The 57,671-nt window shown below is 59.5% G+C and carries 51 protein-coding genes and 4 pseudogenes (1 of these 55 running past the window's edge); 30 read left to right on the top strand and 25 right to left on the bottom strand.

Features of this window, described 5'->3' with window-relative positions:
* Nucleotides 1-125 carry the final stretch of a DUF1622 domain-containing protein gene (locus CAI21_RS19040; protein ID WP_116303749.1) on the top strand. 250 nt of this gene lie to the left of the window's left edge, so only the last 125 of its 375 coding nucleotides appear in the window; its start codon lies beyond the left edge, outside the window; it ends in the stop codon at nucleotides 123-125.
* A 291-nt stretch (nucleotides 126-416) separates the two neighbouring features.
* On the top strand, nucleotides 417-659 hold the full coding sequence (locus CAI21_RS19035) for an RNA recognition motif domain-containing protein (RefSeq protein ID WP_116303748.1): 243 nt from the start codon (nucleotides 417-419) through the stop codon (nucleotides 657-659).
* Between the two features lie 99 nt (nucleotides 660-758).
* Here CAI21_RS19035 and CAI21_RS19030 read toward each other — a convergent pair whose 3' ends face one another.
* The 3 genes from CAI21_RS19030 to CAI21_RS19020 form a co-directional block, all read right to left on the bottom strand.
* On the bottom strand, nucleotides 759-1,073 hold the full coding sequence (locus CAI21_RS19030) for a hypothetical protein (RefSeq protein WP_116303747.1): 315 nt from the start codon (nucleotides 1,071-1,073) through the stop codon (nucleotides 759-761).
* A 127-nt stretch (nucleotides 1,074-1,200) separates the two neighbouring features.
* Complete coding sequence (locus CAI21_RS19025; protein ID WP_116303746.1) at nucleotides 1,201-1,401, bottom strand: hypothetical protein; 201 nt, start codon at nucleotides 1,399-1,401, stop codon at nucleotides 1,201-1,203.
* Nucleotides 1,402-1,482: 81 nt separating this feature from the next.
* Nucleotides 1,483-2,583, bottom strand: coding sequence for an AraC family transcriptional regulator (locus CAI21_RS19020; protein WP_116303745.1), 1,101 nt, complete (start codon nucleotides 2,581-2,583; stop codon nucleotides 1,483-1,485).
* A gap of 179 nt (nucleotides 2,584-2,762) precedes the next feature.
* Between CAI21_RS19020 and CAI21_RS19015 the strand changes: the two genes are divergently transcribed.
* Both CAI21_RS19015 and CAI21_RS19010 read left to right on the top strand, forming a co-directional pair.
* Nucleotides 2,763-3,305, top strand: a complete 543-nt coding sequence (locus tag CAI21_RS19015) for an autotransporter outer membrane beta-barrel domain-containing protein (protein ID WP_116303744.1) — start codon at nucleotides 2,763-2,765, stop codon at nucleotides 3,303-3,305.
* 134 nt (nucleotides 3,306-3,439) lie between these two features.
* A complete protein-coding gene (locus CAI21_RS19010) occupies nucleotides 3,440-4,180 on the top strand; it encodes a hypothetical protein (protein ID WP_116303743.1) in 741 nt (246 codons plus the stop codon).
* A 12-nt stretch (nucleotides 4,181-4,192) separates the two neighbouring features.
* Here CAI21_RS19010 and CAI21_RS19005 read toward each other — a convergent pair whose 3' ends face one another.
* The 4 genes and pseudogenes from CAI21_RS19005 to CAI21_RS18990 all read right to left on the bottom strand — a co-directional run bounded on the left by CAI21_RS19005 (nucleotide 4,193) and on the right by CAI21_RS18990 (nucleotide 6,474).
* Nucleotides 4,193-4,528: a hypothetical protein gene (locus CAI21_RS19005; protein WP_116303742.1), complete on the bottom strand. Its 336-nt coding sequence runs from the start codon at nucleotides 4,526-4,528 to the stop codon at nucleotides 4,193-4,195.
* 168 nt (nucleotides 4,529-4,696) lie between these two features.
* Nucleotides 4,697-5,010: pseudogene (locus CAI21_RS24255) on the bottom strand (group I truncated hemoglobin).
* Between the two features lie 206 nt (nucleotides 5,011-5,216).
* Entirely contained in the window at nucleotides 5,217-5,639 is a 423-nt protein-coding gene (locus tag CAI21_RS18995; RefSeq protein ID WP_147305176.1) for a hypothetical protein, read from the bottom strand.
* Between the two features lie 520 nt (nucleotides 5,640-6,159).
* Nucleotides 6,160-6,474, bottom strand: a complete 315-nt coding sequence (locus CAI21_RS18990; RefSeq protein WP_116303740.1) for a hypothetical protein — start codon at nucleotides 6,472-6,474, stop codon at nucleotides 6,160-6,162.
* 507 nt (nucleotides 6,475-6,981) lie between these two features.
* Between CAI21_RS18990 and CAI21_RS18985 the strand changes: the two genes are divergently transcribed.
* A complete protein-coding gene (locus CAI21_RS18985; protein ID WP_116303739.1) occupies nucleotides 6,982-7,929 on the top strand; it encodes a CgnE/CgnB domain-containing protein in 948 nt (315 codons plus the stop codon).
* A gap of 35 nt (nucleotides 7,930-7,964) precedes the next feature.
* Here CAI21_RS18985 and CAI21_RS18980 read toward each other — a convergent pair whose 3' ends face one another.
* From CAI21_RS18980 to CAI21_RS18960, 5 genes are all read right to left on the bottom strand, one after another.
* Nucleotides 7,965-8,780, bottom strand: coding sequence for a GNAT family N-acetyltransferase (locus CAI21_RS18980; RefSeq protein WP_116303738.1), 816 nt, complete (start codon nucleotides 8,778-8,780; stop codon nucleotides 7,965-7,967).
* 131 nt (nucleotides 8,781-8,911) lie between these two features.
* Complete coding sequence (pheT, locus tag CAI21_RS18975; protein WP_116303737.1) at nucleotides 8,912-11,257, bottom strand: phenylalanine--tRNA ligase subunit beta; 2,346 nt, start codon at nucleotides 11,255-11,257, stop codon at nucleotides 8,912-8,914.
* A complete protein-coding gene (gene pheS / locus CAI21_RS18970) occupies nucleotides 11,254-12,240 on the bottom strand; it encodes a phenylalanine--tRNA ligase subunit alpha (RefSeq protein WP_116303736.1) in 987 nt (328 codons plus the stop codon). Before pheS ends, pheT begins: the two co-directional genes overlap by 4 nt.
* A 261-nt stretch (nucleotides 12,241-12,501) precedes the next feature.
* The gene (locus tag CAI21_RS25280; protein ID WP_116303735.1) at nucleotides 12,502-13,269 is read right to left on the bottom strand and encodes a helix-turn-helix transcriptional regulator; all 768 of its coding nucleotides are present in this window, start codon (nucleotides 13,267-13,269) and stop codon (nucleotides 12,502-12,504) included.
* Nucleotides 13,270-13,566: 297 nt separating this feature from the next.
* Nucleotides 13,567-14,097: a glutathione peroxidase gene (locus tag CAI21_RS18960; RefSeq protein ID WP_116303734.1), complete on the bottom strand. Its 531-nt coding sequence runs from the start codon at nucleotides 14,095-14,097 to the stop codon at nucleotides 13,567-13,569.
* 595 nt (nucleotides 14,098-14,692) lie between these two features.
* Here CAI21_RS18960 and CAI21_RS18955 point away from each other — a divergent pair.
* From CAI21_RS18955 to CAI21_RS18925, 7 genes are read left to right on the top strand one after another with little or no spacing between them, the layout of a single operon-like run.
* On the top strand, nucleotides 14,693-15,967 hold the full coding sequence (locus CAI21_RS18955) for a hydroxymethylglutaryl-CoA reductase (RefSeq protein ID WP_116303733.1): 1,275 nt from the start codon (nucleotides 14,693-14,695) through the stop codon (nucleotides 15,965-15,967).
* On the top strand, nucleotides 15,948-17,375 hold the full coding sequence (locus tag CAI21_RS24240; RefSeq protein ID WP_220348854.1) for a PEP/pyruvate-binding domain-containing protein: 1,428 nt from the start codon (nucleotides 15,948-15,950) through the stop codon (nucleotides 17,373-17,375). Before CAI21_RS18955 ends, CAI21_RS24240 begins: the two co-directional genes overlap by 20 nt.
* Nucleotides 17,276-19,531 carry a PEP/pyruvate-binding domain-containing protein gene (locus CAI21_RS18945; RefSeq protein WP_220348852.1) on the top strand — a complete coding sequence of 752 codons (2,256 nt, stop codon included), beginning with the start codon at nucleotides 17,276-17,278 and terminating at the stop codon, nucleotides 19,529-19,531. The genes CAI21_RS24240 and CAI21_RS18945 overlap by 100 nt, the downstream gene beginning before the upstream one ends.
* Complete coding sequence (locus CAI21_RS18940; RefSeq protein WP_116303732.1) at nucleotides 19,531-20,628, top strand: BtaA family protein; 1,098 nt, start codon at nucleotides 19,531-19,533, stop codon at nucleotides 20,626-20,628. Before CAI21_RS18945 ends, CAI21_RS18940 begins: the two co-directional genes overlap by 1 nt.
* A gap of 16 nt (nucleotides 20,629-20,644) precedes the next feature.
* Nucleotides 20,645-21,985 carry a diacylglycerol/polyprenol kinase family protein gene (locus CAI21_RS18935; RefSeq protein ID WP_116303731.1) on the top strand — a complete coding sequence of 447 codons (1,341 nt, stop codon included), beginning with the start codon at nucleotides 20,645-20,647 and terminating at the stop codon, nucleotides 21,983-21,985.
* A gap of 1 nt (nucleotide 21,986) precedes the next feature.
* The gene (locus CAI21_RS18930) at nucleotides 21,987-22,970 is read left to right on the top strand and encodes a GNAT family N-acetyltransferase (protein ID WP_116303730.1); all 984 of its coding nucleotides are present in this window, start codon (nucleotides 21,987-21,989) and stop codon (nucleotides 22,968-22,970) included.
* A complete protein-coding gene (locus CAI21_RS18925; protein WP_116303729.1) occupies nucleotides 22,967-24,562 on the top strand; it encodes an AMP-binding protein in 1,596 nt (531 codons plus the stop codon). Before CAI21_RS18930 ends, CAI21_RS18925 begins: the two co-directional genes overlap by 4 nt.
* A gap of 40 nt (nucleotides 24,563-24,602) precedes the next feature.
* Here CAI21_RS18925 and CAI21_RS18920 read toward each other — a convergent pair whose 3' ends face one another.
* Nucleotides 24,603-25,313 carry a DUF3592 domain-containing protein gene (locus CAI21_RS18920; protein WP_116303728.1) on the bottom strand — a complete coding sequence of 237 codons (711 nt, stop codon included), beginning with the start codon at nucleotides 25,311-25,313 and terminating at the stop codon, nucleotides 24,603-24,605.
* 440 nt (nucleotides 25,314-25,753) lie between these two features.
* Here CAI21_RS18920 and CAI21_RS18915 point away from each other — a divergent pair, with 440 nt between their 5' ends.
* From CAI21_RS18915 to CAI21_RS18890, 6 genes are all read left to right on the top strand, one after another.
* The gene (locus CAI21_RS18915) at nucleotides 25,754-28,096 is read left to right on the top strand and encodes an ankyrin repeat domain-containing protein (RefSeq protein ID WP_116303727.1); all 2,343 of its coding nucleotides are present in this window, start codon (nucleotides 25,754-25,756) and stop codon (nucleotides 28,094-28,096) included.
* Nucleotides 28,087-30,621, top strand: coding sequence for an ankyrin repeat domain-containing protein (locus tag CAI21_RS18910; protein WP_181919537.1), 2,535 nt, complete (start codon nucleotides 28,087-28,089; stop codon nucleotides 30,619-30,621). The genes CAI21_RS18915 and CAI21_RS18910 overlap by 10 nt, the downstream gene beginning before the upstream one ends.
* A gap of 166 nt (nucleotides 30,622-30,787) precedes the next feature.
* Nucleotides 30,788-31,750 carry a hypothetical protein gene (locus tag CAI21_RS18905; RefSeq protein WP_116303725.1) on the top strand — a complete coding sequence of 321 codons (963 nt, stop codon included), beginning with the start codon at nucleotides 30,788-30,790 and terminating at the stop codon, nucleotides 31,748-31,750.
* A 118-nt stretch (nucleotides 31,751-31,868) separates the two neighbouring features.
* Nucleotides 31,869-32,066: a helix-turn-helix transcriptional regulator gene (locus CAI21_RS18900; protein ID WP_116303751.1), complete on the top strand. Its 198-nt coding sequence runs from the start codon at nucleotides 31,869-31,871 to the stop codon at nucleotides 32,064-32,066.
* On the top strand, nucleotides 32,050-32,391 hold the full coding sequence (locus CAI21_RS18895) for a hypothetical protein (protein ID WP_116303724.1): 342 nt from the start codon (nucleotides 32,050-32,052) through the stop codon (nucleotides 32,389-32,391). Before CAI21_RS18900 ends, CAI21_RS18895 begins: the two co-directional genes overlap by 17 nt.
* A 181-nt stretch (nucleotides 32,392-32,572) precedes the next feature.
* The gene (locus CAI21_RS18890) at nucleotides 32,573-33,205 is read left to right on the top strand and encodes a DUF3087 domain-containing protein (protein WP_116303723.1); all 633 of its coding nucleotides are present in this window, start codon (nucleotides 32,573-32,575) and stop codon (nucleotides 33,203-33,205) included.
* A gap of 64 nt (nucleotides 33,206-33,269) precedes the next feature.
* Here CAI21_RS18890 and gdhA read toward each other — a convergent pair.
* Nucleotides 33,270-34,609 (bottom strand): annotated as a pseudogene (gene gdhA, locus CAI21_RS18885) (NADP-specific glutamate dehydrogenase).
* 311 nt (nucleotides 34,610-34,920) lie between these two features.
* Here gdhA and CAI21_RS18880 point away from each other — a divergent pair.
* On the top strand, nucleotides 34,921-36,276 hold the full coding sequence (locus CAI21_RS18880; RefSeq protein WP_116303722.1) for a TrpB-like pyridoxal phosphate-dependent enzyme: 1,356 nt from the start codon (nucleotides 34,921-34,923) through the stop codon (nucleotides 36,274-36,276).
* Nucleotides 36,277-36,331: 55 nt separating this feature from the next.
* On the opposite strand, the gene CAI21_RS18875 is transcribed toward CAI21_RS18880, so the two are convergent.
* The 5 genes and pseudogenes from CAI21_RS18875 to CAI21_RS18855 all read right to left on the bottom strand — a co-directional run bounded on the left by CAI21_RS18875 (nucleotide 36,332) and on the right by CAI21_RS18855 (nucleotide 43,139).
* Nucleotides 36,332-36,994, bottom strand: coding sequence for an AbiTii domain-containing protein (locus CAI21_RS18875; RefSeq protein WP_116303721.1), 663 nt, complete (start codon nucleotides 36,992-36,994; stop codon nucleotides 36,332-36,334).
* 221 nt (nucleotides 36,995-37,215) lie between these two features.
* Nucleotides 37,216-40,316: pseudogene (locus CAI21_RS18870) on the bottom strand (efflux RND transporter permease subunit).
* An 8-nt stretch (nucleotides 40,317-40,324) separates the two neighbouring features.
* On the bottom strand, nucleotides 40,325-40,990 hold the full coding sequence (locus tag CAI21_RS18865) for an efflux RND transporter periplasmic adaptor subunit (RefSeq protein ID WP_116303720.1): 666 nt from the start codon (nucleotides 40,988-40,990) through the stop codon (nucleotides 40,325-40,327).
* Nucleotides 40,891-41,856, bottom strand: a complete 966-nt coding sequence (locus CAI21_RS22960) for an efflux RND transporter periplasmic adaptor subunit (RefSeq protein ID WP_147305175.1) — start codon at nucleotides 41,854-41,856, stop codon at nucleotides 40,891-40,893. The genes CAI21_RS18865 and CAI21_RS22960 overlap by 100 nt, the downstream gene beginning before the upstream one ends.
* 11 nt (nucleotides 41,857-41,867) lie before the next feature.
* Nucleotides 41,868-43,139: a TolC family protein gene (locus tag CAI21_RS18855; RefSeq protein WP_116303718.1), complete on the bottom strand. Its 1,272-nt coding sequence runs from the start codon at nucleotides 43,137-43,139 to the stop codon at nucleotides 41,868-41,870.
* Nucleotides 43,140-43,313: 174 nt separating this feature from the next.
* Between CAI21_RS18855 and CAI21_RS18850 the strand changes: the two genes are divergently transcribed.
* The 3 genes from CAI21_RS18850 to CAI21_RS18840 all read left to right on the top strand — a co-directional run bounded on the left by CAI21_RS18850 (nucleotide 43,314) and on the right by CAI21_RS18840 (nucleotide 45,204).
* Complete coding sequence (locus tag CAI21_RS18850) at nucleotides 43,314-43,517, top strand: hypothetical protein (RefSeq protein ID WP_116303717.1); 204 nt, start codon at nucleotides 43,314-43,316, stop codon at nucleotides 43,515-43,517.
* 358 nt (nucleotides 43,518-43,875) lie between these two features.
* Nucleotides 43,876-44,478, top strand: coding sequence for a hypothetical protein (locus CAI21_RS18845; protein ID WP_116303716.1), 603 nt, complete (start codon nucleotides 43,876-43,878; stop codon nucleotides 44,476-44,478).
* Between the two features lie 147 nt (nucleotides 44,479-44,625).
* The gene (locus tag CAI21_RS18840; RefSeq protein ID WP_181919536.1) at nucleotides 44,626-45,204 is read left to right on the top strand and encodes a T6SS immunity protein Tdi1 domain-containing protein; all 579 of its coding nucleotides are present in this window, start codon (nucleotides 44,626-44,628) and stop codon (nucleotides 45,202-45,204) included.
* 107 nt (nucleotides 45,205-45,311) lie between these two features.
* Here the strand turns inward: CAI21_RS18840 and map are convergent, their stop codons facing one another.
* Together map and CAI21_RS18830 are read right to left on the bottom strand one after the other, a co-directional pair.
* Nucleotides 45,312-46,124, bottom strand: a complete 813-nt coding sequence (gene map, locus CAI21_RS18835) for a type I methionyl aminopeptidase (protein WP_116303714.1) — start codon at nucleotides 46,122-46,124, stop codon at nucleotides 45,312-45,314.
* Nucleotides 46,117-46,323, bottom strand: coding sequence for a ParD-like family protein (locus tag CAI21_RS18830; protein WP_116303713.1), 207 nt, complete (start codon nucleotides 46,321-46,323; stop codon nucleotides 46,117-46,119). The genes map and CAI21_RS18830 overlap by 8 nt, the downstream gene beginning before the upstream one ends.
* 948 nt (nucleotides 46,324-47,271) lie before the next feature.
* Between CAI21_RS18830 and CAI21_RS25275 the strand changes: the two genes are divergently transcribed.
* The 4 genes and pseudogenes from CAI21_RS25275 to CAI21_RS22955 all read left to right on the top strand — a co-directional run bounded on the left by CAI21_RS25275 (nucleotide 47,272) and on the right by CAI21_RS22955 (nucleotide 50,667).
* Complete coding sequence (locus CAI21_RS25275; RefSeq protein ID WP_258869004.1) at nucleotides 47,272-48,300, top strand: Eco57I restriction-modification methylase domain-containing protein; 1,029 nt, start codon at nucleotides 47,272-47,274, stop codon at nucleotides 48,298-48,300.
* 23 nt (nucleotides 48,301-48,323) lie between these two features.
* Nucleotides 48,324-48,755 (top strand): hypothetical protein, encoded by a 432-nt coding sequence (locus CAI21_RS25270; RefSeq protein WP_258869003.1) that lies wholly within the window; start codon nucleotides 48,324-48,326, stop codon nucleotides 48,753-48,755.
* Nucleotides 48,752-49,704 (top strand): annotated as a pseudogene (locus CAI21_RS18820) (BsuBI/PstI family type II restriction endonuclease). The gene CAI21_RS25270 and the pseudogene CAI21_RS18820 overlap by 4 nt, the downstream one beginning before the upstream one ends.
* Before the next feature lie 651 nt (nucleotides 49,705-50,355).
* Nucleotides 50,356-50,667, top strand: a complete 312-nt coding sequence (locus CAI21_RS22955; RefSeq protein WP_147305174.1) for a hypothetical protein — start codon at nucleotides 50,356-50,358, stop codon at nucleotides 50,665-50,667.
* 168 nt (nucleotides 50,668-50,835) lie between these two features.
* Here the strand turns inward: CAI21_RS22955 and CAI21_RS18805 are convergent, their stop codons facing one another.
* Nucleotides 50,836-51,447, bottom strand: coding sequence for a cysteine hydrolase family protein (locus CAI21_RS18805; RefSeq protein WP_220348842.1), 612 nt, complete (start codon nucleotides 51,445-51,447; stop codon nucleotides 50,836-50,838).
* A gap of 84 nt (nucleotides 51,448-51,531) precedes the next feature.
* Between CAI21_RS18805 and CAI21_RS18800 the strand changes: the two genes are divergently transcribed.
* The 3 genes from CAI21_RS18800 to CAI21_RS24230 are packed head-to-tail and all read left to right on the top strand — an operon-like array spanning nucleotide 51,532 to nucleotide 53,622.
* Nucleotides 51,532-52,269, top strand: coding sequence for a FadR/GntR family transcriptional regulator (locus tag CAI21_RS18800; protein WP_116303710.1), 738 nt, complete (start codon nucleotides 51,532-51,534; stop codon nucleotides 52,267-52,269).
* Nucleotides 52,262-52,927 (top strand): FAD-binding oxidoreductase, encoded by a 666-nt coding sequence (locus tag CAI21_RS24235; protein WP_220348840.1) that lies wholly within the window; start codon nucleotides 52,262-52,264, stop codon nucleotides 52,925-52,927. The genes CAI21_RS18800 and CAI21_RS24235 overlap by 8 nt, the downstream gene beginning before the upstream one ends.
* A 41-nt stretch (nucleotides 52,928-52,968) precedes the next feature.
* Nucleotides 52,969-53,622 carry an FAD-binding oxidoreductase gene (locus CAI21_RS24230; protein ID WP_258868225.1) on the top strand — a complete coding sequence of 218 codons (654 nt, stop codon included), beginning with the start codon at nucleotides 52,969-52,971 and terminating at the stop codon, nucleotides 53,620-53,622.
* On the opposite strand, the gene CAI21_RS18790 is transcribed toward CAI21_RS24230, so the two are convergent.
* Both CAI21_RS18790 and CAI21_RS18785 read right to left on the bottom strand, forming a co-directional pair.
* Complete coding sequence (locus tag CAI21_RS18790) at nucleotides 53,619-54,509, bottom strand: CPBP family glutamic-type intramembrane protease (RefSeq protein WP_116303709.1); 891 nt, start codon at nucleotides 54,507-54,509, stop codon at nucleotides 53,619-53,621. The genes CAI21_RS24230 and CAI21_RS18790 overlap by 4 nt on opposite strands.
* Nucleotides 54,510-54,674: 165 nt before the next feature.
* Entirely contained in the window at nucleotides 54,675-55,349 is a 675-nt protein-coding gene (locus tag CAI21_RS18785) for an ArsR/SmtB family transcription factor (protein WP_116303708.1), read from the bottom strand.
* 297 nt (nucleotides 55,350-55,646) lie between these two features.
* Here CAI21_RS18785 and CAI21_RS18780 point away from each other — a divergent pair, with 297 nt between their 5' ends.
* The gene (locus tag CAI21_RS18780; RefSeq protein WP_116303707.1) at nucleotides 55,647-56,864 is read left to right on the top strand and encodes an MFS transporter; all 1,218 of its coding nucleotides are present in this window, start codon (nucleotides 55,647-55,649) and stop codon (nucleotides 56,862-56,864) included.
* Nucleotides 56,865-57,007: 143 nt separating this feature from the next.
* Here the strand turns inward: CAI21_RS18780 and CAI21_RS18775 are convergent.
* A partial coding sequence (locus CAI21_RS18775) for a HEPN domain-containing protein (protein ID WP_116303706.1) occupies nucleotides 57,008-57,671 on the bottom strand: 664 nt, incomplete at its 5' end.

The following is a 57,671-nucleotide window of genomic DNA, read 5'->3' as shown; positions in this document are numbered from 1 at the left end:
CGGTAGGCGTGCTCGCCATTATCGTGCTCATCCGCACGTTCTTAAGCTTTGCCTTGGAAATCGAACTCACCGGGCATTTACCTTGGCAAGCGAAAGAGCGAGGACGAACGCTAGGCCGAGGATGAGTCATTCGTTCGTTACTTCATTAACCTTCTGATTATTTTTACTTGCACTACGCGCACACTGCCTGTAGTCTAAGTGCCAGTTACTAGCTTTCCTCTGCCGATTTCCCGTCGATTACGAGGCTCTGCCTCGCCTTCCCGGATCTCCAAGAACGACTGATTAGGACTACCCGAGCGCCCTTCACGCTGGGAATGTCATGCACGACCTCCCTTTTGATCGCGCCAATCGATTAATCATACGGCAGCGCTGGCTTATATAGCCTGCGATTGCAAACTTTGAGAGTAGATTTGACTATGAAATCCATTTACGTCGGTAACCTCCCCTTCACCGCCACCGAAAACGAAGTACGCGACCTGTTCGGCGCCTATGGAGACGTTGACGAGGTCCGCTTGATTACCGATCGCGAAACCGGCCGTCCGCGCGGCTTCGCCTTCGTCAAGATGAACGGCGAGAGCGCCGAGCGAGCCATTAACGCTCTGAACGGCACCAACCTCGGCGGCCGTGACTTACGGATTAACGAAGCCCAGCAGCGCTGAGCCTCGTATGAATACTTGCCCCTCGCTACGGCGAGGGGCAAGCTCTAGCCTACTAGGATAGCCGTGGCGCATGCTTGCCAATCGCCGTTAGCACACCCCTTACTCTACAACCCGCAGCACCTCCCAGTGCGGAGTTCCCGAGACGACGTAAGGCTCTAAATCCTTACTCCACTGTTTATGCGACTCCAGCGTCGCAAGCTTACCCCAGGCCTCGTCAAGCTCCTCTAGGCTATCGATCTCGATTTCCGACTGCACCGTCGACTCCGGCGCCCCGAGCGAACCGGTATAGACCCGCATACGATCCGGCGGCCACCCTATCTCGCGGCCTACCTCGTCGCTCCATTTCTTCATCGATTCGATAACCTGTGGCTTATAGCCAAAACGGGCTTCGATCGTCCATCTCGCAATCATCATAGGAGCCATATCCTCCATTCACACCGCCACACTGGCGGCGGCATAGGCCAAATGGGGATACATCGACGACCGAGCAAGCACCACCGCGCAACTGGAGGCCGAAGCCGAACGGGATGCTAAAGGCATACTAGAAGGACAGCAGTTTCACGATCGCAAGGACGGCCATTCCAACAGCAAGAACCAAAGGGAGCCAAGGCTTAGGCATATTCGCTTTCAGCTCATCAAGCGCCGCCCCACAATCGACGCACAATTCCTCGCCCTCTCTCACCGGAACTTTCTCGCAAGACGGGCACATCCCCTGGTCCTTCCCTGCATTATCGATATTCATTTTCTTTGTTCCTGCTGTCGCTTCGATTGCCAAACATCATACAACGTTAATACTTAAAGGCTCTAATGCCCATCTAAATGGTCACTTCCGCAAGGACAAACCGGCCCCTGCACTTGACTGTTTACGACTGCGAAAATCTAACGGCGAGTAGCCGGTCCAGCGCTTGAAAGCACGATGGAACGCACTGGCTTCCGAATAGCCCAGCAAAAACGCAATTTCCGCAACCGTCAGCCGCCCCTCTTGCAGATAGCGCTCAGCCAATTCGCGCCGAACGGTATGCACAACCACCCGAAAACTGGTCCCTTCCTCTGCCAACCTTCGATGCAGCGTACGCGGGGTAACATGCAGCCTTGTCGCGATCTTATTCAAACTTGGCCGAAAGCCCGTATGCTCGTTAGCAAGCTCTCGCTGTATCTTATCGGTATAGGTCTCGCCAGCCGGCAGGCGCTCCAGCAAAGAGGCAACCTGCGCCTCGACGATCTGTTGTAGGGCAGGGTCTGCGGTGGGTACGGGCGCCGTTAGTAGCGACCGAGGAATCACCAACTCGCTACGTTCGCGGTCAAACCGAAGCGGCGCATCGAACACGCGACGGTATTCGGATAGATCCGCCGGTTCCGAGTGAGGAAAGCGGACTTCTAACGGAGTCCAGTTAACGCCTGTTAGGCGCCGAAACCCGGTCAACCATACCGTTACGACAAAATCGGATACCGGCCGCGGCGCGCCTCCCGGCAACGGTAGCCAATGGCTAAGGACAGCCTGATCCTCCTGCTCCTGAAGGTCTATCCTCGCAGCATCGTGCAGTACGCGATTGTAGCGGATAAGGCGTTGAATACCTTCGCCTAACGTAGCACTGGTGGCCAGCGCATACTCCAATACGCCGAATGCCCCCGCGCCGACACCCTCCGCAACGTGTAAACCGATATCGGGGTCGTTCACCCATTGGGCGGCCGTCTCCCAGAGCGCAATAGCCGTTTTGTGAGGAATACGCGCCTCCGGATCCCCCAGCGCGACGCTGTTCGGGTCGGTACCCGTAGAACGCATAAGATCCTCGGTGTCGTACCCCTTCTCGCCGAGGTAAGTAAGCAGCGGTGCCACTGCTCGGACGGACAAGGACACGGGCGATCGGCGGGTCGTGTTGCCAACGTGGCGAGAAAGGTCAGTACTTTTGTCGATACGAGTCATTCCTGGAACGCCTTACCGTCGCTACTCTCACTGCGTGCTGACCTTCCCTGCTCCAGCAGGGTTCGAGCCAACGCTCGATAGTCGCTGAAGACTGCGGGCCAAATTACTTTTCCGGTTCTTCTTCAAGCTAAATAGCGGCAGCGCTCCCCGCGTTACGAACCGGAACGATAGAGGACATTATGTTAAAGAGATTATCGCAACAAGCCCTCACAGTAGTCACCGCCAGCCTGCTTGCCGCGCCGGCTGCGGCGCAATGGGAGCTGGAAGCCGATCCGTTCGCCTATGCGGTAAACGGATTCTCGGCGCATATAGCCCATCAACTGTACGACGGCTCAATGCGGGTACAGCTTGGCGTATTCGGCGCCGATGTGCCGGAATTTTTCCACGGGGACGACGACTTCGATTTGCGTGTCCGCGGAGTAACCGCAAAGGCCGATTATTTCTTTTCGGGCGTCACGCAAGGCATATTTGCCGGGCTCGACGTCGACTACTCGCGGACGCGTTATCGGCTAGAGGAGACGCGCGAGACGGCCCACCAAAACGGTTGGGCCGTAGGACCCCGCATCGGCTACCGCTTCGAATTCGGCAATCACTTCTACGTCACCCCCTGGGTTTCGCTTAGGTACCATATTAATCAAGATGACATCGTGATATCCGGCCAACGCTACCGGGAGGATCGCTATTCGATCTTTCCTACCGTGCACCTAGGCTGGCGTTTTTAAGGAAACGCTGAACAGTTTCCTTGCCCCTCTGCGGGCAGTCAGTCATGCCATCGGGCGCGCACCCGCCCGGTGGCGGCGCCTTTTCCGCCCCGTCGTCCTTCGTTAGAATATAAGCAATAAAAGAAGGATCCGGAATGCCCGCCGTCTACACTTCCTACTACTACCGCCGGGTTGCCGCAGGCCCCTTGCCCAAAGGCAATCAACACTTCAAAGCACCCGGTGGAACATTCACGCCAGAAGCGATCACCATCCAACTCCCGGGCGAAGCGAAAGAGTTTCTCTTCGCTGGGCTGCTTGGCGCCCTCGTCATCGGCACCTGGTCCTGGATTGCTTTATTTATCGGCTACGCTGCGGCATATCCTATCGATTGGCAAGACATCCTCCTGTTTTCATCGGTTCTTTTATTTATTGCACCGACAGCGGCCATAACAGGACGAAGCTATTGGACACAAAGCCGGGGCCAAAAAAAAGTCAAAACCTGGCTCACCTTCGAACGAGAAAGCCGCCAAATAAAAATATTTCGAAAGAAAAAACTGGTCGACACAATAGAATGGGAAACCGCGAAGGGATACATCGATATACTCAGCCATGCACAGCGTAGCAGCGTGGAAGGCATTTTGATCATCGAACACACAGAGAGGGGCAAGCAGGAGATTCAACGGACGGAGCTAATCAGCTCCTCGCGACTTACCGAACTGTACGCGATCTGGCACTGCTTATGTGCATTCATGAATCCGAACTCGGTTTGCCTGCTGCCCGAGCATGAGAAAGATTTATTTGGCTTTACCTCGCAGCTACCTCCAGCTAGCGCCTACCGCCCACTGGTTCAAAACCTCGTGTGGAAGGCCGGTTTCCATAGCAACACCTTCCAGTAAGCAAGCTCGGCCTCAGGAAAATACCGACATAGCATTAACAGCAGCTATCAGAACAAACAGCAAAGAACCGGCAGCAAACGCTAAAACATCGCTCTCGCGTTTGCTGCCGGTTAGAACTAGCAGAAACCAAGCCACCATAAAGATCCCAAAAGCCCACAATGCGTTTTCCAGGGCAAAAGATAGCGTCAAGCTCGCGAAACCACCGAGGTTGAGGTAATCATCTATATAAGAGATCAGCATCGCTAAAGGGAACAGAAAGATCATTCCCCACAACGACAGTCTGAAGGCATGGTCGACATAGCCGAGCTTATCTAGCTTCGACTTATTTATTACAGCAACTTTCGCCACTTAAAGATCTTCTCGTGTCTTTGCTTTGTTCGTAACGACATGAAAGTCCAAGTCTGACTAACCGGCCGACCTTACACGGCCTCAAGCAAACATCGACAGTCGGATACTACGGGTGCTCTTATCGAGGCGCTGAAGAATGTACCCCAGCGCCTCGGTGATTCTACACGATTAGCGACCTAATACGTCGGCGCGGACACTATCGCAAATAGCCTCCACGCGCCCTATCAAGCCCGAGGCGACTTCAAGCTCCTGCAAGGTCTCGCGTAGATGCCCGACCACCGCATCGAAATGCTTCTCGCCCATGCCTTGCTCGCGTGCTCGGGAGTGCGCGCTGCGCAAACCCTCGCCGCTATAGTTCGCCGGACCGCCGAAGGCCATCGTCAAAAACGTCTTTTGTTTCCGAATCTGACGCTCCATATCGGTATCGGCAAAAACGGCGACAGCAAAGGATCGCCCAACACCCGCCGATAGAAGTTCTCCACCGTGGCGTCGACGGCCGCTGCACCGCCAAGCTGATCATATAGGGACGCTTCCTTAGTATCGGTTGCTACTGTCACAGTCAACCTCCTTCCATGTTGTTGTAATGTTTTTTTGCATAAGCTGCGGTCCTTACAACGGGCGGCGGCGTCCCGCCGCTGCCGTCACAGGCCGCGGAAAGGGAAGAAAACCCAGTGGGTTCGGCAACACATCAAGACACGACTCTGAGTGCTCGCGCACGAACCTCGCGCGGCGCCGTCACCGCTGCTCTGCCGCCGAGCACGCGTTCGTAAATGAGGTATAAGCGCTCTTCTTCATCGGAAATCCGCTTACCCAACGCGGCCATGATTTGCTCGTGCTTATCAAGCGCCTCCTGCCCCCTCAGGCGTCCGACCGTCACCTCGGCAAGATAGCGATTTACCGCTCGCGCGATCGCCTTCATGCTATCGCGAAAGTTTCGCCAGACCTCGGGATCGTCGGTAACCAAGTCATCCGCTACATCTTCAAGCGAATCGTAAAAATAGCGCTCAAGCAATAAGTGCCCGGCAAATATTGGCTGTATTTCCTCTCGCACAAGCCGGGTAGGGTCTTGGCCGTGCTCAAGCTGAGAGCCTAGTTCGGTAAATAGCCTCACTAGCTGGGCATGATCCTCCCTCAGCTTCGGAACGAGATGGGGATCGTAGCCGTAGTTACTGTGGATATTAGACGAGGCGCTTGAAGCGCTTTTAGCTGGCTGCGTGTCTTGCTGGTCGACGCGGCGAGCGCGCGTAAAGAAATTCAAGATCCTGCGGAACACTGTCCTTGTCCCCCATTTATTTTTCATTTTTTCGAAACATTTGCTATGACGGGCCAGAGGTTAGATACGATACTCGCCTGTCGCGCTCTTCAATAACAGCTTATAAAACCATCTTTGTCAACTTTAAAAGCACAATGCTTTCAGTATCTACAGAAGCTAAAAAGCAGCGCAATATATTAATAATCTAACACTTCAAAACCACAAAAAAGAGGGATAAAAGCCAAAAACGGGCAGCTCTACGAGCACGCAACATTCCCCATAAAATACAATCGTTTCCTTAACAGAGCGCGACCGCGAGCGATATCGCATACTGCTTCGGCAAGCTAAAACACTTCGGCTTGCGCGCAAGCCAACATCCTCAGCCGCCGGCGAGCGCCAGCAGCTTAAGAAAGTGTCGATCGAACTGATAGTGCACCCACACGTCATCTTCGCGCGGTTCAAAGCGCATTGCCGCAAGCACTCGGACCTCCGACCAACCCTCGCCTTCTTCTCCAAGCTGAAGCGGTACGATCAGTAACTCGTCGAAGGCCGCGCTAAGCAACTCCTCGTCGCCACCAAACACCGCCAACAGCATTGACTGATCCAGCACCGCCGGACCACCCGCCACGGCCTGCGGGTTGCTATGCAGCGTCCTTGCCAGTCGCCATGCAGCCTCTGAAATAACAACACGCACTGAAACGATCTCCTTACACGGGAGTTACCAGCTACGATGCTACGGTTCCCCACCAGGTGGCAATGCAGTAGTGCTCACCGCCGGCAAATAAAAGTGGGGCGGTTGCTCGCCTTCCTCAATCGCCTCTCCAAAGGGCATTACCATTAGCGAAAACGTCGTCGCCATAGGGGTGCGGAAGACGGTGGCCGTTGGTCTATGCAAACGCTGAACCTAGTCTTTCAGCCAGCTATCACACACCTGGCTGGCACGCTAGGGTAAATAATGCCGATAGGGAAAAGAGCGTGGTTATAGCGACTCATACTCCACTGGCTATCGGCACAAATTATGTCTTGCAAATAGAGAAGGGAGTATTTCTATGTCCCAGCAAACGCATATCGAAAAGGAAACGAACCGTGGCTTTAGCTGGCCGCCGATTAGCAACCCTGCGGCGGTTACACAACGCAAATAAACCCAAAAAGGAGGGGTTCCGCCCCTCCTTCCATAGCGATAAGACCAGGGGGATTCACTATGAGCGCTCTGGGACACCTGACACGTCTATTCGGGAGCGATGATTTTGCTATCCTTGCCGACGACAATCGCTTTTTGAACTTTGCGGCCTCTCAGGGCCTCGCTGTACAAAACCTCAACACCGTCGATCATCTACCCGAGAACTCCGTCATTCTTGCATTCTCTGAAGAGGCCGGGCAGAAAGTCTCCCAACTGGCCTCCAAGCAGAATGGCATTCGAGTTGTATTCTGCGCTAGCCACGTTTTCGATCATTCGCTATCGGCTGCGATATACACCCTGCGGCTTATAATGCAAAGCGACTTCGTTGGAGCAATCGATCGACAACAGGAAGTCATGCAGATGCTCAATGCCGCAGAAACGATCACCTTCGAAGGAAAGGGCTCAAACGGCGTTGTTCATCTAGAACCGTCGGAGCCACCGAACGGGCTAAAGAGCGCGTGTTTCAAAGATGCTTTCGTCCTCTCGGTCGCAGAATTCTTTGAAGTGCACTACTCCCACGTAAACCCTGAGCACCCCCTCCCGTTCCAGCTTTCGGGAACGTTATCGGTCGATGGCATCCTGGCAGCAATGCGCCCCGACGGCTCGACCCCATACGAGGACGCCCCGCAGGACGTTAAACGGCTTATCCAAGAGGTGGCGCTGGCGCAAAGCGCAACGCTCGATGTCGAGAAGAGTCGTATTCGTTCGTTTAAAGTAAACGGCACCGAGCGGGGCGATCTGCTTACAGCCCTTGCCGGCGCCAGAGGCGTGCAACTCACGGAATTTGCCGTTGCTGTCAATTCAAACATAGTCCATGCGGTCGACTATACGATCAACTCACAGTTGAACGAGGGGGTTGAGGGTATACACGTCGCCATCGGCGACGGTTCGGCCGGCTATCATGTCGATTTTCTATGTGCCGGGGTTGCCGTTCGACCCAACATTCATCAGGCAGCGCAGACGGCTTAGCCAAAGCGGAAAGGGCGGTGCAGACCGCCCTCCTCTCACCTTGAAGCTATGAGAAAAACCTGCAAGCAGCCGAAAACTCTGAAACCTGCACGGCGATACAAGTTTGCCGCCCCCGCGGTCGATGTCAGAAACAAAAGGGGGATACCCCGACGGAAAATATCCTCAGCAAGCAGACTCACACACGCATAAGCATAGCCTTTCCGCCTGGCTGCCGGTTTAGTCGCGACCCAGTCGAGCGTCGCACTCGTTTCTGAGCGTAACGATATGGCAGACGCCATCGGCGCCCCTTTCATGTATCCCAGGCAGCCATGCACGGTCTCTGGAAAGGTATCTACGCTAGCAAAACAGGCCTGAGCCTCACCGTCCGGGTAACCAAATGCATCGGCGACAACGGCAACAAGGTCTTTAACCTCCGCGGCCGATGTAATGGATTGGAGGCGCAGCTCTGGCGGACTCGGCACCGAAACAGGTTGCCGGCATACCATCCTAGGGCCAGCACCAAGTAAATGCGCCTTTCTTTCGACCAAGGCAGCGCGAAGATCACTCTCGTCATCGCGGCATAGCACGGTGAACGACCGTTTTTTAGAACCAAAGAAGCCGTCTGCATAATCAAGAAAAAGGTGGGCATTCACATCGGGTATGCGACGAACAGCCACATTTCTGACCGGTACGGGATAATCGGTAGCGCCGGCTATAAATAAGCCGATATCGTTGTTGCGTATAGCGACCGGCTGCTCCTGCCAAGCTGCCTGGGCGGCCAAGGCTGCTACCAATGCCTGATCCGCTATTTCTTGCTCGGTATCCGAGAGCCTTTTCTCAATTTCCCAAGCTACAGCAGCGCCTTGAATCATCTCCGTTACTCTTCCTAGCGAACGGCTAATACGCCTTCACGTTCAGATTTGCCGGTTCAGAGAGCGGGCACAAGGCGCCGCAGCGGCGGAAATAGCCGTAAGCCGAATTCCGCCGCCCCTGGCGTTCCCCGCTACGTGCGGATGGCGTATCCGGCCTCCTGCAGGGCGGCAATAACATCGGCGAGCGAGCGGTCGACCTCTTCGTCGCGTAACGCCCGGGTTGGGTGCCGAAAACGCATTCGAATACCGACACTCTTATACTGAGTGGGAATGCCCTTCCCCTGGTATACGTCGAATGGCGCGACATCAAGCAAATACGGCCCCGCAGCTTTCCTAATCACCGCTTCAAGCCGATCATAAGGTTCGGCACCAGCAGCAAGGATCGATAAGTCCCGCTCTGCCGAAGGTTGTCGGCTGTACTCGGCAAATGTCTCTGGCCGCCCAAGCAACGGCAAATCAAGCTCTGCCATAAACGTTTCGCTAATACCGTAAGCCTTCTCAATCTCCGGGTGTACTCGACCGGCAATGCCTACCCGCTCTCCATTCCATATCACGGCACCTGCTACCCCCGGATGCAATCCAGGTATAACCTCGGGCTGTATGACCAAAGCAACCTTAGCGAGATCGGCCAATTGCTCTAGAATCCCCTTGAGAACAAAGAAATCGCTGCGGCGCCCCTCAAACGCCCCTTGCGTCCCCCATTCGCCACGCAGCAAAAGCCCTAATCTCTCGGTTTCCTGTTCGGTAAACACACGCCCAATCTCGAAAAATGCCACCGCAGGCCATTCTCGGTTGGTACGGGCAGCGGCTAGAAGTCCGGGGCGGAGCGACGTTCGCAAAACATTCCGTTCAGCACTTAGCGGACTCTCAAGCACCACTTTGTGCGGTTGCGCCCCCGCTTGCTCCAACTCATGCGCACTGACGAAAACGTAGTTCATGATCTCCTGGAACCCCATCGACGCAAGCCGCATTCGAAGGTTTCCGTAAGTCACATCGGCGAGGTCGGGAACGAAAGGAATGGTCGGGAAGGTCTCCGGGATGTTCTCGTACCCGTATAGCCGGGCTACCTCCTCCACCAAATCTTCTTCTAGCGCTAGGTCAAAGCGCCAGCTCGGCGGACGGACGCTCCAGTGCCCGTCAGATGTGGTGCGAACCACACACCCCAACCGCTCTAGGTATTTCTTCTGAACGTCCGATTCGACGGCCAACGCAGTGAGAAAGGGCACCCGCTCCGGTCTGAAGCGTATTTCGGACCGCTGCCGAGCAACGCCAACATCGTAGTACTCTGAGCGAGCCTTCCCTCCGCTTACCTGTTCAATCAAATGGGCCAAACGAGCCGACGCGATCGGCGGCAAATTCGGATCGGTACCGCGTTCGAACCGATAATGCGCATCGGTGATCAGCTTATGACGCTTCGCGGCTTTTCTGATCGTCACCGGGTCGAAGTGCGCCACCTCCAAAACAAGCTGCTGAGTGGACGGGCTAACACTAGACTCGGCGCCGCCGATAACACCAGCCAACGCAACCGGTGTGTCGGCTCCAGAATCATCGCGCGCTGCGACGACCAAATCCTCCGGAGCAAGTTGAAGCTCCTGCCCCCCAATCGCAGCAAACTTCTCCTCGGCATGTGCGCGCCGTACGGACAACTTCGCGCCAATCCGCTCCCTGTCGTAAGCATGCGAGGGCTGGCCAAGCTCGAAGGTCACCAGGTTGGTCGCATCAACGATATTGTTGCGAGGCGTTAGCCCAAGAGCAGCCAGCCGCCGTTGGATCCAGAGCGGGCTTGGCTTAATACGAACGTGGTCGATAATCCTCGCCGTAAATCGGGGGCACTCGACGGCATCCTCTACGTCGATACTTAGAGCCTCGGTCGCCTCTTCGCACGCCACCCCAGGATCGACACCCTGCGCTGGATGCTTAATGGCTACATCCAGCTTTGCCGCAAGATCGCGCGCCACACCAAGGAGACTAAAAGCATCGGTGCGGTTTGGCGTGAGTTCTAATTCAAGCACCGTCTCAGCCGGCCAAAGCTCGGCAAGGAGCGCTCCGGCCTTCGCATCGTCCGAGAACTCAACCAAGCCCCCCGAGTAGTCGTAAAGACCAAGCTCCTTAGGGCTACAAAGCATTCCCTCACTGTGTAAACCAGCTATCGACTGCGACTTTACTGCCTCGGCGCCTCCCGGCAATACAGCGCCCGGCAAGGCAAGGGCGGTCCGCATGTTAACGTAGAGCCCCGGCGCCCCGCAGACAACGGATCGGGAACGGGAGCCATCGCTCACGCAGACTTCAAATAACGTCGGGTTTTGCTCCAACGGGCGAAACGATTGAACCTCGGCAACGACAACAGACGCGGGCGCTGCCGGAATCTCGTCGATGCCCTCAACGCTAAGACCCAAACTATTCAGCAAATCCGCAGTGCTATGAGGCGATGGCAGGCCTGGCACAATGTCGCTTAACCAGCTATACGGAATTCTCACAACCCACCTCGCAGCTGCCGCAGAAAACGTAAGTCGTTCTGGTGGAAGTAACGGATATCGGGAATCCCGTAAGAGATCAGTGCGAGGCGCTCGATCCCGAAGCCGAAGGCAAACCCGGTAAACCCTTCATAGCCAACCGCACGAAAAACGTTCGGATGCACCATTCCGCAACCGCCAAGCTCAAGCCACTCCGACTTCCCCGTGCGTGGATTTTCCCACCAAATCGCAAACTCAGCCCCCGGCTCAACGAATGGGAAGTACGACGGTTGCAAGCGTGTCTTAATGCCATCTCCGAACAACGCCGTAGCCATTGTGCTAATGGCGCCGCGCAAATCGGCCATAGTTATGTGGGTGTCGACGACCAGCGCCTCTAGCTGATGAAACTGCGCCTCATGGGTAACATCAACCGCCTCGTTGCGGAATACTCTTCCCGGTGCGACCACCTTAAAAGGCGGCTTGCGATGTTTCATATACCGCACCTGAACAGGGCTCGTATGGGTACGAAGCAGCCTCCCGTCCGTCGTCCAAAACGTATCCTGGGTGTCTCTTGCCGGGTGCTCGGCAGGGAAGTTAAGCGCCGTGAAGTTATAATAGTCCGTCTCTAGCTCGGGGCCTGTCACCACTTCGTATCCCATGGTACGGAATACCTCTAAGAGACGGTTAATGACCTGCGTCAAAACATGCAGCCCCCCAGTAGGAAGGCGATAACCAGGCAGGGTGACGTCAACGCGATCTCGCGCCAGCGACGCCTCTAGTTCGGCCGCCTCAAGCTCGGCTCTGCGCTTCTTGATCGCATCTTCAATTTCTTGTTTAAGCGCGTTTATCGCCTGCCCCTGAATCTTTCGCTCCTCAGGATCAAGGCTACCTAGCGTTTTAAGGCGTTGCGTTACAAGACCTTTCTTGCCTAGGTACTTCACTCGTACTTGCTGAAGCGCATCGAGATCTTCGGCGCGTTGGACTTCCTCTACGGCTTCGGTCTTCATTTCGCCACTCCCGAGATCAGGCTATAAAGACCGACAACCAACCCGTCGCCATCCAATTTGCTCATCCGTGACAAGACTTCACTCCCCTTCGAAGGTAGGTATATGTCATAGCAGCTAACATTAAGCCGTCCGGCGGGAATCTATCAAGCAGCCCTCTAACGAACGCAGACAATACAAGCCGCGGATACGCAAACGCCCCGGCGATAACGGTAGGGCGTCGTCGCTCCATGCGCGTCAAGAACGGCCACTCTAAAGGATCGCTCAGATCAATCCGGCTTGAAGGGCTCTGCTTACAGCTTGCGCCCTATTTGTAACATCCAACTTCCGGTATATGTTTGACAAATGGAATTTAACGGTCGACTCGGACAAGCTCAGCAGCATGCCGATATCCCACACCGTTTTACCGGCCGCCGCCCACTTCAACACTTCCATCTCGCGCACCGTCAGCGGACTAGGCGAAGCAACGATTAACCCTTTTGCAGCAATGTGAAGCGCAGGCACCAGACTATGCAGCGCATAGTATGCCCCCCAACGCAGGCTCCGGTTCGACATCGCTAAAGAGCATACGGTGGTTACTCTCTCTTCCTCATGGTGGGCAGGCTCAACGTAGGAGTAGGCAAATCCATCGTTAAGCCCATAATCATTCGCCGCTTCGATAAACCGATCCACTCCCGGTATCGTTACCGCCTCGAACGCATCGCTCCAGCCATACGCCCCTTCGCCGCGCGATGCGAACAAAAGAACGGGGTCCAATCGCTGAAACTCTTGTTTTAAATACTCGTTAACCCAGCGAGCGCTGTAGCTTACGTTGATGACTTGGTGCAGCCGCGACTCTGCCTCAAACTTCAGCTGACACACTATGAGGCCGTCGCAAACCGTCAATTCTTGCAACCACCGCAACGCAGCTCGCACAGCCCGGTCGTCACGGTCACGCAGGCAATTTGTAATATGCATGACCAGGCCCTGAAACTCGCTGCCCTTTAGATCGCTCGGAAGCTCAAGCGTGGCATCCATACCAGCTACCCCCATAAGCGTAAGACCTAATTTAATGACAACACATCAAATCTCACTTTCAACCTAACCGAACGGCTAGGGCGGATCGCCTTTCTCATTACCGGTTCAGCAGACCGAGCAGCTATCCACAATCGATTGCTTTACATAAAAAACCAAAGACGCAGGATGACACTACGAGCTTCCGCTGGGCGGGCGACCCTGCGATAGCGCCTATCGCGACCGAACAGAAGTGCGTCGATTAATCCTGAGCCAACCCCTAGCCCGGTGCTACCGTGCTGCGATAAAAATAGCCCCCGCCAATACACACCTACGTTACAAAAGGCTTTCCAGCACTTCGATGAGTCGGGGATCAGAGGGCTTCGTCCGGCTGGAGAACGCCGCCACCACCTCGCCCTCACGGGAGACAAGATATTTAAAGAAGTTCCACGCCGGCGCCCTCTGCTCGCTGGCAAGGCTTGCGAACAACGGATGAGCGCTTTTTCCGCGGACACTGATCGGCGCATACATATCGAAGGTCACGCCGTAATTGATATAGCAAACCTCGGCGGTCACTCCCTCCTCAGAGGCCTCCTGACGAAAATCGTTAGATGGAAAGCCAAGTACGGCCAAGCCCTTGTCTGCATACTGCCGATGCAGCGCCTCAAGATCTTCGAACTGCGAGGTAAAGCCACAGCGGCTCGCGGTATTCACTATCAGCAAGGGCTTACCTTGATAGCGCTCGCACAAATCTACGACTTCATCCGTATTCAGCGCCCGCATTTCATGTTGCAGTATTTCCGGACAGGTCTCGGCCTGAGCGGCAGTCCAGGCAAAAAGCAAAACAATTAAGAGAATTCCGCGCATAGGTCCTCCTGACTGGGGCGGATTGCTTCCGCTAATGCTGGGGATTGCCTAAAGCATAGCGAGGTCGAGACAAAAAAGGGCTCCTAATAGCCGACCGAGATTACCGAGAGCGTAATGCCGGATACCTCAAGAAAGATAGTCCTTTGTCCGCGACATCGCCAACAGCCCAACCGACCAGACCGTCGCCGAAACAATCATCGCAATGGTGCGTAAGCTCGCCGCTCACCTCCGAAGCTCTGTTCCGCCACTCCGTACACGATGCCTTTTAGCCAACGGTAAGTTGCGCCTAACATCCCCAAAGGTATCAAATAACGATACCTATAATTTTCGTATTGCCTCATACTCGATTCCCAACAAGAATGCCTCCACCACCGAACACGCCAGAGGCATTCAATGATTGATTTCAGCGCCAAAATCGTTCGCATTGCCACGCTCTCGCCGCCCCCGGTTGGCTGCGCTTCATACGCTGGCCACAGCCCCCAGCAACCCAATCCCGCTCCCTTGCTGCAGGCATAGCAACAACCTTCGCTCTACCCGCTGCGGGACCAAAGAAGTCCGCGCGCGGCAGCGCCCCAAGAATAAGAGACAAGCGCACATGGCTACCGATCACTATCAGCTGAACGACTACCTGTCGCAGCTACTCGACATCTACCCCATCGAGCAGCTCTACGACCGCCTAGAAAACCGCCGCCATCCTGCCAAAGCGCGCCTGCCGTTAAGCCCGCGCTGCAAACCGGCACTGGTCGAACGGCGCTGGCAAGCCGTAGGCGGCGACGCCAAGGTGCGGGAACAACTGCTGGATACGCAAACTCGCGCCGACATGGAGGCCTATCGGGCCAACATCGAAAACTTCATCGGCACCGTAAAAGTACCGGTAGGCATTGCCGGACCGCTACGCGTCAACGGTCTGTTCGCGCAGGGCGATTACTTCCTTCCCTTAGCCACCACGGAGGCTGCCCTGGTCGCCTCCTACAACCGTGGCGCGCAGCTCATCACCGAAGCCGGCGGCTGCGCGGCGATGCTACTCGACGAAGGCGTCAGCCGCGCGCCTGGCTTCGCCTTTGCCAACCTTCGCGAGGCCGGAGAATTCGCAGCCTGGGCCGTGTCGTCGCTGAACGAACTCAGACAAGTTGGGGAAAGCACTACCCGCCACGGCAAACTCAAAAACCTGCGCCTCACCGTGGAAGGCAATCACGTCTATCTGCACTTCGAATTCGCCACCGGCGATGCGGCCGGCCAAAACATGGTCACCATCGCCACCGAGGCAATTTGCGCGCACATCCTCGCGCATGCGCCGGTCAAACCGCAGTACCACTTCATCGAGGCCAACCTGTCCGGCGATAAGAAGGCCAGCGCGCAGTCGTTTCTCGGGGTGCGCGGCCGTAAAGCGACGGCCGAAATACACCTCCCCCGCGAATTGGTAGAAAAACGCTTGCACACCACGCCGGAGTCGATGGTGGACTACTGGCGCATGTCCGCTCTGGGCGGGGTAATGAGCGGCACCATCGGCGTGCACGGCCACTACGCCAACGGCCTGGCGGCCCTCTACATCGCCTGCGGTCAAGATGCCGCCTGCGTGGCCGAATCCGCTGTCGGCGTCACTCGCTTCGAGCTGACCGACGACGGCCTCTACGCCGCCGTTACCCTACCCAATTTGATCGTAGGCAGCGTCGGCGGCGGCACCGGCCTGCCTAGCCAAGCAGCCTGCCTCAGCATCCTTGGCCTCAAAGGCCCCGGCAAGGCACGCGCTTTAGCCGAAGTAGCCGCCGGACTCACCCTCGGCGGCGAACTCTCCATCATCGGCGCCCTCTGCGCCGGCCACTTCTCCCGCGCGCACAAGGTACTCGCCCGTGACCGCAAAGACAGCTGATTCGACAACCCTGCTCGGCCGCTGGTGGCAGTATCAGCGCGAGCGTTTCCCACTGCACGCCCACCTGCCGCTGATTGCGCTGGTCAGCCTAACGGCGCTGAGCTACTCCGCCGCTCTGCGCGGGGAACCAGGGCTGCCTGCCTTGGCACCGCTGCTGGCGACAATCATCGGCACCTTATTGTTCTTTCTCTGCCTGCGCATCGCCGACGAGTTCAAGGACTACGCCGACGACTGCCGCTATCGCCCCTACCGAGCCGTACCGCGCGGCCTGGTCAGCCTACAAGGGTTAGCGAGGCTGGGCGCGATCGCCGCTGCAACGCAAGTCGTGCTGGCACTTTGGATTACCCCGCTGCTGCTGCTCCCGCTGTTGCTCGCATGGGCCTACTTGGGACTGATGAGTAAGGAATTCTTCGTTGCCGAATGGCTGAAGGCGCGCCCGTTCGCCTACTTGTGCTCGCACATGCTCATCATGCCTCTGATCCTGCTGTACGCCACCGCCTTCGATTGGCTAGCCGCAACGGAACATCCATCTGCCTGGCTCGGCATGTTTCTGCTGATGAGTCTTACCAACGGCGTCGTACTCGAAGTCGGCCGCAAGCTTCGCGCGCCGGCAGACGAAGAGCCGGGCGTGGACACCTATTCGGTCGTCTGGGGCCGGCGGCGCGGCGCACTGGTATGGCTGGCGGCAATGACGACAACCGCCATGCTCGCCACCGCGGCGGCCGCTCCGTTCAACTCTGCTGGAGCCACGGCCGTCGCTCTAGGCAGCCTGCTACTGCTCGCCGGCTGGGCGGCGGGGCGCTACATCCAGCGCCGCCCGCAACGCCCGTTGGCTCGAACCCCTTTCCGCGCTCTGGACGCTGGCCGTCTATTCGGCCCTGCTCTTCGGCGCCCTGCAATGGGAGATCCAGGCATGAACTACCTCCGGTTTCCGACCGACGCCGCCCCGCTCGCAGAACTCGGCGGCAAGGCGTTTGCACTACAATCCCTGCACGGCAGCTTACCCATCCCTGCGTGGTTTGCGGTCACGCCCGAGGCTCTATTGGCAAGCCTGAGCGACGCGCAGCGAGCCCTCTTGGCCGACGGCAACCCAAAAGCGATTGCCGACGCCGTCAACGCGCTCGAACCCGCCGCCGAGCTGCAATTGGAACTGATGGCAGCCCTGACCCGGCTCTGCCCCTATGGCGAGCGGGTTGCGGTACGCTCCTCGGCGGTCGACGAAGACGGCGCGCAACATTCTTTCGCCGGCCAGCTAGACAGCTACCTGTTCGTCGCTCCGGAAGACGCCGCCGACCGAATCGCCCGCGTATGGCGCTCCGCCTTCGGCGAACGCACGCTTGCTTACCGCCACGAACGGGGCCTACCGGTCGCACCGCGACGCCGGCGGTACTCGTCCAGCGTATGGTAGACGCCGACACCGCGGGCGTTGCCTTCAGCGCCGACGCCGTTTCCGGCGCGCGCGGCAGTGCGGTCATTGCCGCCGTTTACGGCCTGGGTACCGGCTTAGTGTCCGGCGACATCGATGCGGATACCTTCCGCGTCGACCGCACCGGCCGAATCACCGAAACGACTGTGGCCGATCAACCGGTTGCGTATCGTATGGCGCCCGCAGCGGGGGAAGGCGTCGCACCGGAGCACCTCCCTGCAACCCTCGCCAACCAGCCGGCACTAACGGACGCGCAGGTACGCGAGGTTGCCGCACTGGCCCGCACCTGCGAGCGGCACTTCGGCTGTCCGCAAGACATCGAATGGGCCTTTGAGGACGGCCGGCTGTACCTGCTGCAATCCCGCCCCATCACCACTCTCGCTCACCTGCCCGACCCTGACGGCGAACTTAATATCTGGGATAACAGCAACATCGCCGAGAGCTACAGCGGCATTACGACACCGCTCACCTTTTCCTTTGCGCGCGGCGCCTATGAAGCCGTATACCGGCAGTTCTGCCGCTTAATGCGGGTACCGCAACACCGGATCGAGGCCAATCGCACCACTTTCCGCCGTATGCTGGGGTTAATCCGCGGTCGGGTTTACTATAATTTGCTGAACTGGTACCGGGTGCTGGCCCTGCTACCTGGCTTCACCGTCAATCGCGGCTTTATGGAACAGATGATGGGCGTGCGCGAGAGCCTACCGCCGGCCCTACTGGCCGAGCACAAGCCGCCCCGGTTCAGAGACCGTCTCGTCGACAGCCTCTATTTGACCCGCAGCCTCGGCGGCATCGTCAGCAGCTGGCTACGCCTGCCTGCCCAAACCCGACACTTTCAGCAACGGCTGGAGCGCGCGTTGACACCGCCGACCGTACCGCTGGAGCAGATGCGCCCGGACGAACTGGTGCGCCATTACCACGCGCTGGAAGCGGAGCTGCTGGAGCGTTGGGACGCGCCGCTGGTCAACGACTTCTTCGCCATGATTTTCTACGGCACCCTGCGCCGCCTCAGCAGCCGTTGGTGTCACGACGACAACGACAGCCTGCACAACGACCTGCTGGTCGGCGAAGGCGGCATGATCAGCACCGAACCGGCCCGTTGGCTTCGGGTGCTGGCGGAGCTGGCCCGGCAAGCGCCGGCGCTGCCACAGACCTTAGCCGAGGGTTCGCTGCCGCAGATACGCCAAGCGATCACCCAACATACGGCGTTCACCTCGACCTACCAAGGCTATCTCGACCTCTTCGGCGACCGTTGCCTCGACGAACTGAAACTGGAAAGCCCCACCCTGCGCGACGATCCGCTGCCGTTGCTGCGTGCGGTCGGGCAGTTAGCGCAACGTGCCGACGGCCAGGGTTTGGAGAACGTCGCACTGACAATCCGCACGGCCGCGGAGCAGCGCGTCGACGAGGCCCTAAAGGGGCATCCACTGCGACGCTGGGCGTTCCGCTGGGTGCTGCGACACACCCGCGCCCGCGTGGTCGGCCGCGAAAACCTACGCTTCGAACGCACCCGTGTCTTCGGCCGCGTGCGCCGCATTTTTATCGAACTGGGGCGCCGCTTACACGCCAACGGCTTGCTGGAGACACCGCAGGACATCTTTTACCTGGAACTGGAAGAGGCGCTGCGCTACACCGACGGCACCGCCACCTGCACGGACCTCAAAGGTTTGATCGCCATCCGGCGGCGCGAATTCGAAAGCTACCGCACGCTGCCGGCACCGGCCGATCGCTTCGAAACCCGCGGTTTAGTAGCACACGGCCAGGACTACCGCAGAGAGACGCCCGCCGCCGCGATAAAAGGCGACCTCAAGGGCCTGGCCTGCTGCCCAGGCGTAGTCCGCGGCCGAGTTCGGGTGGTACGCGAGCCGCGCGATGCCGTCATCCGCGAAGGCGAGATCTTGGTGGCCGAACGCACCGATCCGGGCTGGATCATGCTGCTCTCCGCCGCTAGCGGCATCCTGGTCGAGCACGGCAGTCTGCTCTCCCACGCTGCCATCGTCTCCCGCGAACTGGGTATTCCCGCCATCGTCGCGGTAGCGGATATTACCCACGCACTGACCGACGGCGAGTGGATCGAGATGGACGGCGCCAGGGGCGTCATCCGCCGCCTGGGCACAACCGCCGAGGAGGCCGCCTGATGCGCAGCGAAGTCCGACAACACGCCGATTTCTCAGCCGTCCGCTACGCCCAGTGCTGGGAGGACGCCGATATCCTGCTGACCGCACTGGACATCCAGCCTGGGCAGCAATGCCTGTCCATCGCCTCTGCCGGCGATAACGCCCTGGCCATGCTAAGCCGCGGCCCGGAACGCGTCGTCGCGTTGGATCTCAGCGCCGCGCAGCTTGCCTGCCTGGAACTGCGCGTCGCCGCCTACCGAGAACTGGAACACCACGAGCTGCTGGGGCTCATGGGCTCGCGCCCCTGGCGCGACCGGGCAGCGCTGTACCGCCGTTGCCGGACAGCCCTCACAACCGATACCCGCCGATTCTGGGACACCCAAGGGGCCGCCATCCGCCAGGGCATCGGCAGCGCAGGCAAATTCGAGCGCTACTTTCGCCTGTTTCGGCAGCGGGTCCTGCCGCTGGTTCATTCCAGCGACCGAGTAGCAGTGCTACTGGCGGGTGGCGATCGCCACACCCGCCAGCAGTTCTACGACAAGCAGTGGGATAGCTGGCGCTGGCGACTGTTATTCCGCCTGTTCTTCTCCCGCTTCGTGATGGGGCGGCTAGGGCGCGATCCGGCCTTCTTTCGCTACGTAGAGGGTAGCGTCGCCGACCGGCTGCTCGCCCGCACCCGGCACGCCCTCACGGCACTCGACCCGGCGGAAAACCCTTACCTACACTGGATCCTCACCGGCGAGCATGGCAGCGCACTGCCCTACGCCCTACGGCAGGAAAATTTCGACGCCATCCGCACCAACCTGGACCGCCTTGAATGGCACCGATGCTCCGTCGAGGAATACCTGCCGCGGCTTGAACCCGGCACGCTGCACGCCTGCAACCTTAGCGACATCTTCGAATACATGAGTTCGGACGCCCAGGAACAGCTCCTGACCCGCCTGCACGAAGCCGGCTGCCCGGGCGGTCGGCTGGCCTACTGGAACATGCTCGCCCCTCGCTGCCGGCCCGAGTCGCTGGCCGATAGGCTGCATCCGCTCACAGAGCTTGCCGACCGGCTGCATACCCAGGACAAGGCGTTCTTCTACAGCCGCTTCGTAGTCGAAGAGCTCCGGTAACCAAGGAACAACAACCATGAATCCCTGGCTCGCTATCGCATCCGTTCTCGGCGCCCTGGCTGCCCTCGCCCTGGGGCTGTGGCTCTGGCAGCGCCGTCGCAATCCGCACCCGGAGTTGCTACGCAAGCTTTTCCATGTCGGCGCGGGCGGCATCACCCTGAGCTTTCCCTGGCTATTCGACAGCGCCTGGCCGGTGCTGCTGCTCGGACTGCTAGCCATCGCCGGCCTCGCTGCCGCCAAGCTCTTCGCCCGGCGCGGGCAAGGGCCAGGTACGGTACTGCACGGCGTAGCACGCGACTCGTTGGGCGAGATGTATTTTCCCGCCGCCGTCGCCGGTCTCTTCGTCCTCGCCGGGGAAGAACCGCTGCTGTACGTGGTGCCGCTTTTGGTGCTGACGCTGGCGGATGCCGTCGCCGCCCTCGTCGGCGTGCGCTACGGCCGCGCCCGCTACAGCACCAGCGAGGGCGAGAAGAGTGTGGAAGGCTCCATCGCCTTTCTCATGGTCGCCTTCCTCAGCGTGCACATCCCTTTACTGCTGTTCAGCGAACTTGGGCGACTGGAGACGCTGCTCATCGCCGTCGTCATCGGCCTGCTCGTCATGCTGCTGGAGGCCGCCGCCTGGCGCGGGATGGATAATTTATTCATCCCGCTGGGTAGCTATCTCCTCCTACAAACCTACTGGGAGGCCGGCGCTACGGATCTCGCGCTGCTACTGCTGGTGACGGCGGCCCTGGTGGGGTTCACCTGGTGGTGGCGTACCCGCACCACGCTAAACGACAGCACCGCACTGGCCGCGGCGTTGATCGGCTATCTCATTTGGGCCATCGGCGGCTGGACGTGGCTGATACCGCCGTTGATCGTGTTCGTCGGCTACGTCTGGCTGTCGCCGCGCACGGAAGCCAACAGCGCGAGCGTGCATGGGCTGCGAGCCCTGCTAAGCGTCGCCGCACCGGGACTGCTATGGCTGACGATCGCCGCTCAGACGGCACGGCCGGAACTCATCTACCCTTACACGCTGGCCTTCGCCGCGCAGCTCGCCATCATCGGCGTTGCCCGCCTGCGTCATCAATACCCGGAGCGCAGCCCGCAACAAGTGTGGGCCGGTAGCGCCTTCAAAGCCTGGATATTCTTATTGCTCCCGTTCGCCGCGCTCGGCCTGCTGGAGATCGTCGGGCCGACGGCCGATTACCTACTTGCCGCACAGGTACTGCTCGGCGGAACGACGACCCTACTCGCCGCCGTCGCGTTCTCGCGCCTACAACCGGGCCTAGACGACTGCCCAACCGACACCCCGCGCTGGCTGCGGCAGGCCGGTATCGCCGCCGCCGCATCCTCACTCGGACTCATGGTGAGCTGACATGACGAGACTTAAACACATTCGCACCGCCGCCGAGCTAGCTTCCCTCACCCCGGCGCCGGAACTGGCAGGCTGGGATGCAAACGCGTTGGAGCACCACCGCCCCGACGCCCACTGGGTACTGTTTGACCGCAACACCGTCCTGGCCCGTTGCTCGTTATGGTGGCGCACCGTACCGCCCCTACCGGACGAACGGCCGGGGGTTATCGGCCACTACGGCGCCGCCGATGCCGAATCGGGGCGCACCTTGCTAGAGCACGTATGCAACGCACTTGCCGACCAAGGCTGCACCGTCGCCATAGGTCCGATGGACGGCAACACCTGGCGCTCGTTCCGTTTCGTTAGCGAGCGCGGCGACGAGACGCCCTTCTTCATGGAGCCCTGGCATCCGCCCGAATGGCCTCGACACTGGCAGGCGGCCGGTTTCGACACCCTGGCCCGCTACCGCTCGGGGCTGAATCCGGATCTGACGCACGCCGATCCGCACCTACCCGCGCTAGACGCCAAGCTGACGGCGGCAGGTTACCGCCTGCGCACGCTGCGGCTCGACGACTTCGACACCGAGTTAGGCCGCATCCACCGGCTGAGCCTGAGCAGCTTTCGGGATAATTTCCTCTACGACGCCATGCCGGCAGAGGACTTCCTGGCGCTGTACCGCCCACTGCGAGCACGGATTAACCCAGAACTCGTCCTACTGGCCGAGCGCGACGACGAACTCTGCGGCTTCGTCTTCGCTCTACCCGACCTGCTGCGTTCTCAACAAGACACGGTCATCGTGAAAACGCTGGCGGTTCACCCCGAGCAGGGTGGCAACGGCCTCGGCGGTTGGCTAACCGCCAAGGTTCAGCAGCGAGCGGGCGAGCTAGGCTACCGACGCGCCGTCCATGCCCTGATGGTGGACGCCAACCGCTCCCGTCGGATCAGCGAACGCTATGGGGAACCGATGCGGCGCTACGTACTCCTCTGCCGGAGACTCACGTCATGAACATCGCCGAGATTCTCGAACGGCGGGCACATGCTCAGCCGAACCAAGCGGCCATTATCGACAACCATCGCGGCCGCTCCCGCACAACCGGCTTCGGGGAACTGAACGAGGCAGCGGCCCGACTGGCCACCCGGCTGCACCGGCACGGCCTCAAGCAAGGCGATACCGTGCTAGTCCTGCAACCCATGTCAGCCGAACTCTACACGGTGCTCAGCGCCTTATTCCGGCTGGGCTTGGTCGCGATGTTCCTCGACCCCAGCACGGGTCGCGAGCACATGGAACGATGCTGCCGGCGCCATCCGCCCCGGGCACTGATCGCCAGCCCCAAAGCGCACCTGCTCAGGCTGCTATCGCCCGCCCTGCGCCGCATCCCGCTCGCATTCAGCACCGGCGCCTGGGTGCCGGGAGCCAAACGCATTGCCAGCGCCGAAAAGCTCCCGCAGGCTCCGGCCGTCGAACTACCGGACAGCGCACCTGCCCTGCTCACCTTCACCAGCGGCAGCACGGGCGAACCCAAGGCCGCCGTCCGCAGCCACGGTTTTCTCATGGCGCAGCATAGAACCCTGGAAGCCGGCCTGGCGCTGCAAAGCGGAGAAGTCGATCTAAGCACCCTGCCCATCTTCGTGCTCGCCAACCTAGCTTCCGGCGTCACTAGTCTGATTCCCAACGTGGACCTACGCAGCCCAGGGCGGATAAACGCCCGCCGACTGCTGCTCGACATTCAACGCCATCAGCCCAGCCGTAGCGGAGCATCGCCGGCATTCTTTCAGCGGCTGGTCGAACACTGTCGCGCAACCGCCACTACGCTCCCGGCGCTGAAAAAGATCTACACCGGCGGCGCGCCGGTATTCCCCGACTTGCTGGAGCGGTTACAGCAGGTAGCACCGGCAGCGCGGGTCACGGCCGTGTACGGCTCCACCGAGGCGGAGCCCATCGCACATGTGGCGCATGAGGAAATCTCGCCCGCAGAGATTACCGCGATGGTCGGCGGTCGCGGACTGCTGGCCGGAACGCCGGTACCTGAGATCGAACTGCGCATTCTACCCGAGCGCTGGGGCACCCCCTTGGAGCCGTTCACCCGAGAAGCGTTCGAGGCGCAATGTCTGCCCGCCGGCGAACCCGGCGAAATCGTAGTCAGCGGCGAGCACGTCCTGCCCGGTTATCTGCAAGGCCTGGGGGATGCCGAAACCAAGTTCGAGGTCGACGGCCGCCGCTGGCATCGCACCGGCGATAGCGGCTACCTGGACGAGCGGGGGCGCCTGTGGCTGCTCGGCCGCAGCAGTGCGCGCATTCAAGATGCCAAGGGGATTCTCTATCCGTTTGCGGTGGAATGTGCGGCGCGGCAATTACCGGCAGTGACGGCCTGTGCGCTGCTCGAACTCAACGGCGAACGCCTACTGGCGGTGGAAATGAAAAGTACCCTGGACCTGGCCGAGCTGCGCTACCGACTCACCTGGGCCAGGCTGGACAGAGTCGTGCTGCTGGACCGCATCCCCATGGACCGTCGGCACAACGCCAAAGTGGACTACCCGATGCTGCGGCAGCGGTTAATCAATGTCGCGAGTCAGGGACGGCAGGCCAAGCCGGCGTAGGGCACGAACCGTCCCCGTGCTTGCGATTGGAAGCGCGTCGTTACCCCGCGGCCGGCAGGAACGACGTATCCACGTAATGCCGCTTCGGGTTGCGGAGGTCGACCAGCACATCGACCTCCTGCCCTTTCTCAATGTACTGGCTGGGGTCGAACCACAGATTATCGCTGAAGAACACATGCACCCGCCGGGTGGATGGATCGTGCCATTGACAGCTGATCCGCCAAGGCGACCGGCCGTTGACCTGTAGACTGTTATTACGGCCTACGCCCTCTATCCGCGCACGCACGCGATGGCCATTCCGTTTCAGGGTTTTGACGATATTCGCCCGCCGCACAAAGACGAAAACCGCGCTTCCCCCCACCAGTGTGAAGATCACCCCGAAAACGGAGAACAACACCGTGGCCGTCCATAGGTCGAAAAAGTCGTCCATGCGCACATTTCTGGGATTCGCCGGATCGTAGAGCATTGGCACCAGCTCGCCGACGCTGAAACGAGGAGAACTCGAACCGGAACGGCTTCGGTAAGTTGCCATGCCGTTCGGCCCTTGATACCTCACCACCGGGTAATAGCGAACCGTCTGGTTTCCGTCCGAATCGCGCCCGATCTCTCGCCGGACTTCCAGCACAACGCCTACCGTCGGTTCCGCCGTCGTTACAAACCGATAGCTGTTGTACCCGGTAACCCCCGCCCCGACGAGAGCCGAAAGGCCGATAAAGAGAAACAACGGCGGAACGACTTTTAAGATCTTCATTCAAAGCAACCTTCTTCTACTTGTAGCTTCCTTAAGGAGGCACTGATCAATTCCTTAGTGCCTCTGGCCGCGAGGAGCGGCATCGTCTAGCAAGCAGGCCAGCCATCGCCGTAGTCCTTGCCAAACACGGCAATATCGCGCCTTGCTCATCCCGGCGCGAAGAGTACCAAATTCAATTGACAACATGGCACTAATAAAGGAATATCCCCCCGCCTTTTTATGGGGAAGAAGCACCTCTGGTGCACAATAAGTCTTCACCGCCGAAAACTGACAAACGCTTATTTAACGGCACTATCGGCAGCGCCTCGACAAGTTGACACTTGCCAATCGGCCTTTGACCTAACCGCCCACCTTTTTCAAGTCACGAGCCCGTATCAACCTGCGTCCGCGGCTTGATCGCGGGTCGGAAAGAATCATAAAGAACAAGGAAAGCGCGCAACATGAAGTTTCGCCGTATCTACCTTGCAGCCCTATGCTTTTGCCTGCTCGCGGGCAAAGCGGCTGCCGGGCCGGACCGCTCGCTCTTCGAGGCCATCGAAGCCGGCTCTCTCGAAGAGGTGCAAGCCGCCGTCGCCAAAGGCGCGAACGTCAACACCGTCTGGGTCATGCCGGAATCCTATTGGTGGCGCAGTTCCGAGCTGACGGTGCCGTTAATCTTTGCCCTCGGAGCGGGCGAAACGGACATCGCCGAGTACCTGTTCGAGCAAGGCGCCAACCCCGCATTCAGCCCTATCGAAGGCGTTCCGTTGGCCTATGCCGCCGCTCTAGGAGGGTCGCTGCGAATTCTCGAATCGAGCCTCGCCCTCGGATCGGATACCGCGCTGGGCTTTCGAGACGACCACGGCGAACTACAACGCGACGAAAACCGCATTCTTGCCGCCGCCGTTTACGGCGGCAATACCGCGGTTGTCGAACGCTTACTGGCGCACGGCATTCCTCTGCCGGACACCCCGGAACAACAACTTGACCTACTAAAACACACGGCCCAGGGCTACGGCGATCCTGCCGCGATGTTCCCGTTCCTGCGCTCGCTGAACGTCGGTCCGGAGCAACTCGACAACGACGACAAGGCCACCCTGCTCGACGCCGCATTCGGCTCTCGCCAAGACCGCAATATCCGCTACTTCCTCGACCAAGGCTACGCCGACAACCTCTCCGGCGATCAACGGCTAGATCTGGCACTGCGGTTTTCCAACCGCTCGATGCTAGAGGCCTCGTTGCAGGACACGACGCTACGGCTTTCCGAGGAGCAGCTGACCCGCATCGCCCGCAATATCCAGTATGGGGATCATGAGACGCTCCGGCTTCTGCTGCAAACAAATCGCCTGGACACCTTCGTCGCTGCCGGCCGGCTTTACGATATTCTGACAAGTGCCGCGCTACGCCAGGATTCCGAACTCGAAAAAGACATACTGGCCCGCATCGCTCCCTTGACAGACGCTTCCGGCAGCAACTGGGGCCACCTACTCGGTACCGCTATCGCCGAGGAACGGGCACTCATGACGCAGTGGCTACTCGCCCAGCCCGGCATAGCGCTTGAGGTCAGCGTCGACGGCCATACGCCGCTTGCTATCGCCATTGCCCAAGGCAACGAGTCACTCGCGCGCGAACTGCTCGCCGCCGGCGCCAACCCGAACGCAAGCGTATTCCCCCATCGACACGAAAGACAATCGGTGGCCCACCTCGCCTGCGACCAGGGCATGGGCGAGCTCATGTTACAGCTCATGCAAGCAGGCGCTTCCATCGGCATCACCGCTTGGGGAATAACCGACGCCCTGGAATGCGCCATAGAGAGAGGCCACAACGCGGTTGCGCTACTGGCCTACGATCGTCTCCCGGCGGACGACGATACCGCCTATCTCCAGGCGACGCTTCTAAACGCCGCCATCGAAAAGGGGAACCAACCCTTGGTGTCGGCACTGCTGGCGCAAGGCGCCCCTATCGAGTACGGCGAAGGCCACCGCCACAGCAACGCCCTGTTCACAGCCATCGAGTACGGAAAAACCGATATCGTCGAAACGCTCATTACCCACGGCGCAAACCTGGGCAGTGGCGAAAACCAGGCTTATCGAAAGAACGCTGTCGATATCGCCCTGGAGCAGGGGCGGCGGGAAATCCTGGAACTGCTTTTGGCTCATGGCGCCGAGGTCGAATTCGATCAGACAGAAGCGCTAAGCCGCTACTGCAGCGCCCTACGAAGGGACCGAGTCGGAGCTTGGCGTCTGCTGCAAGATTTGGTCGACTCAACACCGACCTGCAATCACCTGGACCCCCTGTCCTACGCCATCACCCAATACAGCCCCAACAGCGTACGCGCGCTGCTCAACGACGGTGCCGACACCGAACAACGCGCTAACGACTGGAACGGCTTCCAGAGCGGCTGGACGCCGTTAATGCACGCGGTAGCAAACATACAACCGTACTTCGTCGAACTGCTGATCGAGCACGGCGCCGACCCCAACGGCCCGTCGCTCGAGCAGCCGCAGATGGGGAGGTACGATCAAGGCGACACGCCTCTTCACGTCGCGATCCAGGAAAACTGGCTGGAAGTCGTGGACTATTTGCTGGAAGCCGGCGCCTATCCGGATCGAACCGATCGTTCCGGCACCACCCCGCTTATGTTAGCTGCTCGCGTAGGCAACGAAGATGCCATCGTACAACTGCTGCTCGGAGGCGCCTCGATATGCTCGCGGGACAACCAGGGCCAAGCCGCGTTGGATATCGCCCGCAACACAAGCGTCAAGGCACTGTTGATCGCAGGAGGCGCAGAACGATGCGAGTAAACGGATTCGTACTTCTACTCGGGCTGTTATGGCTAACCGGCTGCGCCTCCACCGCAACGATGCCCGGAGACATCGATACAGCGGCTTGGTTTCAAGCGCTCAACGAAGGCGATGCGGCATACCTTGAGCGGCAACTGCAACGCGGAGTACCGGCAGACCTCAGGCGGCAAGACGGTTGGAGTTCGCTGGAACTGGCTATTACTCAAAACAACCGATCGCTGGCAAAGCTGCTGCTCGAACACGGCGCGGATCCTCACGGCACGACCCATAACGGCGACTCCATCCTGTTCTCAGCCGTCTACGCCGGCGACCCCGAGCTTGTACGACAGTTGCTGAAAAAAGGGGCCAGCGTCGAACAACGGAACCGGCACGGTTTCACCCCGGCGGAGCTGGCCCGGGCACGGGGCGATGCGGAAGTATTCGCCACCCTATTGCTCGAACGGCCGCAACGGCGGAGCACTTACGCGCCCACGCTCGGCGCCCTTGCCGACCCCAGGCAACTCGATAGCTATGTCGACGACCCGATGGCCTATTACCTCCTTGGCCGCATAGAGGAGTCCAAGCGCTGGCGGGTCGACTATTCGTTAGTCGAAGCGGCCTATCTGGCTGCGAGCGAACATCCGGCGGCTGCATTCCGCCTCCTCGAACGGTACGCCGATCCGGCATCGCCGCTGTATGACATGGGCAAAGCCCTGGCGTGGCACTCACAGCGGTGGTCAGTGCGCGAAGCCAACGAGCACGACCTTGCCTACCTGCGTCAACGCGCGTTCCACCGCCCCGACCCGCTCACGCAGTACCTCTACGCCACCACCGCCCTCCTTCGGCAAGGCAGCAACGATTACCCGCAGGAGGAGCTGGCACGGACGCTTATCCTAGATGCTGCCGAAAACGGGCTGGCGATGGCCCAACACGAAGTCGGCGACCGCTATTGGTTTTACTTCCCCGAGGAGCCTGACGACCGCGTTCAAGCGGCGGCTTGGCTCTATCGAGCGGCGGAGAATGGGCACCCGAAGGCGGCGGAGGCGCTAGCCGACAGGTACCGACATGACGGCGACCTCGACACCGCGCTCGTCTGGTATCGCCGTGCAGGAGAGCTGGGCGATCCTTACCAATTCTATTGGGCGGCCACCGGTCTGGAACAGGGGCGATATGGGTTCCCGAAAGATCCCGAAGCAGCCGTGCAGTGGTACATTTGGGCTGCCGAATATGGAGATCACAACGGGATAGCCTGGCTCGCCCGCGCTCATACTACCGGCGAACACGGCATCAAGCGCGACCCGATGAAGGCAGTCGAGCTGCTGCGCCGGATCGACCGCAACAGAGAAGCCGATGAGCTGATTAACGAGGCCCTGACGCTAGCGCTCGACACCGGCGATCGCGCATTGCTCAGGCGTGCCCTGAAGCAGGCGGACCCGGCTTCGGAAGGCTTCCGCCAGACCTGGATACTAGCGGCAGCCGAGCACGACCGCCGGACGGCCCGACGTTTCGTCAACGCCGGCGTCGATGTCGATACCGTCGTCGGCGATACGACCGCTCTGCTCGCAGCCATCCGTGGCGACAATGTCGGCATGGTCACCTGGCTCATACAGCAAGGCGCGAGCCTAACGCTTGCACCCAGTCGGCACTCGCCCCTTACAGCCGCCGTGGATGCCGGAGCCATCGACAGCCTTCGCGTTCTAGTCAATGCGGGCGCTCCGGTTTCTGAGCCGGACGCCGCCGGCGATACGGCGCTGATCCGCGCAGTCCGTAACGGGCACACCGAGACCGCCCGCTTACTGCTTGCCGCCGGTGCCGACCTTAACCAGGCGGACGCACGCGGGCACACGCCCCTCGACTGGGCACAACAGCAGACCAGCCGAGAAGGCCTGGAGCGCCTCTTGTTAGCACAGGACTCGCTTGCTTTATCGGCAGACGAACGCGCAGCGCGGCTGGCAAGCCTGGACGCAGCGCAGGCAGCCCGCGAGCGCGCCGAACGCTGGCTCGCCGGAGAACTGTTCGACCGACTGGACAGCTCGGGCCAGATTGTGGCGAACAACGACTACCAAACAACCCCTTGGGCCTGCGTGCGCGACCAAATGAGCGGGCTGACTTGGGTCGTCCCCACCGAGGCGGGGCGTTATTCGGCAGAGCACCGTTATCGGCACCCGACTTACGGGAACGACAACTGCGAACGGGAAGCCTGCGACCTCGCCACCCATGTCCAATTAGTCCGCTCGGAAGCGCTGTGCGGTATCGACGACTGGCGCGTGCCCGCACAGGCGGAACTCAAAACGCTCGCCTTCGATCACGCAAGCCCCGCCTTCCCCAACTGGCCGGGTTTTGCCTTGTGGAGCTGGCACGACGACGCTCCGGCCATCACCTGGGCCAGCGGGCTGTTTGGGCAAGGCAGCGCCGCGATCTCGGTAGTGAGCCACGCGCAGGTCCTCTTGGTCAGCGGCGAGGCGCAACCCTTGCCGCAACGCCCCTCGGCTTGGTTCCATACCACCGTATTCCGGTATAGCGACGCAGGGGCTGACGAGCGCTAGCAGGTTACTGAAAAGGCCCATGGGTCAGGCGCTTACACGCCCGACCCATGGGTGACCTGCTAAAGATCAAGGCATCTTGTATGCTAGCCGCTCTATAGCTTAAGAAGCGGCGAAACTAATAATGAAGACAGGAACGGATAACAGGGGGTGGTCTTGGGCAGATCAGATGAGTGTGTACTCATTCTGGGGCCTGCTGGGCTTTTACCTATTTGCGATGGCTGCGATGAGCATGCAGTTCACCATCCCGGCGGATATGCGGCTGGCCGGCAGGACAAGCTCAGCACCGGATACAGCGCACGCTATGCTTGCACTAGGCGCGATCGCCGGCTTCCTGGTCGGCTGGCTCGTAACCCGACATAAGTCTTTACTCTTCCTAGCAATACTGGGCGCCACGCAAGCCCTCTGCGGGCTCGCCATAGGCCTTCTCGACCCTGAAGCGATGCTGCCACTTGCCGCTAGCTTTTTCCTACTCGGTTTAGCGAGTGCCGCGATATTACTGGCCGTTCCGGCGATTTTTGCCGGTGGCCGAGGCGGAGCCGAAACGTTTGCCATTCTCTTTGGCTTAGCGATATTCCTAAACCAGTCCGTGGCGACGACGATAACTAGCGTGTTGTGGGACACAATCGCGATCGGGCGTGGCCTCAACCCCGCGGCCTCGGCCTTGGCCTACTCGTTGGCGATACTTGCTGCCTTGGGCTTACTTTTTCTGCTTCCCGTTAACCCGTCCTTGTTCAACGGAGCTCCGCCGGAGCGTCGAATAGCCTTAAAACCCAAGCACCGTCACCCCGTCGCCGTCGCGTTTCTTTGCCTCATACCTTTTTATGGTTTTTATTGGCTGTACCGCGCTCATGGCGAAGCTATAGAGGCTGTCGACCCGGCGCAGATCCCTGCTCCGTGGGCGGCAGTTCTAGCCGCGTTACTCCTCCCCATCGTAACGCCGATACTGCTGGTCAAATTGTTCGAGGCGCGTAACGAAGCCCGTCAAGCGCACGACCAACCTCCGGTAGTCGATATGTGGGTTATGTATATCTTGGCGATTCTACTGTTTCCGGTAGCGGCAGCCGTGGTTCAAGCGACGATCAACAGCACCATTCGGGCTCAGGCAGGCGAACCAAGCAACGCACGCTAGCGCTGCGCTTGTCGGCAAGCCACCCGTCCTCTATGCCTCCGGCCCGACAGCGCCGGGCACCACTAACCATATGCCAAGCAGACTTGACATTTTGCATAATGACAAGCACGCTTGGCATATGATCAATCACATTCGCGCTCACCGAAAAGCACGCGGGCTGACGCAGGCCGAGCTGGCCGCAGCAATGGGCGTCTCCCGCAACACCATTAACTCGATCGAGGTCGGGCGCTACGTTCCATCCCTAGCGCTGGCGCTTGCGCTGGCAAGGTTCTTTGGCAAGCACGTGGAGGAGCTTTTCGATGACCGAGAACAGTAACGGGCAACGGTCGCGGTCGCCGCTGGCGGTGCCGGCAATAGCGGTAGCGCTAGGGCTGGGCATGCTGCTGACGTCGTGGCTGATCGCGGGAGAGCTTGGCGCCGGATTAGTCATGCTCGCCATCATGCTGATCTATGCGGCAGTGATGCGCTTCGGGCAGCGCTTTGAAGCGGTACAAATACTCGGCAACGACCCGCCCTTGGACGAGCGCCACGCGGTTATTCAACTGCGCGCACTGGCAGCGGCTTACCTCGCGGTTCTGACCGTGGCACTGGTGGGGTTCTTTTGGGAGATCTCGCGCGCCAGCCCGGCCCGTTCACGCTGATTTGTTTCGTCGGCGGCATCACCCATATGACGGCGGCCGTCATCCTGCGGCGACGCCTGTAGCGGTTGGCGGCGACATCGACGGCCACAGCCTCTATTCGCAAGACGCTTAACAAGCCATACCGCTACCGTGAGATACGATACAATCGCCCTCACAGATGCCCCGATATGCAGGATGGTTCATGTTCGAATTAGCAGACATCGATCCGGACACCTACCAGCGGCAGACACGCAAGATCAGCCTGATCGTGATCGTACTCTTCGCCGTTCTGGCCATGGCGCTAGCGACACTCTCGGTGCGTCTTTTGGGCGAGCCTGGCGGCAATAATTTCGTCTGGAATCTAGGCGGAGTGCTGGCCGGGCTGGCGCTGACCATAGCCCTGGTGCGCTTTAAACTCTGGCATCAGCCCTGGATGGCCCCAGCCGTGTACGGTTGGCAACTCAAGCGCAACCTAATGCGAATCACCAATATCAGGCACGAGGTCAAGGCACGGGTCGCGGAGAACGATCCGGATGCCATGAAACTGCTACGTTTCTACCACCTGGGGCTGGATCAGATGTACCGTTTGGACGGTAACCTCAGTGCATTGGACGATCTATTACCGGAGCGAGAAGCACTGAAACAACAGATGAGCGAACACAACATCCCGACCGAGCAGACGCGACTCGACCCCGCCTGGTTCGATTCAATAAAAAACGCACCTAAACAGAACGGCCTTTGGCCGTTTTCGCACGCCCGTAAAAGCCGGAGCATTACCGAGGTGTCCCGCCTCCCCCCTGGGTGGCCTCGACGAGCGCCCGAGCCGATGAAATAGCCGGGCGGAATCGATGCCGCCGACGTACCCAAGCCGTCCTGCGACATCGATCGATAACTATCGGCTAAACAATGCCCTGCTCGTTCATCGCATCCGCAACTTTGACAAAGCCGGCAATATTCGCCCCATCGACGTAGTTCACATACCCTCCTTTGCCTGCGCCATAATGCATGCAGGTGGTATGAATCGACTGCATAATGCTATGCAGCTTCTCGTCCACTTCGCCGTCGGTCCAGCTTAGCCGTAAGGCATTCTGGCTCATCTCCAGGCCGCTGACCGCAACGCCGCCGGCATTGGAAGCCTTACCCGGCGCATAAAGAATGCGGGCGGCCTGAAAACAGTCCACGGCGCCAATCGTCGAAGGCATATTCGCGCCTTCGGCTACGCAAAAGCAGCCGTTGTTTATCAGCGCCAGCGCATCGCGATCATCCAGCTCGTTTTGAGTTGCACACGGCAAGGCAATATCGCAGGGGTAGCCCCAAGGCCGCTTATCGGCGGCAAACTCAAACCCGAACTCCTCGGCAAACGTGCTCAACCGACCACGGAGCTCGTTCTTCAAGCGGACGAGAAAGTCCCACTGCTCGTCGGTCAAACCCTCCGGCATATACACAGTACCGCCCGAATCGGATAGCGTAATCACCTTCGCCCCGAACTCCATCGCCTTGGCAGCCGCGAATTGCGCAACATTGCCAGAGCCGGAAATCGCGACCTTAAGTCCGTCCATATTGGCGTATTTAGGCTTTATCATCTCGGCGACGAAATAGATCAAACCGTAGCCCGTCGCCTCCGGGCGAATCAAGCTACCGCCGTAGTTATAGCCCTTGCCGGTAATCACCCCGGTAAACTCGTTGGCGAGCTTCTTGTACATTCCGTACAAATACCCGATCTCCCGCCGACTGACCCCGATATCGCCGGCGGGCACATCCAGATCATGGCCGATATGGCGGTAGAGTTCGCTCATAAAAGACTGACAAAAGCGCATGACTTCGGCATCGCTGCGCCCTTTCGGGTCAAAGTCGGCCCCCCTTTACCGCCGCCGAGCGGCAAGGTGGTAAGCCCGTTTTTAAAGACCTGCTCAAACGCCAAGAACTTGAGAATGCTCACATTCACCGACGGATGAAAGCGCAACCCTCCCTTATAAGGGCCGATCGCACTATTCATCTGCACCCGATAGCCTCGGTTCACATGCACCCGCCCCTGATCGTCCACCCAGGGCACCCGAAAAGTGATGATCCGCTCCGGCTCGACCAACCGCTCCAGTAAACCCATATCGCGATAGCGTGGATGGCGTTCGATAAAAGGCCAGACGCTCCGCATCGTCTCTTCCACCGCTTGCAGAAACTCGGGCTGGTCAGGGTCGCGTTCTCGCACATAGGCGAGAAACGCCTGCAAATCGTCAGACATTCAAATTACCTCGTAGGCCTATATCGTGATGCTTGGCGCAATGTATTACCAAAACTCTGCATAACAATACTTGATTAACCTCTACTTTATCGTTTCTACCAACGCGCGCGTCCGGCGGCCGATCTATCGCCCAGGTCACCGCCAACCCGCGAACAACCTCTTATACTTGAGCATTTAGCAATACAGCAGCCACAATAGCCGCACGACCGGTGTGCCTATATCCTGACTCAGCCCCTCGCCTGGCCGGTTGTCGCGCAAGGGGAAAGCACACCGCGGCTTTCAACTTCCGATCTGAGGACGAGGCAAGCGCCGTGACGAATTCTTCCAAGATATTGCTTGACGAAAGCGAGCTACCTACGCACTGGTACAACGTCATTCCCGACATGCCGACGGCACCGGAGCCCTACCTCGGCCCCGACGGCCAGCCGGTATCGCCGGATCAGCTCGCCGCCATTTTTCCGCCGGCGATTATTGAGCAGGAAGTCAGTCAAGAGCGCTGGATACCGATTCCGGAGCCGGTCCGCGAAGCACTGTTACTGTGGCGGCCCTCCCCCTTGTTCCGCGCGCGACAGCTAGAACAAGCGCTGGGCACCCCGGCCCGCATTTATTACAAATACGAAGGCGTCAGCCCCGCCGGCTCTCACAAACCGAACTCCGCCGTGGCTCAGGCCTACTACAATCGCGAAGCCGGTATCCGCAAGCTCACGACCGAAACCGGCGCCGGCCAATGGGGTTCGTCGCTCGCGCTGGCCGGACAAATGTTCGGCCTGGATGTTGAAATTTACATGGTCAAGGTGAGCTATCACCAAAAACCGTTCCGTCGCTCCATGATGGAAACCTGGGGCGGCAAAGTTATTGCCAGCCCTTCGAACCTGACTGAAGCGGGCCGAGCCGAACTCGCCCGCGACCCGGACTCCCAAGGCTCCCTCGGCATAGCCATTTCCGAAGCGGTCGAAGTGGCCGCCTCGCGGAGCGACACCAACTACGCCTTGGGCTCGGTGCTCAACCATGTCTTATTGCACCAAACCGTTATCGGCCAGGAAGCCAAAGCCCAACTCGCCAAAGTCGGCGCTTATCCGGATGTCGTCTTCTCGCCCTGCGGCGGCGGCTCCAACGTCGGCGGCATGATGTTTCCCTTTCTTGCCGACAAAGCGGCCGGCAAAGAGGTGCGGCTAGTCGCCGTCGAACCGACCTCCTGCCCGACGCTGACGCGCGGCCATTTCGCCTATGACTTCGGCGACACCGCCGGCCTCACCCCCATGATGAAAATGTTTACCTTAGGCCATGACTTTATGCCGCCCGGTATTCACGCCGGCGGCCTGCGTTACCACGGCGATTCGGCGCTGGTTTCGCAGTTGTATAAAGACGGTATTATCGAAGCGATAGCCGTTCCGCAGCTCGCCACTTTCGAAGCAGGCCTTCTTTTTGCCCGAACGCAAGGGATTATTGCCGCCCCCGAGGCCTGCCATGCCATTCGTGCAGCCGTTGACGAAGCGTTGCGGTGCAAGGAGAGCGGCGAAGCGAAAACCATCCTGTTTACACTTTCCGGCCACGGCCATTTCGATATGGCCTCTTATGACAAATACCTGGCGGGCGAGCTGGAAGACTACGACTATCCCGAAGAGGCCATCCAGCAAGCCCTGCACCGGCTACCGAAGGTGCGCTAAAAGACCGGGGTACGGCACGCCGAAGAACGCTTACCCCTGCGACGCGCCGCCCCCGCTAACTCGCGCCGAACAGGCGGGCGAACAGCCCGCCTCGCGCTTCCGGCACCTGCACTTGCCGCGCGTCGGCTTCCGCTGCCGCTATCAGCTCGTTAAGCCGCGCGCCGACCGCCTGGGCAGCTTCCCGCTCCTCTTTCCTGAAGGACGACCCCTGTCCTAGTACCTCTGCCGCAATTAACGCCTGCGTGAAGTGAAAGACAGTCAGGCGGACCGTATCCAGAATCAGGTCGCAAGCCTGCCGAGGCACGGCCAGCGCCAACGGCGCATCAAGGTTAATTTGGGCACGCAGCGGCGCCTGCAGCGCAGCCGGCAGCTCCAGCACGGCGCTATCCGTCTTGCGGCCGCCAGGGTACCGCTTGATCAAGGTCTCGATGCCCTGCCGCAACTCGAAATAAGGAATGGCGTCTCTTGCCTTGTCGGTAATCGGCGCTTGTACCCAGCCGACACCGGGCCGCGACGCCAACAGCGTAGCGCTCGTAACGCAACGAAAGCGCGGCACGCCAGCGTCTGCTCCGTAGCCGTCACGCTCGCACTTAAACCAATGGCTCACAGCCTTCTGGCCGAGTACGGACGACAGAAAGATCGTACGCGATAGGATCTCGGCTACCGGGGCTTCCTCGCTCCGTGCCTGCGCGTTGATTGATTCCACAACAGAAGCCATTGTGCTCTCCCCCTGCGGCGATTCCCATCCACCGCAGCGTCGATTTTTTCGTGTAATTGTATGCTCGCGAAGGAGCGGCTTGAGCTGTCGAGGTCGACTCAAGCCCCCCCTAATCCCTGCTTTTGCAAAATATGTGCCGCGGCAAAAAGCGCTTCCGTTCGCCATCCACCGCACATCGCGCGCTACCTTCCGTAACGGTTGCTTATATTCGTAACAAATACTCACCCGGCGCCGGCAAATCGTTCCTGCGCCGTTTGCGGCGACGCAGTCAGGCGATAAAGCGCCGGTACGACGACCATGTTCAACAACGTCGAGGTAATCAGCCCCCCTAGAATCACGACCGCCATGGGCGCCTGTATCTCCGTGCCCGGCTCGCCGAGCCCCAGCGCCAGCGGAATCAACGCCAACCCGGCAGTGAGCGCGGTCATCAGAATCGGCGCCAGCCGCTCCAGCGACCCGGCTCGAACCGCCTCGTCAACGCTCAGCCCTTCCTGGGTCAAGGCCTGATAGCGAGCAATGAGCAGGATGCCGTTTCTCACCGCGATACCGAACAAGGTGATAAAGCCGACCAGCGCTGCCACCGTCAAGGTTCCCCCCATGAAAAACACCGCCGCGACACCGCCGACGAGCGCGAGCGGGATATTCACCATAACCAGCAGGGCCAGCCGGAGAGACTGAAACGCCATCTGCAACAGCAGCAGGATACCCACCAGCACCACCAGCGAAACCCAAAGAATGGTGCGAGTAGCGGCCTCTTCGGCCTCGAACTGGCCGCCGTACTCGATGCGATAACCGCTCGGCAACTCGACCTCGCGCACCACCGCCTGCCGGATCTCGTCCACCGCCCCCGTAAGTCGCGGCCAGCGACATTGCTGCTGACGATCAGACGCCGCTCGGCATTCTCCCGTAACACCATACCGGGGCCGTACTCAAAGCTCGGCGGAGCGAGATAGCGCAGCGGCACCAGGTCGCCCGTCGGCGTGCGTATCGGCATATCGCCCACCCGATAACGGTCGCTGCGCGCCTCGTCGTCAAACCTGACCACCAGGTCAAAGCGCCGGTTGCCCTCCAGCACCTGCGACACCGCAACACCGCCGTACGCCGTGCCGACCAACTGCGCGAGCTCGTCGACGCTAACGCCGTAGCGCGCCATAGCCTCGCGATCCGCCCGCAACCGAAGCTGCGGCACCGCTTGCAGCGGTTCCACGGCAACATCCACCGTCCCGTCCACCTGCTGCATAATGCGCTCGATGTTGCCGCCGATCCGCTCCAACTCGGGCAGCGACGGGCCGAACACCTTCACCGCGATGCTCGCTCGCGTACCCGAAAGCATATGATCTATACGATGCGACAGCGGCTGTCCGATGTTAAAGGAGACGCCGCGCACCCCCGACAAGGTATCCCGCACCTCCTCTAAAAAGGCCTCCTTACCTTGCGGCAGATCGCCTAGCGTTACCTCGAACTCGGAAACGTTCGGCCCCTGCGTATGCTCATCCTCTTCCGCGCGTCCGCTCTTGCGGCCGACCGTGCGCACTTCGGGCAAGGCGAGCAAAAGTTCCTCGATGTGGCGCCCCAGGGCCGCGGAGGTTTCAAGCGAGGTGCCTGGCGGCGTTGTCGCCGCAATCGTCAGGCTGCCCTCGTTAAACTCGGGCAGAAACGAACGCCCCATCTGCGTAATCGCTGCCAAAGTCGCGGCCACCAGCAACAGCGAGAACGCAAGGATGGGCCCCGCACGGCGCAGGCTGAAGCCGAGCAGCGGCGTGTACCAGCGTTTGCACCAACGAATCAACGGCGAATCTTCGCCGTCAAGCCCGCGGGCGCGCGGCAATAGCCAAGCGCTGAGCACGGGCGTGACCGTAAGCGCCACCAGCAACGACGCCGCAATCGCTAGTAGATAGGCCAGACCTAGCGGCGCCAGCAAGCGTCCCTCGACCCCGCTCAGCACAAACAACGGCGCGAATACCAGCATGATGATGGCGGTCGAAAACACCACCGACTGGCGCACCTCGGAGCAGGCCCGGAAGACAACGTCGACAACCGGCCGCGGCTGTGCTTGCGCGCGGTTTTCCTTCAGCCGCCGGAAAATGTTCTCGACGAAAATAATCGCATCGTCCACCAGCGCCCCAATAGCGATAGTCAGCCCCCCAAGCGTCATGGTGTTGATCCCGATGCCCAGCGCCCAAAGCAGGAGCAAGGCAGCAGCCAGCGCAAGCGGAATAGCGAGCGTGGAGATCAGGGTCGTCCTAACGCTGAGCAAGAAAAGGAACAGCACAACGACAACGAACAATGCCCCGTCGCGTAGCGCCGAGGACACGTTCGCGATGGCGGTATTAATGAAGTCCGCCTGCCGAAACAGGCCCGGCTCGATAGCAAGCCCCTCCGGCAGGCGCTCTTCCGCCCGCGCAAGTACCTCGGCGATCTGCTCGGTCAGTTGCAGGGTGTCCGCCTGCGGCTGCTTGAGTACCGCAACCATTACCCCCGGCTTCCCGTTGATACCGGCATCTCCCACCGCGATGGCAGCGCCCTGCTGTACCGCGGCAACATGCCGGAGCAATACCGGAACGTCGCCGCGCACAGCCACGACGCTCTCGCGCAGATCCTCCAGCGCCTCCGTGCGGCCGAGAAAGCGAATCAGGTAATCGCGCCCGCCCTCGCTGATCCAGCCGCCACCGGCATTACGGTTGGCACGGCTCACCGCCGTCGTCACCTCATCGAGCGCGATGTCGAACTCCCGCAGCCGGTCCGGCGAGACCAGCACCTGATACTGGCGGACTTCGCCGCCCAGCGTCGTCACTTGCGCGATGCCGGGAATGGCGAGCAGCTGCGGGCGCAGCTCCCAGTCGGCGATCTCGCGCGCCGCCATCAGCCGTGCCGGGTCATCGACACTGACGCCGAAAAACTCGATCTCGCCCATAATCGAGGTGATCGGCCCAAGGACCGGCGGGCTTGCCTGCGGCGGCAGCCGGCCGCTGGCCTGAGCAAGACGCTCGGTAACGGTCTGACGCGCCTGGACAATATCGGTGCCCCACTCGAACTCCACCCAGACGATGGAAAAGCCCGGCACCGCAAGCGAGCGTACCCGGCGAATATCGGCCGCGCCGGACACAGACGTCTCGATCGGAAAGTTGATCTGCTGCTCCACCTCTTCGGTGGCGAGTCCGGGCGCTTCCGTCATCACGGTGACACTTGGCGCCGTCAGATCGGGAAAAACGTCTACAGTCGTCATCCGCGCAGCATAGAGCCCCGCCCCCAGCAGGAGCACGGAAAGCGCAAGTACCAAGAGCCGGTTGCTCAGGGACCAACGAATAATAGCGTCGAACATACTGCCCCCTAGTGCGAGTGGCCGACTTCGGCGCTGGTATCCCGCGCGGCCAGCAGCACAGGATACGCACCCCGCACAACGACGCGCTCGCCGGGCGCAAGCCCATCGAGAATAGCGACACGGCCCTCGGCACGTACGCCGGTCCGCACGACACGGCGCTCGAACCACTCGCCACCGACTTGAACGATGACAACGGCAACCCCGTCGTCGTCCACGATCGCCGCGGCAGGCACCACAGGCCGCGACTCCGCCGCCCCCGCCTGAAACCCGATGCTCGCGGCCGTTCCGGCGATCAAGTCACCGTCCGCGTTATCGATCTCGAAAATGACGGCAACGGTCCCGCTGGTTGCGTCAGCCTGGCGTACCACAAAGCTCGGCTGCGTCTGCTCAAGCGCGCGGAAGCCTCCGTCCGGCAGGCGCAGCGTCGGCTGCTGGGTCAACGTCAGCCGGTGTAAATCGGCATGATAAAGGTGGGCACGCAGCCAGAGGCGGCGGTCGTCGATGATGGTAAACAACAGCATACCGGCATCGCCCGCCTCCCCCGGCGTCACCGCGCTGTCGACAACCACCCCGTCTATCGGGGCCCGCAGATCCACCGCATCGCCACTGGCGCGGGCGCTGCCCGTAAGCCGCGCCAGCCGAGCCTGCGCGCGCTCAAGCGTCTCCCGAGCCATAGTGTGTTCGGCCCGCGCTTCCTGTAGCCGCCTCTCGGGCACCACCCCTGTTCATGCAAAGCGCGGACGCGCTCAAGCTCGCGCTCGGCAAGCTGTAGTCGCTCCCGCGCCTGAACTGTCTCCAAGCGAAGCTGGCTAACGTCGCCGGCGCCGGCAATGGAAACGATACGGGCAAGCACCTCGCCCGCGCTGACCGACGTTCCCGGGCGGGGCCACGAACCGTTTTCCACAGTCGTAACGACACCCGCTGCCGGCATCACCACCCGCGCATGACGCTCGGGCACGGGCTCCAACCGTGCCGGCGCCGTTAGCTGCGGGGCGATAAGCTGCGTACGAACCGCGGCGGTGGCAAACGGCATACGCCACTGCTGCGCCTTCGGAAAGAAAATCAAATCCTTGTCGTCATGGTCGTGGTCGTGCTTGGACGACACGCCGAATACGCTAACTGTCCCCAGCTCAAACGTACGCACAGCCTCGTCGAGCGTGTGCAAAAGCGTCAAACGGTACTTGCCCTCCCGTGGCAGCACGACCTCCGCCTTAAAGGTGTTTTCATGCGCGGCAGCCTCGAGCCGGTGCTCCGAAACGCCGGCCTCCTCGCTGTCGAAACGGAGTACGAGCGTCCCGGTCGGCACCGGCGTGTGGCTCTCAAGCCAGGTGAGCTGGGCATACCAATGCTGCGGCTTACCGGCGACAGGCGGTTGGTACTGGACGTATGCCTCCAGCTCCTCGCCCCAGGCGGTTAAAGATTCCAGGTGATGCTCATGAGCATCGGCGCGATGCGTATCGTGGGCATGGCCGTGACCGTCGCAGCCGACCAACGGCGCAACGACCAGCAAGGCCAAAATGAGTCGATGGGCGATATTCATTGATGCGTGTCCTAATGAGTAGTCAGCCGCAGGCCTGCGGCATGGCGCAGCTGCGCCTCGTGTAAGTTCGCCTGAAGCAAAAGATCCAGCTGCTGTCGGGCGGCACCCCAATTCGCCTGTGCGGCGTCGATGAGTTCGGCGAGCGCCAGCTCTCCGGCGGCATAACCTTGCTCGGTCAGGGTCAGCACCTGCTGCGAACGCTCGAGCACAGCGCTTTGGTGGCGGGCACTGCGCTCAAGCAAACGAGCGAGTTGCCCGTGGCTCTCCGCCAGTGCCGTGTGGCGGTCGCGCTGCGTTAGCCGCAGCTCCTCTTGAGTCCTCAGCACCTCGCCACTACTGGCTTCGAGGCGCCCGAGCCCCGAGCGCCACAGCGGAAGCTCAACTTGCAGCCCGACCGAGTACGCCGCCTGACGCCGGCCGTCGAAGACTTCCTCCTCGCGCGTAACGCGCAGCTCCAGATCCGGCAGGCGCGCGGCGCGAGCCTCGGCACGACGGGCGGAAGCAGCTTCGAACCGCTCGCGCGCAATCCGTGCCGCCGGATGCTCGCGCTGACGCTCAAGCAGCTCATCGAGCGTGGGCGGAGAAGCGGGCCGAGTAAGCGGACGGGGTTCAAACGCATGCTCCGCCGGCAGATCGAGCAGCGCCAGCAGGCGCAAACGGGCGGCGGACACCTCCCGCGTGGCATCCTCCAACGCCGCCTCCGCCTCGGCGGCCAGCAGTTCGAGGCGAAGCTCCTCTCTGCTGGAGAGATCGCCGGCGGCAGCACGGCGCTGGCCGATCCGGCGGAATTCGCGCGTACGCTCACGTTGCGCCTGCGCCAACAGCACCTGCTCCCTTGCCCATTGGAGCTGGTGAAAGGCCGAAGCAGCGGCATACTCGACATCGAGCGCAGCGGCATCGGCCTGGGCCTGAGTGGCCGCCAGATCCCGCGCTACTGCACGGCGCTGTTCGCGTAAACGGCCGCCAAGGGGCACGGTCTGGCTAACGGCATACTCCTGCCCCCGCCAGTCGGCAGCGCCAAGTTCGCGACCTAGTCCGTCGCCCAGCGTGATTTCCACAGCAGGGTTTGGCCAGCGTCCCGCCTCGGCGAGATCGCCCTGGCGTGCCAAGACAGCGGCGCGCGACGCCGCATAAGCAGGCGAAACGTCAACAGCCCGAGCGACGCTACGCTCCAGGCTCCAGCTCTCGGCAGCCGCCACGATCGGCACAGCCAACGCGAGACTGGCAATAAGAACGACGGGGCGCACCCGCCGGGCGCGATCCGATAAGTATTTCTTGCGCATGACAACACTCCGTCATTCCGGCTGGCAGCCGGATGCGCGGTATTAAGAGCGACGCCTAACGCCGCTCAACCCAAGGGAGAGATCGTCAAGCGCTGGGAGGAGCGCGTGTGAAAGGTCGGGGGGAATAAAATGTGGACAGAATCGGCGGAGCGTCGACAGGCGGCTTAACGCTTTTTGCGGTGCCGTCCAAACCACCAGGAAGACGGCTATCAGCAGCAGCACCGGCACCTTGATGTCATCGAACGCTTTCGGCAGTTTATCGGGCGCGACGCCGACTTGATGGGGATGAGCTTCGCCGAGATCATGGTAATCGGAATGCACGGCAAGCGGGGTATCGCAGTCGACTACCGTGTGCCTGTGCAACGAGTAGCCAAGTAAAAACTGACAGGCGAGTACGATCACCAGCGCTGCGGCAAGCAGCTGGAGCGGAGATCGTGACTGTCTCGCGTGCAGGTGCATCAGCGTTCAAACCCCGAATATTGGCCAGTGGCACAACGCTGTGCCACGCTCGCGGGTTTTATCATTCCAGAAGACGGCTAGTAGAACAACTACTTCCGCTTTCTCGCCAGGCCGCGGCTCAGGAGCGCAGAGCCTCAGGGAATTGGTCAGTGTCTCCTTAACACCGTACTATGCCTCTATTGTTGTTTAGTTATTCACTATATAACTATGCAGAAGATTGAAGCTGCTCATAGGGCACTGAGCAGTATCCTTTTTTTGGGGGGGAAAGTGGTGTTTTTTGTCGCGGCTCCTGTTGTTTTGCAGTTTGCTGTTCGCGTATTCGCAAAGTTCTGCGGCGAATAATTTTTCGTATACCTATCTTGAGTTTTCGGTTGGAGCCTTAACGCTCGACGAAGCCATACGTATAAACGACCGCCAGTACAAAACGCTTAGTGCATTCTCGATCAGCCGGGCTCACCAGTTCGACGGCGGGCTGGTGCTCCACGGGGGCATCGCCGGCGCCCATGCCGAGAAGGGAAAGACGGAGCTTGGCTACGGGCAGCTGGTCATCGGCGTTGCGTTTCCGATAACGGTAACGGATCGAATCGATATTATTCCGACGAGCGGCTTTTTGGCGGTTAACGCGGAAGCGTGCGTCGATAACGTATGCCTTAAATCCGACGACGATGGGATTCTTTATGGCCTGGCGGTTAGGGCCTGGCTGTCTCCGGAGTCTGTCGAGATTATGACCGCATTAGCTAACTCGACGATATCGGGCTCAGCAACGGAAGCCACCCTGGAAGGAGCATTCTGGTGGGGGAATCACCATAGCGCGCGGTTAACGTTGAGTTCGGCCGACTCGGATCGAAGCGTTCTCGTCGGGTATCGCTATAGTTGGTAAGCCGGTACTGCTAGCAGATCGGTGTCGGCTGATTCTAGTGCGCCTTCACGGCGCCCAAGCTTAGGCCACAGCTGTTATCGGGCTCTACTCCCGTTAGAATTTAAATCTATCTACGCAAATGCGTTAGCCGCATATAGGAGGTATGCTGTGATTGATGGTTTTCTAAAAACGTTCCCGCCGAGCAGCGACAACATTCCGCCGACTGCAAAACAATTAGACAAATATTCGCAACGCCTTCCGGCATCTATCCTTGAGCTTTGGGAGCGTGGCGGGTTTGGGAATTATGGCAATGGCGAGATCAAGATAATCAACCCCGACGAATATGAAAAATGCCTGATGGGTTGGCTACTTCGAGATGAGGTTGACGAGTCTCGCACCACCGTCGCCATTTCTTCTACAGGTACGTTATTTTATCATCGCTGGTTGACAGACGACATCGATGACGTCTCTTTCATCAACCCCCATACCTCGGAGACGGATGTCTGCACTTACTCCGGGAGCGAGTTTCTCGCCGTGCTTGCAGACGACAGAGAAGTTAGAGAAGAATTACTAAACCCCAAAATGTTTGAGGAGCTAACAAAGCGGTTTGGCGAAATACCCGCGCAGGAAATCTTTTTCTATACCCCGGCACTACGGCTAGGCGGGCGCGAATCAATCGAGAATGTCGAGCATGGCAATGCTGTTGTCCATCTCGAATTTCTTTTGCAACTCGCACTCGGCAAATAGCATGATATATGTCCGCGTAACGCCGGCGCGATGCCGGGACATACGGCAGGTGTCGTTGGAAGCGCCATTAAGGGCATCGCTTCAGGTGTCGGTTTGCCTGTGCGGTTTCACGTGCGCATCCCGCCGACCTGTAGAGCACCGGCTCGCTGAGCTTTCTCCTCCTCGCGTAAGGTCAACACCTCGAAACCGTTCGCGGTAACGGCTATTGTGTGCTCCCATTGCGCAGAAAGCTTTTTATCGGCGGTGACGACCGTCCAGCCATCGCGTTTCACCTTCACCTTGGCCGCACCCTGGTTAATCATAGGTTCGATCGTGAACGTCATGCCCTCTTTGAGCACCAACCCTTTGCCGGGAGTGCCATAGTGAAGCACCTGGGGCTCCTCATGCATAGTCATGCCGATACCGTGCCCACAGTATTCGCGAACGACGGAATAACCCTTCGATTCCGCGCATTGCTGGATAGCATGGCCGATATCGCCGAGCGTAGCCCCCGGCCTAACCACCTCAATCCCCTTCCACATAGCCTGATACGTCACATCGACCAAGCGTTTTGCCGCCGGCGAGACCGCGCCGATCATATACATCTTGCTGGAGTCGGCTATGTAGCCGTTCTTCTCCAACGTGATATCGACGTTAACGATATCGCCGGCCTTCAAGATCTTGGTATCCGACGGGATACCGTGACAAACAACGCGGTTGACCGATGTGTTAAGCGAGAAAGCGAACCCGTACTGCCCTTTACTCGCCGGCCGCGCCTTCAGCACATCGACGATATAACGCTCAGCCAAGGTGTCGATGTGCATTGTCGATATACCCGCGTCGATATGCGCATCAAGATATGCAAACACCGCCGCAAGCAGACGGCCAGACTCGCGCATCCGCTCCAGCGCGTCGGCCCCCTTTATAACCACCTTACTCACTAGAAATCCGCTCCAGATCAACTGCGGCCAGCTTCATCTGCTGCTTCATGATCTCGGTGAACGTCATGTGGGGGTTGGTTTCCGCGAGCATACCAACCTTTATCCAAAACTCCGCCTGAGCATTAATCGAACGCACCATCGCCGAACTGGCTTTGCGGATCTCGTCGTGCAGCTCATCGCTGATCTTTACGATCCCCATAACAACCTCTGTATATGATTTATATACAGATCATATATTCCAAGACAGGGCTCCGCAAGAAGGCTATTGGACGCACGACCTCGCACGAGCACCGCCGAAACCGAGCCGCTGCGCGCACCTGTTGCTGTGCCAAAGGCTTGGACTGACTCACAGAAGCTACCTCCCTGTAGACCGTGAATTTACACAGCCTCCTTCACCTGAACCAATAGCGAGCGGTAATAGCGAACAAATCCCCCTAATACGAACCAGGACTGTCGCCTTTTAATGCCAGATCGTGGCCGAAGTGGCACAATTAACGCGTTGTTTTGTAAGTTGTTGAGTGGTTTGATGGCGCAATGGAGAAGTGACGAATTGCGTCTTACGTGGCAATTTGCCGTATTTTATCACAGCGTTTTATTATCTACTTACTGTTGGACAGCAGGCAAGATGAAGCGCATACGGCAACTAATCGTTAAGTCAGGGGGGCGGGCTTCAGCCCTGGGAGAGCCTTCCGGAAAGTCGACTAGTTAGCATTGACGACAATATGACCCCGTAGAGATGCTGAGGCGCTGGTCAAAGAGTCCTCCACAGTGCCAGCATAGGACGGTAATACCCGGGACGACATCGTGCGGGCTCAGGAACGCTTCTCAAACATCTTGGGCCGCGTACTCAGGGGCTTCCTGTCAAATATAGCTAATGGCCTGAACAGCCCGTTTCCACAAACACAGCACCGGGTTTCGCTGCCCCTGAAACATCATAGGGAAGCTGCGCCACCGACGCTTAAGCAGGCGTTGCTATCGGAGCCCGACGAACCCGTTAGCGGCTTTGTCGCCCGACGCGTCGACAGGCTGGAAGCAGCGGAAGGCGGCCTTTAGAGGCTTTTCAGGTGAAACGCCTAACTTCAAGTTGCAATCGACGACTTTACCGCAGCTTAACTCCGCGTTAGGGCGCAAAGAAGGGGGTACCGAATTGTTATCAACGGTTGAGCAGAAAAGATTGCTCTTATCAAAGAACACCGAGGCCACAAAAAAGTCGCTGCTCGGTCAGTTTCTGACGCCTGAAAGGACGGCTGCCTTCATGGCAAGCCTTTTCCCTGACGGGGAAGGTAACTGTCGCCTGTTAGATGCAGGCGCAGGGATAGGTTCGTTATCGGCGGCTTTCCTAGATAGGTGGAGAAGCGGTGGATTTCGTTTTAAGCGAGTTTCTGTAGATGCATTTGAGCTCGACTCGGCCTTAATTGAGCACCTGACTCATATTCTAGACAGTTACAATAACAGGGGCGATTTTGTTGCCAATATTCGTCAGGAGGATTTTATTCATATCGCAGTAGAATCATTAACGGGCGATCTGTTTTCGCCGCCTATAGGGCCCTATACGCACGCAATTCTTAATCCGCCCTACAAGAAAATCAACAGCCAGTCGGCCCATCGGACGGCCTTGCGACGCGTCGGTATCGAAGCGGTGAACCTGTACAGCGCGTTCGTGGCCTTGGCAGTGGCCCACGCAGCGCCGGGCGCGCAAATCGTAGCTATCATTCCTCGCAGTTTCTGCAATGGTCCATATTACCGGCCGTTTCGTAACTTCATCCTTGATCATGCGGCGCTTTGCCACATGCACCTGTTTGAATCACGCAGCAAGGCCTTCAAGGATGACGATGTTCTACAGGAGAACATTATCATCCGCCTAGAGTGTGGAGGGCGACAGGGATCGGTCACGGTTTCGACCTCCTCTGATGACAGCTTTTCCGACCTCTCCTATCATGAACACCCGTTCGATCGGATCGTGTTTCCGGATGATACTGAGAGGTTTATACATGCACCCACATCGGCTGAGCAAAACGCCATCGAGCTGTCTCCAGCAATCCGCTGCACACTGGCTGACATAGGCATTAAGGTATCAACGGGCCCGGTGGTCGATTTCCGACTGAAAAGCACCTGCGCGACATGCCAAGTGAGAGCACCGTGCCCCTACTGTATCCCGGCCATTTCAGCAAAGTAGGTACCACATGGCCTATTAAGGGAATGAAGAAACCCAACGCCATCGAACTTAATGCCGACACCCAAAAATGGCTGTATCCAAGTGGCTTCTATTGCGTAGTCCGGCGCTTTTCATCCAAGGAAGAGAAGCGCCGAATCGTAGCGAGTGTGGTCGAGCCGAACACCTTTGGCAACGTGCCAATGCTGGGCTTCGAGAATCATCTAAACCTCTTCCATGAGAATAAGCAGGGGCTGCCTGAATCGCTAGCTCGTGGTTTGGCGGTATTCCTCAACACGACTGCGGTTGATGAACAATTCCGGCGATTTAGCGGACATACACAAGTCAATGCAACTGACCTTAAACTAATGAAGTACCCAAGTCGGGACGATCTAATCCAGCTTGGAGAGTGGGCGACGCAGCAGGAAACTCTCGCGCAAGACAAAATCGACGCCAAGCTGAGGGATTTGATGTTATGACGAAAAAAGACGACTACATCGAAGCTGCGCGAAAAACCATCATTTCTTTAGGCCTGCCTCGAGCACAACAGAACGAGCGTTCCGCCCTCTGCCTGCTAGCGTTGTTGAACCTAACACCAGGCAAACGCTGGACCGATGCAGAAAGCCCACTCATGGGTATTACTCCAATCATGGACTGGGCAAAGGAGCACTACGGTAAAGAATATGCGCCGAATACCCGCGAGACAATTCGTCGGCAAACAATGCACCAGTTCTGCGACGCGGGGCTGGCCCTATATAATCCGGACGAACCCGGCCGACCGGTGAATAGCCCGAAGGCGGTTTATCAGATTGAACCGACCGCGCTTGCATTGCTACGCACATTCGGCACTCCGGCGTGGCATAACAAGCTGACCGCGTATCTTGCTGAACGTGAAACGCTCATTGCCAGATACGCTAAGGAACGGGAGCAGAATCGCATCCCGGTTGAGATTGCGCCGGGCAAAGAAATCACTCTCAGCCCTGGGGAGCATAGCGAGCTGATCCGCGCCATTATCGAAGACTTCGCTCCACGCTTCGCACAGGGTAGTGCGCTGGTCTATGCCGGAGATACCGGCGACAAGTGGGGCTACTTCGATGCTCCCCTACTTGCGAACTTAGGTGTCAAAGTAGATTCACACGGCAAAATGCCTGATGTGGTATTGCACTACACTGCAAAAACTGGTTGTTACTGGTCGAGTCCGTCACCAGTCACGGGCCGGTCGATGGCAAGCGTCATGCCGAGTTGGCAACGCTATTCGCCGGATCTACCGCTGGCCTAGTCTATGTCACCGCTTTCCCGAACAGGGCCGTCATGGGCCGATACCTCGGTGATATTGCATGGGAAACTGAAGTATGGGTTGCTGACGCACCGTCACATCTTATTCATTTCAATGGCGAACGTTTCCTTGGACCCTACAACACACGGTAATAAGCGCTGCACTGGGCGGTAATTTTCATTGCCGCCGGTTAGCTTGGACGTTGGAGCTACGAAGGAAACCCAGTGCCGCCTACTGGACAGCCAGTATCAAAGCTCGGTTTTGGGGTGTTCTACATCGCCATAGTCGAAGGTATCTGGCCGCTGGTCACCAACACACCAGCTTCAGTAATGCTGTTTCACTTTGTGGGCAGCCTGTTCGTGCTCGGTCTATGGCAAGCTTACAAAGCGCTCTCCGAACACAGGAACTGGAGGGTTCGGCCACTGGTGTTCGGGGTGGTGGCGCTGTTATTAGCCACCTGTGCGACAGCGCCGTTAAAATGGCTACTCACAATGTCCCCCGCAGGCCACTTTGGATAGGTCAACTAACTTCCAAAACGCTCTCGCGCACTATCAACTAGCGCCCGATTTCGAGGTGCCCGTGCTCGGCCCTGACAATCCCGCTGGCGCCAACTACTGCTACGGCGATCTGAAGTCCAGCAAAGGCATTTCCGGGGCACGGAGCGGCCTGAGCGAACTTGTGCTAGAGCAAATCACGTTTCGGTTTGACGCCGAGGGGATGTGCGGAAGATTCCTAACAAAGCCATGCACGGCGGCTGCTTCGCAGCCGCGACTCGTGACCTTCGTTAAGCGGCAAGAGCGCCTATGTCAGACGACCAAAATTTAAGGATAGACTTCGAGAGTGCGATGGGGGAGGAATTCGGTGATTTGGTTTCTCCTCCTATCCCATTCAATGACGCTTCACCTCATGAATGCTGCGAGGCAATTTGGCAGGTTCTCGGCGATGCTGTAACGCCGACAATGTTGGCCAAGCTCACTGAAGCCGACTATCGGAAAATTGCGGCATCCTTTGGCAACTGGTTCGAATGCGAGCCGCCTACCGCAATGCAAATTGCCGAGGCTACAGCAAGAACACTGAGTCGATGGCCTGCCGGGTCATTAAATGAAAGCGCTTAACAAACCCGCAGCTATGCCAAGCGTTACCCCTTACGAAGAAGAACTCAACGGCCACACGAACAAGCTCGGCCCCCTCGCACTCGGCCACACCAAGCGCAAACACGTGGTTTTTCTGACCCAATGCGTGGGGCAATCCATCGGCGGAAGAATGCTGTGTTCTATAAGGGCTCAACTAAGCGCGGCCAGGAAGTCCTGCGCCGTAGTGGGCTTTGAGAACATGGGGAAATCATACTGAATCGCATTGTCGTGCTGTTCGATGGAGGTGGCGGCGGCACAATCGGTAAGCGTGATGACCTCATAGCCGTTCTCGTAGGCCGAGCGCATGGTCGACTCGACGCAGCAGTTGGTCAGGAAGCCACCGAGCACCACGGTCTGGATGCCTTTGCTGCGCAGCATAAAATCGAGGTTGGTGCTGGCGAACGTGTCTAGCCCGCGCTTGCCCTCGACGACAATATCGCCTTCCTCGGGCTTTAGCTGGTCGACGATCTCCGAGCCCCACTGCCCCTTCACAAACGCATTGCCATCGACCACACCCTTCAGAATACCGTAGGGGTGGTCGGTAATCTCGTTGTACCCGGGCGCAAAGCTGATGGGCGCGTGCATGACGGTGATGCCGGCGTGGCGCGCCCGGCTCACGACCTCGCGCGTTTTGGCGAGCATCCCGGTCTGCTCCATCACGTCTTTCACGGCCTCATGCAGTACGCCGCCTTCGCTGGTGAAATCGTTCTGGTACTCGATCAGGACAACGGCTGTTTTCTTCGGGTCGATCGTCATCGTCATGGTGGCCTTCCTTGTAAGTGTTATGCACTTGGATCTGCCACCCTACTATTTGTCAGACAAGCAGACAAGATATAAACTGCCGCCATGGATAAGAAACCTGAATCACCCGCATTGTCGCCAGTCGGCCGCGAGCCGCTGAGCGTGATCGTCGCTGGCCGTATCCGCGATGCCATCGTTTCCGGCCAACTGCCCGACGGCTCCCCGCTGCCGGGCGAGAAAGAGCTGGGCGCGCGTTTCGAGGTCGGACGCTCGACGGTGCGCGAAGCGCTACGAATTCTGCAGGCGCAAGGCTTGGTCACCGGCGGCGATCGCGTTTCGACGCGCACCCCCACGGTGAACGGGCGCGGAGCGGTGTCTAGCGCCGCGTTTGCGCTTGAGAACGTGCTGCGCTTAGGGCAAGTGCCGCTGCAGGATCTGGTTTCGCTGCGGCTGCTCATCGAGCAATCGGCGCTCGCTCTAGCGGCTGCGCGGCTCGATGACGAGGGGCGCGGCCGCGCTGAGGATGCCATCGCCGAGATGGACGCAGCGGCCGATGACATCGAGTGCTTTATCGACGCCGACGTCGCCTTCCACGCTACCTTGATCGATGCCGCCGGGAACGCTGCGTACGTACTCGTTAACAACGTGCTGCGGGGAACGATGGCAGAGCATTTGCGCGTAGCCCTTCAGCGCGCGCAGGATCTGCCCGCGGTAACAGCCAAATTAAATCGAGAGCATCGCGCCATTCTCGCAGCGGCCTGCGCGGGCGATGGCTCACTCGCTGCACAACGCGTCGGCGCGCACATCCGAGATTTCTACGAACAGCAGGTGGCCCATGACTGACCTTCGCGCCCGTCTCGCCGAGGTGCTTCCGCACGAGGAATTCACCACCGACCCGGAGATCATCGCCAGTTATGCGCACGATCAAGCAGGGCTCTGCAATTCGGGCACCGCTGCCGCGCTGGTGCGTGCCCGCTCGGTGGATACCGTCATCGCCACGCTTCGGCTGGCGACGGCCACCCGCACACCGGTAGTAACCCGTGGTGCCGGCACCGGGCTATCGGGGGGCGCCAACGCGGTTGATGGCTGCATCATCCTCGCCCTGCACAAGCTCGACCGAATACTCGAGCTTGACCCGGTAGCGGGCATCGCGCGGGTCGAGCCCGGCGTGCTCAACGGCACCCTTAATGCCCGGGCGCGCGAGCATGGCCTTACCTATGCCCCGGATCCTGCCAGCCGCGCCATCTGTAGCATTGGCGGTAACGTCGCAACCAATGCCGGTGGCGCCTGCTGCGTTAAGTACGGCGTGACCGGCGACCATGTGGCGTGTTTGGAGGCAATCCTGGCGGATGGCTCGCGCATCCGCACGGGCTCGCTTACCCGTAAAAATGTCGCCGGCTTGGATCTCAACCGGCTGCTGATCGGGTCAGAAGGGACGCTTGCGGTCATCGTCGGCATTACCGTGCGCTTGCTGCCGGCCCCCCGCCCAGCGGCACGCTAATTGCTTTTTTCCCGGAACTCGTCCGCGCCGGCGAGGCGATTGTGGCACTGCAGGCGCGGCATAACTTGTCGCGCCTGGAAGTGATGGATCAAGCCACCGTCCGCGCTGTAGAAGACTTCACGCACATGGAGCTAGATACAAGCGCGGCGGCGATGCTCATCGCCCAGGCCGACACCGTCGACCGCGAAGCAGTGCTCGATGAAGCCGCGCGCATTTGTCGCGCGCATGGTGCAGACATGGTGGAAACGACGCTGGACGAGGCGGAAGGCGAGCTGTTCATGCAGGCGCGCAGCGCAGCGCTGCCGGCGCTGGAGAAAAAAGGCCATTGCCTGCTGGACGACGTTGCCGTGCCGATCCCGCGCATTCCGGACCTGCTTGCGCTCTGCGCCGCGGCAGCCAAACGCCGCGGCGTGACGATCGCGACCTTCGGCCATGCCGGCGACGGCAACCTGCACCCCACCATCGTCTACGACGCGCTGGATTCCGCAGCCACCCAAGCGGCCGAGCAAGCCTTCGGCGACATCATTACCGGCACACTGAAACTTGGCGGGAGCATTACCGGCGAGCATGGCATCGGCATGCTCAAGCGCCCCTACCTTGCCGCCATGACCGGCGCAAAAGAAGTCGAGCTTATGCACGGAATCAAAAACGCTTTCGATCCGCTTGGCATTCTCAATCCCGGCAAAGGCTATTAGGCGAATTTAGAAAGACCGGCACGACCTCGAAGAATGCTAAAGCCAACCACAGCCATAGAGAAATACACAGCAAAGAATACCAAGGTCGCGCCCTCCCCCAGAGCGACCTCAACGCCAGTCGCACGCCCCAAAACAATACGGTTAATCGTCAGCCAAGCCAGATGGGCTCCGATGCATGTCCACACGGTGGCCGAGGCGGTTGCATCTCTAGCGTAAACAAGCATGAAACCGAAGGCGGCGAGTGTTAGGTAGTACATCAACGGGTTTACCCCACCCGGAGCCAAGCTAAAGGTCGCACCGTCAGCACTAGCAAGTAACTCCAGCAAAGCCTGGACACCCAATGCGACCACCGGCACACATAGGAAGACCATGATGTTCAGGACGGTGGCCACAGGCCGTGAATAGCGCATACGTAAGGCAGTCAGGGCATAGCCGCGGATTGAAACCTCCTCAGGAATCGCCTCCAACAGCAGTGCCACCACCGCATTTGTAGCAAGAAACACCAAGAGGTGAAGCAGGTCGAAGCTCGACCAGCGGGCCACGCCGATCAGCGAGAGCACAGCTATAACGGCAACTCCGGCGGCGGACACGACACCTAGCCCCAAGAGAAACCCAGCCATGTCTCTGCGCACGCCGCTGAGGCCGATTCCGGCCAGCGGCGCCCGATCCCAGCGCCGCCGCAACAGCAAGATCACCGCCACAACGGTGATACCAACCGAGCCGGCCACGATCAAGCGAACACCGAACGGGTCGGATGATGACGCCGAAGCACCGAACGCAGAGCCGATGAAGCTGGCCACCGCTAGCACTACACCCATTAATACAGCCGCCGCCAGCGCACGCCCAAGAGCGACACCAGCGGGCAAACGCCGATCGATGGCAACCATAACACCCTCTGCTTACGCCGGTTTGCCCAGAGTATCTATCGACCGACCACGGTAGGCAATCGCCGCGGCGCCAACGATTAGAATAAGGCTTGCCCCGGTCGTGCCTGTTTCGGCGACATACTCATCAAAAATTCCGGCTGATAGCATGAACCAAGAGGGTATCGCTCATGATCGCGACGCCTGCCCCGTCACAGGCAAGCCAGCGGCCTTCCATTCCGGATAGCCTTCCTCGAAACGCTTAACTTGATAGCCGAGTTGCCGCAGACGCTGAACAGCCTGGTGCGACAAGGTGCAATAGGGCCCCCGGCAGTAGGCGACAATTTCTCTATCGCGAGGGAGCCTGTCCAGCATGTCTTCCAAGTGTGTCAGAGGAATGTTGATCGCCTCGGGCAGATGGCCTGCCTCGTATTCGTCCTCGGAGCGTACGTCCAGCAGCACGACCTCGCCACGCTTCAGGCCAGCCAGTAATTCGTCCCTGGATACTGCCTCCAAAGCACCGCCCGCATTGTCATCGGCGAACAGCCGACTTACCAGACGCTCCATCTCAGCCAGATTGGTTTCGGCGACCTGCCGGAGCAGTTCCATCAGGGTAACGATCCGCTCATCGGTTAAGCGGTAGATCACCTGCTTGCCAGCGCGGGTAGCCGTGACAAGCCCTACTCGCCGGAGCTGTTGGAGGTGTTGAGAGGCATTACCTACCGTGAGGCCGGCCGTATTGGCCAATACTTCCACTGACGCATCGGCCTGGGCCAGACGCTTTAGCAATGCCAGGCGATGGCCGTTACCCAAAGCTCGGGCGACTTGCGCCAACGTATCGAGAAGATCCTGTTGCGATGTCATCCGTTAACCTCTGAAGGCCAAAAACTCGACATAGATACTGCGCCACTTGACAGCTCGCCATGTTCTACTCAATCATTCTATAGATTCATTGAATGAAATAAAAACCCGTGCCATACGGATACCCTCATTACTATCGACGGCCCTCCTTATGGCACCGAAAGGCTCCGCCACACTGAGATCGCCGAGGGAGCTGAGCACAGCATTATGGATGTCCTGGCAAACTGCTGGCAGAAGCCACCGAGCAGGCCTACCAAGTCCTGCCGCTCTGAATTCACTTACCCGCCAAGAAGGTAACCCATGGAACTCGCTCGCCTGGAAAAGCGCAACGTAGCCATTTTGGCGGTCAGTCAAATCCTGTTCATGGTGGCCTCGATTACGGTCATGACGTTAAGCGGGGTGGTCGGCCAGCAGTTAAGCCCCGATCCGGGCCTGGCCACGCTGCCGATCGCCATGATGATGCTGGGCACTGTCGTCTCAACCCTGCCGGCATCGCTCTACATGAAGCGTGTAGGCAGACGTCGAGGCTTCATCATGGGGGCCAGTCTTGGCGGTATAGCCGGCGGCCTATTGAGCTTCGCCGCAATCGGTTTAGGCTCCTTCTGGCTGTTTTGTGTCGGCAACCTGCTGCTGGGTCTCTACCAAGGCTTTGCCATGTATTACCGCTTTGCTGCTGTTGACGTGGCTAGCCCCGCCTTTCGCAGCCGGGCGCTTTCCTTAGTCATGGCCGGCGGCGTTGTAGCCGCCTTCCTCGGCCCCTGGAATGCCAGCGCCGCCAGCGACTTAATTGCCAGCGTGCCATCCGGTGGCCCCTATCTGGTGATCGCCATTCTCGCCCTGGTGGCCATCGGCTTATTGACCCAGCTCAGGGTACCCGCTAGCGGCGAGCCACAACCCGGCGAAACCTCTCGTTCCATGGCAGCCATCGCTACCCAACCGCGTTTCATCGTCGCCGTGCTGGCCGGCGCGGCGGGCTACGCCATTATGGCGCTAGTGATGACGGCCACGCCGCTGGCGATGCGCGCCCAGGGCTTTGAGATGGAGCAGATTACCTTCATCATGCAGTGGCACGTTCTAGGCATGTTTGCGCCTTCCTTCGTGACCGGCAGCCTGATCGCTCGCTTTGGCGTCCCTCGCATCCTACTGACTGGCACCCTACTGCTTGCAGGCACTGCTCTTGTGAGCAACCTTGGCGCCAGTCTGGCTCATTTCTGGGTAGCCCTGGTACTGCTGGGTATCGGTTGGAACTTTCTATTTGTGGGCGGCAGCGCCCTGCTGGCGACTGTCCACTCTGAGGCCGAACGCGGTAAGGTACAAGGCATTAACGACCTGGTTATCTTCTCCCTGGTGGCCGTAGGGTCGCTGATGGCGGGAGCGCTACTGCACCACCTCGGCTGGGAGGCCCTCAATCTCGTTATGCTGCTGCCCATTCTATTGGTGGCTCTCGCAACACTCTGGCTCTGGTTGAATACCGCCGCACAGCCAGTGGGCTCTCCCTCGACCCAGCCTGATAGATAAGGGAACTGTTGCCATGTCATCCCCGGCGACGCTGGAGGTTGCCGAAGCGATGGCCATCGGGGCCAGCGGCCGAAAAGTAACAAGCAGATATCTACAAGGCACACGGACCTGGTGGATATCCTGCTGTTGCTGAAAATCAATAACTAAGGTCGGACACCCTCTCGCCCGATCCGCTCGATTTCCTCTCGGCAAAGGCTTTCGGTCAGCTCCAGCAGGCGCTTGACGCGCGGGGCCAGGTAGTCGATGTCGCCGGGAAACACCGGGAAGGCTTTCTTGTAGCGGGCACCGATATACGCCTTATCCAGTAACTCGAAGCGTTTTTTCTCTTTCTCGCCCAGCTGCGGGAACAGCTCGCGGTACACCGGGCCGTACAGCGCGGCGCGCTCGCCCAGCCACTCCAGCAAATGCTCGTGGGGGCAATAGCCGGTAAAGACCAAGAGAATGCACTTATAGGCTGCTTCGGAAGCTTGGTTAAGCTGGAAAGCAGCGAGAGGAAGCTGTCCTTTATCCGCATAAAACTGGCAGCCATCGTAAAAGGCGTTCGCGCAATTGAACCATCGGTCAAAATCCCCCTGCGCAATCCGCTGCGCTTCCACGGGTGTTAATTCCCGCGGCTCGGCCAGTTCGACACAGCCGGCGTCGTACAACAACCGCCCTTCGCGCTTAATGTCCAGGAAGAAATACCGGCCGTCGGAGAGGTTGGCGTTAACGTCGGCAATGTCATGCAGAATGGGACTCACCCGCGCCGAAAAACCCTGGCTCTTGCACACATCCCGCAGCGCCTTGCGGATGTTGGCATCCTCCGCC

The organism is Alkalilimnicola ehrlichii (assembly GCF_003399765.1).
Taxonomy (GTDB): domain Bacteria; phylum Pseudomonadota; class Gammaproteobacteria; order Nitrococcales; family AK92; genus AK92.
This window is presented reverse-complemented; position numbering and strand designations above follow the sequence as displayed.

Coding starts and splice junctions, on each gene's coding strand:
- CAI21_RS18895 (WP_116303724.1), top strand. CDS start 32,050: ATGACCGAGAACAGTAACGGGCAACGGTCGCGGTCGCCGCTGGCGGTG.
- CAI21_RS18915 (WP_116303727.1), top strand. CDS start 25,754: ATGAAGTTTCGCCGTATCTACCTTGCAGCCCTATGCTTTTGCCTGCTC.
- CAI21_RS18800 (WP_116303710.1), top strand. CDS start 51,532: ATGGATAAGAAACCTGAATCACCCGCATTGTCGCCAGTCGGCCGCGAG.
- CAI21_RS18930 (WP_116303730.1), top strand. CDS start 21,987: ATGACGAGACTTAAACACATTCGCACCGCCGCCGAGCTAGCTTCCCTC.
- CAI21_RS19025 (WP_116303746.1), bottom strand. CDS start 1,401: ATGAATATCGATAATGCAGGGAAGGACCAGGGGATGTGCCCGTCTTGC.
- CAI21_RS22960 (WP_147305175.1), bottom strand. CDS start 41,856: ATGAATATCGCCCATCGACTCATTTTGGCCTTGCTGGTCGTTGCGCCG.
- CAI21_RS18805 (WP_220348842.1), bottom strand. CDS start 51,447: ATGACGATGACGATCGACCCGAAGAAAACAGCCGTTGTCCTGATCGAG.
- CAI21_RS22955 (WP_147305174.1), top strand. CDS start 50,356: ATGTCAGACGACCAAAATTTAAGGATAGACTTCGAGAGTGCGATGGGG.
- CAI21_RS19015 (WP_116303744.1), top strand. CDS start 2,763: ATGTTAAAGAGATTATCGCAACAAGCCCTCACAGTAGTCACCGCCAGC.
- CAI21_RS18940 (WP_116303732.1), top strand. CDS start 19,531: ATGCGCAGCGAAGTCCGACAACACGCCGATTTCTCAGCCGTCCGCTAC.
- CAI21_RS25270 (WP_258869003.1), top strand. CDS start 48,324: ATGAAGAAACCCAACGCCATCGAACTTAATGCCGACACCCAAAAATGG.
- CAI21_RS18830 (WP_116303713.1), bottom strand. CDS start 46,323: ATGGGGATCGTAAAGATCAGCGATGAGCTGCACGACGAGATCCGCAAA.
- CAI21_RS18900 (WP_116303751.1), top strand. CDS start 31,869: ATGATCAATCACATTCGCGCTCACCGAAAAGCACGCGGGCTGACGCAG.
- CAI21_RS18920 (WP_116303728.1), bottom strand. CDS start 25,313: ATGAAGATCTTAAAAGTCGTTCCGCCGTTGTTTCTCTTTATCGGCCTT.
- CAI21_RS18855 (WP_116303718.1), bottom strand. CDS start 43,139: ATGCGCAAGAAATACTTATCGGATCGCGCCCGGCGGGTGCGCCCCGTC.
- pheS (WP_116303736.1), bottom strand. CDS start 12,240: ATGAAGACCGAAGCCGTAGAGGAAGTCCAACGCGCCGAAGATCTCGAT.
- CAI21_RS19035 (WP_116303748.1), top strand. CDS start 417: ATGAAATCCATTTACGTCGGTAACCTCCCCTTCACCGCCACCGAAAAC.
- CAI21_RS18865 (WP_116303720.1), bottom strand. CDS start 40,990: ATGGCTCGGGAGACGCTTGAGCGCGCGCAGGCTCGGCTGGCGCGGCTT.
- CAI21_RS18955 (WP_116303733.1), top strand. CDS start 14,693: ATGGCTACCGATCACTATCAGCTGAACGACTACCTGTCGCAGCTACTC.
- CAI21_RS19030 (WP_116303747.1), bottom strand. CDS start 1,073: ATGATGATTGCGAGATGGACGATCGAAGCCCGTTTTGGCTATAAGCCA.
- CAI21_RS18890 (WP_116303723.1), top strand. CDS start 32,573: ATGTTCGAATTAGCAGACATCGATCCGGACACCTACCAGCGGCAGACA.
- CAI21_RS18875 (WP_116303721.1), bottom strand. CDS start 36,994: ATGGCTTCTGTTGTGGAATCAATCAACGCGCAGGCACGGAGCGAGGAA.
- CAI21_RS18935 (WP_116303731.1), top strand. CDS start 20,645: ATGAATCCCTGGCTCGCTATCGCATCCGTTCTCGGCGCCCTGGCTGCC.
- CAI21_RS19010 (WP_116303743.1), top strand. CDS start 3,440: ATGCCCGCCGTCTACACTTCCTACTACTACCGCCGGGTTGCCGCAGGC.
- CAI21_RS25280 (WP_116303735.1), bottom strand. CDS start 13,269: ATGGGGGTAGCTGGTATGGATGCCACGCTTGAGCTTCCGAGCGATCTA.
- CAI21_RS18905 (WP_116303725.1), top strand. CDS start 30,788: ATGAGTGTGTACTCATTCTGGGGCCTGCTGGGCTTTTACCTATTTGCG.
- CAI21_RS18780 (WP_116303707.1), top strand. CDS start 55,647: ATGGAACTCGCTCGCCTGGAAAAGCGCAACGTAGCCATTTTGGCGGTC.
- CAI21_RS19020 (WP_116303745.1), bottom strand. CDS start 2,583: ATGACTCGTATCGACAAAAGTACTGACCTTTCTCGCCACGTTGGCAAC.
- CAI21_RS18785 (WP_116303708.1), bottom strand. CDS start 55,349: ATGACATCGCAACAGGATCTTCTCGATACGTTGGCGCAAGTCGCCCGA.
- CAI21_RS18945 (WP_220348852.1), top strand. CDS start 17,276: ATGGCGCTCCGCCTTCGGCGAACGCACGCTTGCTTACCGCCACGAACG.
- CAI21_RS18985 (WP_116303739.1), top strand. CDS start 6,982: ATGAGCGCTCTGGGACACCTGACACGTCTATTCGGGAGCGATGATTTT.
- CAI21_RS18960 (WP_116303734.1), bottom strand. CDS start 14,097: ATGCGCGGAATTCTCTTAATTGTTTTGCTTTTTGCCTGGACTGCCGCT.
- CAI21_RS18925 (WP_116303729.1), top strand. CDS start 22,967: ATGAACATCGCCGAGATTCTCGAACGGCGGGCACATGCTCAGCCGAAC.
- CAI21_RS18910 (WP_181919537.1), top strand. CDS start 28,087: ATGCGAGTAAACGGATTCGTACTTCTACTCGGGCTGTTATGGCTAACC.
- CAI21_RS24235 (WP_220348840.1), top strand. CDS start 52,262: ATGACTGACCTTCGCGCCCGTCTCGCCGAGGTGCTTCCGCACGAGGAA.
- CAI21_RS18980 (WP_116303738.1), bottom strand. CDS start 8,780: ATGATTCAAGGCGCTGCTGTAGCTTGGGAAATTGAGAAAAGGCTCTCG.
- CAI21_RS18790 (WP_116303709.1), bottom strand. CDS start 54,509: ATGGTTGCCATCGATCGGCGTTTGCCCGCTGGTGTCGCTCTTGGGCGT.